Origin of the sequence: Prauserella endophytica (assembly GCF_005146945.1) — a bacterium.
GTDB classification, from domain to species: domain Bacteria; phylum Actinomycetota; class Actinomycetes; order Mycobacteriales; family Pseudonocardiaceae; genus Prauserella_A; species Prauserella_A endophytica.
This window is the reverse complement of sequence record NZ_SWMS01000011.1, coordinates 168751-225435: the sequence shown is the minus strand read 5'-3', so window position 1 is coordinate 225435 and position 56685 is coordinate 168751. Positions and strand designations below refer to the sequence as shown.

The following is a 56685-nucleotide window of genomic DNA, read 5'->3' as shown; positions in this document are numbered from 1 at the left end:
GGCCCTGACGTCGCCGGAGCGGGCATGTCCCTCGAACAGCTCGACCCTGGCAGCGCGGCCGCACAGCACGCCGAGGTCGGCCGAGGCCTGCCGGTCGCGCACCTCCTGGTAGGTGACCGTGCGCAGGTACATGCCCACCCACAGCCCGCCCGTGTAGCGGGCGGCGCCGCGGGTCGGCAGCACGTGGTTGGTGCCGATCACCTTGTCGCCATAGGACACGCAGGTGCCCTCGCCGAGGAACAGCGCGCCGTAGGCACGCATCTTGTCCAGCGCCTCCCTCGGGTTCTCGGTGAGGATCTGCACGTGCTCGTAGGCGAACTCGTCGGCCACGCGGTAGGCCTCGTCGAGGTCGTCGACCAGGATGATCTGGCCGTGGTCGCGCCAGGCCGGGCCCGCGATGTCCGCAGTGGACATTCCGGGAAGGATCTCCTCGATGTGCCGCTGCACCTCGGTGGCGAGCGCGTCGCTGGTGGTGACGAGCACGGCGGGGGAGTCGGGTCCGTGCTCGGCCTGCGAGAGCAGGTCGACGGCGACGACGAACGGGTCGGCGTGCTCGTCGGCGACGATCAGGATCTCGGTGGGCCCGGCGAAGAGGTCGATGCCGACCTCGCCGAAGAGCTGGCGCTTGGCCTCGGCCACGTAGGCGTTGCCGGGGCCTGCCAGCATGTCGACCTTACCGATGGTCTGGGTGCCGACGCTCATCGCGGCGATGGCCTGCACGCCGCCGAGGAGGTAGATCTCGTCGGCGCCGGCGAGCCGCATCGCGGCGACGGTCGCGGCCGGGATCTCGCCGCGGATCGGCGGCGTGCACGCGACCACGCGCGGCACGCCCGCGGCCTTGGCGGTCACGATCGTCATGTGTGCCGATGCGGTGAGGGGGTAGCGGCCGCCGGGGATGTAGGCGCCGACAGACTGGATGGGCACGTGCCGGTGGCCGAGGAACACGCCGGGCGCGGTCTCCACCTCGATCTCGGACATCGATGCCAGCTGCGCCTCGGCGAAGCGGCGGACGTTGGCCTGCACGGTCTCGATGTCGGCGATCACCTGCGGGTCGAGCGTGCCGACGATCTCGTCGAGCTGCTGCTCGCTCAGGCGGAACGACTCGGGTTCCCAGCGGTCGAAGCGTGCCGAGAGCTCGCGCACCGCCTCGTCGCCACGCGTGCGGATGTCCGAGATGAGGTCCCGGACTGTCTGCGCCACGGCGTCGTTCCCGGACGGTGCGGAGGACGCGGTGGTGGCGGCTTTGATGGTGCGGGGCACGCTCGGCTCCTTTGCTCGTCACTGCTTTGGATACGTATCCAATGGATACGTATCCAACGATGGGCCACAGGTGCGGCCCCGGTCAAGGAGTGTGACCGGTGCCTCAGGCGGGCGCGGTGGTCGAGCGCTCGACGAACTCGACCGGGAGCAGCTCGTGCCGGTACGGCGCGTCCGGTTCGGCGAGCCTGCCGAGCAGCAGCTCCACGCCCACCTCGGCGATGCGTGCGAGCGGCTGACGCACCGTGGTCAGGTCTATCCGCTCCCACGCCGACAGCGGAACGTCGTCGCAGCCCACCACGCTCAGCTCGCGGGGCACCGCCACGCCGCACGCCGCCGCCGCGTTGAGCGCGGCGTAGGCCATGACGTCGTTCTGGCAGAACAGCGCCGTGGGCGGTGAGGGCTCGGACAGCAGCGCGCGAACCGCGGCGTACGCGACCGCGTAATCGTAGGAGCCGTCGACCTCGGTGAGCACCGTGCCCCTGGTGTCCTCGGCACGCTGGCGGAAGCCGTGGCCCCGTTGCTCGGCCGTGCTCGCTCCGGCCGGGCCGCGCACCATCGCGATGCGGCGGTGACCGAGCGCCAGCACGTGGTCGGCGGCCAGCCGCCCCGCGGTGACGTTGTCGGCCTCCACCTGGTCGGCGGGGAACCCTTCCAGCGTGCGATGGCACAGCACCAGGGGGATGCCGTGGTCGACGATGCGGTGGGCCAGCGGGTCGTCGGCCACGGCCGAGGTGAAGACGACACCGTCCACGCCCTCGCGCCGCAGCAAGGCCAGTCCCTCCTCCGCGGTCAGTACGTCGGTGACGAGCGTGAGCCGCAGGCCCTGCCCGTGCAGCACGCGCTCCATCGCCTTGATCATCACGGGGTAGAAGGGGTTCGTCAGGTCGCGGATCACCACGCCGATGAGACCGGAGCGAGCGCCCACGAGGCTGCGTGCCGCCTGGCTCGGCTGGAAGTCGTACTTCGCCAGCACCTCCAGCACGCGGCGCCGGGTGCCGGGGGCGACGCTCCCGCCGTTGAGCACGCGGGACACCGTCGACTGGGCGACACCCGCCTCACGAGCGATCTGGACGCTCGTGACCGTCGGGCGCCGCGCCATGTCTCTCACCTCCGGTTTGTGCCGGAGGCCAGGATATGGCCGCCCGGCGGCCCCCGATCACTCCGGCGGCACGCCGAGCCGCTCCGCCCATCCCCGCAGTTCCCGCACGGTCCCCTCGTCGACCTTCAGCGGGGTGCGCGGGTCGACGTCCTCGGGCAGTACCCGGTCGCGGCCGGGAAGCCTGCCGCCCGCGTCCTCGACCGACGCCGCCAGCCGGTCGAGCCGCTTCGCCGCCGCGGTGGTGTCGCCGGCGAAGCGGGCCGGGTCGAGCGTGAGCAGGACGTGTCCGATGCGCTGTGGGTTCGGGGCGTCGGACTCGGTGAACATGTCGGGCACGTCCGCGGACAGGTTGGGGCCTGCCAGCCCGCCCGCCAGCGACTCCACCAGCAGCGCCAGCGCGAAGCCCTTCGCCCCGCCCAGCGGGGAGAGCATGCCGTGCAACGCCTCCCTCGGGTCGGTCGTCGGCGTGCCGTCCGCCGCGAGCGCCCACCCGTCGGGCAGCTGCGTGCCGCTGCGCGCGTGTGCCGCGATCTTGCCGCGGGCAACCGCGCTCGTGGCCATGTCGATGATCGCGGGCCGGGGCCGGGCAGGGATCCCCGCGGCCAGCGGCGACGTGGACAGCAACGGCTTGGCCCCGCCCCACGGCGGCATCACGGCGGGCCCGTTGGAGAACGCGAGGGTCAGCATGCCCTCGCGGAGCCCGGGAACCGTGTATAGCCCCAGTGCGCCGCAGTGCCCGGAGTCGGCGACGGCGACCGCGCCGATGCCGTACCGCCCGCACCGGGACACGGCGAGCTCGGCCGCCTCCCAGAGCTGCCAGTGCCCGAGCCCGCCGCCACCGGTGGCCGACACGACCGGCCCGGTGTCGTCCACGACCCGCAGCCCGGCGTCAGGGGGATACCCGCCCGCCGCCATGCGCTGCAGGTAGTACGGCAGCCGCATGAGGCCGTGCGAGCCGATGCCCCACACGTCGGCCATCACGATGCAGCGCGCGGACGTCCGCGCCTTCCCGGGATCCATGCCCGCCGCCGTGAGCAAGGCGCTCGCCAGTGCCTCGGCCGACTCCACCGTCCCGGTCACGACCGTGCCTCCTTCGCCGCCCCCACCGCGGATCTCGCCCGCCCCCCGCTGAGCACCGCGTCGATGTCCTGTGCGAGATTGCGCGCGATGCGCGCCTGGCTCTCGGCGGTGATGCCCGCGATGTGCGGCGTGAGCACCACGTTGTCCAGCTTCTCCAGCCTCCCCGGCTCCGGCGGTTCGCCCGCGCGCACGTCGAGCGCCGCCCCGCCGAGCGCGCCGGACTCCAGCGCGTCGGCGAGCGCGTCCTCGTCCACCACCTCACCGCGCCCGACGTTGACGAACAGGGCCGACGGCCGCATCAGGGCCAGCAGCCCGGCGTTCACCAGCCCGGTGGTGTCCGGGGTGGCGGGCAGGTGGCAGGAGAGCACGTCGGCCCCGGCCACGACCTCCTCCAGCGGGGCCAGCTCGATCCCGGCGCGGGCCAGTTCCGGATGAGCGGGGTCGATGAACGGGTCGTGGGCGAGCACGCGCATGCCCAGCGCACCGGCCAGCTCACCGCAGGCCCTCGCCGTGGCACCGCAGCCGAGCAGACCCCACGTGCCGCCGCGCAGCTCGCGTCCGGGCGCACGGTTCCACCCGCCCGCCCGGCACTCGGCGTCGAGCCGCACGGTGCCCCGAGCGAGGCTCAACGCCAGGCCGATCGTGTGCTCGGCGACGCTGACCGCGTTCGCGCCGAGCGGTGCCGTCACCACCACGCCCGCCGCGTCGGCGGCGGGCAGGTCGATGTTGTCGAGGCCCACCCCGGCGCGCGCGACGACGGTCAGCCGCTCTCCCGCGGTGAGCAGCGCCCGGTCCACCCGGGTCCGGTTGCGGACCACGAGCGCCCTGCTGCGCCGCACCGCGTCCGTCAGCAGCGCGGGGTCGTTCCAGTACCCCGCCTCCCGCACCACCCGGTAGCGCGTGGCCAGCTCCTCGAAGGCGGCTCCCCAGACGTCCTCGCTCACCAGTACGTCGATCGGCTCACTCATCGGCCGTCTCCCCCGAGCCCAGCAGCCTGCCGCGAGGGTCGAGCACCTTCGCCACCGCCACCGCGTCCTCCCCGCCGTGCCCGTGCGCGATCGCGGAGAGGAGCTGCGCGAGGCCCTGTGCGGCCACGGGGGAGGCGATGCCCTGCCGCGCGCCGGCATCGAGGGCGAGCCGCACGTCCTTCGCGGCCAGCTCCACGCCGAACCGTGCCTCGTAGTCACCCGCGACCAGCCACGGCAGCCGCACCTGCGACTGGAACGAGCTGGCGCCCGTGTCGGCGAGCGCGGCGCTGAACTGCTCCGGCGTGATCCCGGCTGCCCTGGCGAGCACGTAGCCCTCGGCGAGCACGGCGACGTTGGTCATCCCGATGAGGTTCGAGATGAGCTTGAACATCGCGGCGGCGCCCGCGCTCTCGAACTCGTGGGTCGTTTCGCCGATGCGCCCGAACAGCGGGCGCAGCGCGGACACGGCCTCGCCCGGCCCGCCGACGAACAGCGGGATCGCGCCGTTCTCCGCAGCGGCGGGCGTCTTGCCGAGCGCGCAGGTGACGAACGGGTGGCCGTACTCGCCCACCGCCGCGGCCGCCCGATCGACGGTTCCCGGGTCGATGGTGGAGACGTCCACGGCGATCGCGCCTTCGGCGAGCTCGGGGGCGAGCCGGGACCACGTGGTGAGCACGTGCTCGGGCATCGGCAGGCTGGTGAACACCACCTCGGCGTCCTTCACGGCCGCCGAGGCCGACCCGGCGGCCACCGCCCCGGCATCCACGCAGCGCCGCACGGCGGCCGGGTCGAGGTCGTGGACATGCACCTCGTATCCGCCCGTGGCGAGCCTGCGGGCGACGGCCCCTCCCATCTTGCCCGCGCCGATGAAACCGAGCTTTCCGAACATCACTTCTCCTTGCCGATCAGATGGTTGGGTGCGGGAGGGTGGCCGGATTCAGCGGCGTCCTCGGCGTCGACGTCGACGCCGACGGGCTCCCACCGGATGAGGGCCAGCACGATGAGGCCGAGTACGGGGGCCGCCGCGACGGCGAAGTACACCCCGGTGCCAAGCGAGGCGCTGAGCGTGGGAAACCACAGCAGCGACAGCATCGAGCCGACCCGCAGGACGGCCTGGCCGAAACCGCCGCCCACCCCGCGCAACGACGTCGGATAGCTCAGGGTGGCCATCGTCATGCCCTGTGCGCCCGGCCCGTAGGAGTGGAAGAACACGAACACGCCGAGCAACAGGCCGGACAGCGCGAGCGGCCAGGTGCCCTCGGGTGTGCCGAGCAGGCCGAGGCAGACGAGTGCCACCAGGCAGATCGCGAAACCGCTGGCCGAGAGCTTCCACGAGCCGAGCCGGTTCGCCAGCCGCACGCCCAGCAGGCCGCCGAGCACGCCGAACACGAGGTTGAACACCAGCGGACCGATGATCGAGGTGAGCCGGTCCTGCTGCAGGAATCCGGAGATGATCACGGGCAGCGCGAAGCCGACCGCGTAGTACTGGATCGACTGGCAGAAGCTGACCGTGGCGGCCAGTATCGTGCGGGCCCGGTAGCGGGGAGTGAACAACCTGCCGAACTCGCCAAGGACGTCGCCAAGCCCCCGGCGTTCCTTCGCGGCCTGCTCCGGTGGTTGCTCGACGTCGACCTCGATCCCATAGGACCGGCGCAGGATTCCGGCGGCGCGGTGCAGGTCTCCCTGACTGGCGGCCCAGCTCGGGGACTCGTCCATGTACTTGTGCCGCACCAGCATCACGGCCAGCGCCGGCACCGCGCCGAACCCGACGGCCCAGCGCCACAGGTTGTCGTGGGCGTCCTCGGGGATGAGGAAGTACAGCGGCAACAGCACCAGGAAGGCCGATCCGGTGGCGAGGTACCACATCGGCTGCCACAGCGATACCTTGCTTCCCTTGCCGCGCAAGGCGTTGAACTCCGCGATGAACGCGAGCGCCACCGGGAAGTCGATGCCGATGCCGATGCCCATCAGCAGTCTGGCGCCGGTGAGCGTCTCGAAGTTCGGCGCGATCGCGCACGCGATCGCGGCGACCACGAAGAAGAGCATGTCGGCCATGAACAGCTTGTAGCGGCCGAGCCGGTCGACGAGGTAGCCGCCGACCAGCGCTCCCAGCAGCGCGCCGATCATGATGGAGGCGGCGACCGCGCCCTCCTCGAAGGCGGTGAGCTGGAAGCTTTCGGTGATGTCCTTGAGTCCGAACGCGATGGAGGAGAAGTCGTAGGCGTCGATGAAGATGCCGCCGAGCGCGATGAACGTGATCGCGCCGGACTTCCCTCCCTTCGCGCGGCCTGAGTTGATCAGATCGTTGACGTCTTGTTGTGAGCGGATGACGGGCCGGGTGCCCGGCAGCTCTGCCATGACGGCGGTCCTCTCGTGTGGCGGCGTCGGCACCGGAGGTGGTGGACGGTGGGTCAGATGCCCAGAGACAGGTACCTGGTCTCCTCGAACTCCTCCAGTCCAAGCTCGGCTCCCTCGCGGCCGAGCCCGGACTGCTTGCTGCCGCCCATCGGGGCGAAGGCGACACTGGGCAGTGCGTTGTTGATGCCGAGGATCCCGGCGTCGAGCTGCTCGGCCATCCTCCACGTGCGGGAGGAGTCGCGGGTGTAGACGTAGGCGGCCAGCCCCATCTCGGTGCCGTTGGCCTCGGCCACCACCTCGTCCTCGTCGCGGAAGGAGAAGATCCCCGCGGCGGGGCCGAAGACCTCCTCGCGCGCGAGCGCGGTGTCCCTCGGCACGTCCACGAGCAGGGCGGGCGCGGCGAACGAGCCCGACGGCGGCCGCCGTTCCCTGGTGACCAGCTTGGCGCCCGCGGCGAGTGCCTGGTCGACCATGCCGGTCACGGCGGCCACGCGGGCGTCGTCGATGCACGGGCCCAGGTCCGGGACGGGGTTGGCGAGGCCGTCGCCGATCGACATCGCGTCGACTGCCTCGGCGAAGCGGGTGGTGAACTCCTGGTGCACGTCCGTGTGCACGTAGAAGCGGTTGGCCCCGATGCACGACTGGCCGGTGTTGCGGAACTTGGCGAGCAGCGCGCCCTCCACGGCGGCGTCGAGGTCGGCGTCGGGGAACACGATGAACGGTGCGTTGCCCCCGAGTTCCAGCAGGGGACGGACGACGCGCTCGGATGCCTTCGCCATGATCGACCGGCCCACGCCGGTGGAACCGGTGAACGACACGACCCGCACCTCGGGGTGGCCGAGGTAGGCATCGGTGATCGCGGCCGAAGGGCCGTGCACGAGGTTGACCACGCCGTCGGGAAGGCCCGCCTCGGTCAGGCAGCGCACCAGCTCCGTGGCGGCGAGGGGCGCCTTCTCCGAGACCCTGGCCACCACGGTGCAGCCGGCGGCCAGCGCGGGCGCCAGCTTGCGCGCCTGGATCGAGCACGGGAAGTTCCACGGCGTCAGGCTCGCGACCACGCCCGCGGGCCTGCGGATGGTCAGGTGCCTGCGGTCGGGGGCCTCGTGCGGGCGCACCTCGCCGCTGGGGCGGCGGCACTGCTCGGCGAACCAGCGGAAGTACTCGGCGGAGAAGCGCAGTTCGCCGATCGCCTCCGGGGCTCTCTTGCCCGCCTCCGCGGCGAGCAGGGTGCCGATCTCCTCGGCGCGGCGGGTGATCAGCTCGGCGGCGCGCAGCAGCAGGTCGGCGCGGGCGCGGGCGGGGGTGTGCGACCACGCGCCGAACGCCGTGGCCGCCGCGTCCGCCGCGGCGCGTGCCTGCTCGGGTCCGGCGTAGTCGACCGTGCCGACCACGGAGCCGTCCACGGGATTGCGGATCTCCCGTGGCGTTCCCGCCGTGTGCCATTCGCCGGCGATGAGTGTCGAGGCCACCTGTGGCATCGTCTGTCCTCTCGAGACGGTTGGGGAAACCGGGTCGCCGGGCCGGGCGGGCCCGGCGACCGCGGTGGTTTCGCTCAGGCGCTGGGGTAGAGCCTGGTGAGCACGAACTCGCGGTGGCCGAGCGACTCTGCGCACGTGAGCCTGCCGTTGATCGTGCGGTCGATGACCTCCATCAGCTGGTCACCCGCCGAGGTGAGGTCGTACTCCTGGCGCAGCAGTCCCGAGCAGTCCAGATCGATGTGCTCCGACATCGTCTCGGTGGTGAGCGGGTTGGCGCTGAGCTTGACCACCGGCTCGATCGGGTTGCCGATCACGTTGCCCTGTCCGGTCGGGAACAGGTGGATCACCGCGCCCGCGGCGGCCATGAGCGTCACGCACTCGGCGGCGGCCGACGAGGTGTCCATGAAGTACAGACCGGGCCCGGAGGCCGGAGCCTCGGCCGAGTCGAGCGCGCCGACCACCGGCTTGCTGCCGGTCTTGGCGATGTTGCCCATCGCCTTCTCCTCGATGGTCGACAGGCCACCGCGGATGTTGCCCTGTGTCGGCTGCGAGCCGAGCAGGTTCGCCCCGGTGCGCTCGATCATCTCGATGTAGTTGTCGTAGATCTCCTGGAAGCGGGCACGCACCGAGTCGTTGACGCAGCGCTGCGCGATCAGGTGCTCGCCCCCGGTGAGCTCGCTGGTCTCGCCGAACAGCACCGTGCCGCCCGCATCCACCCAGCGGTCCACGGCCTCGGACGTCGTCGGGCACGAGCCGAGGCCGCTGGTGGTGTCGGACTCGCCGCACTTGATCGACAGCATCACCTCGTGCCGCTGCACGGCTTCGCGCCGCTTCTCGGAGTCGTCGCGCAGGAACTCCGCCGCCGCGCGCGCGGCGCTCTCGATCGTGCGGAGGTCCCCGTGGCGTTCGATGGAGAACGCCCGCACCTTCTTGCCGGTCTTGGCGATGCCGTCGGCGACCTTGTCCGTCCAGTTCGGCTCGATCCCGATCACCACGACAGAGGCGACGTTGGGGTTGCACCCGGTGCCGATGAGCGTGCGGAAGGTCAGGTCGAGGTCGGGGCCGAACTGCAGCCTGCCGTAGGCGTGCGGCAGCGCGAGCGTGCCGGGCACGACGGCGGCGACCGCCTCGGCGGCGGCGTTCGACAGGTCGTCGACGGGCAGGATGATGGTGTGGTTACGGATGCCGACCGCGCCGTTCTCCCGGCGGAACCCGGTCAGGCCACGCTGTTCTGCCACCGCGCGCTCCTCACGTTGTGCACATGGACGTATCCGCCCTTGGGGATGTCGGCGGTCGCGATGCCGACCCGCTGTCCGTACTCGATCACGTCCTGGCCCTCGGCGATGTCCGTGAGCGCCAGTTTGTGCCCCAGCGGCACCGGTTCGAGCAGTTCGATCGTCACGTTCTCCGGACCGCGAAGGTATCCGCCCTCGACCGGACCCGGCTCCAGGTCGCGTACCGCGACCGCCACCAGGTCTCCGTCGTGGTGGGCGAGATAGCCCGGCAAGCCGGTTGCCTGCGCCATGTCTCTCCCTTGGCTAGAGGTCTTACCATTTTCCCGGACGACGGTAACCCGGCGAAGCGTGCCGGACAAGGGGGTCTTCGCGCCTGGATCGCAACAGAGGTAAAGTGGTCTTACCAAAGAGGTCACTTGTGGGGAGCTGGTCGTGGGCACTGACGCGAAGATGTGGACGCCGTTGGACCGGGGCATGGTGTCGGACCGGATCTCCGGGCAGATTCTCGAGGTCATCGCCGATGAGCGGCTGCGTCCGGGTGACCGGCTGCCGCCGGAGCGGGAGCTGGCCGCGTTGCTCGGCGTCAGCAGGCCGTCGCTGCGCGAGGCCCTGCGCTCGCTCAAGGCGCAGGGGCACGTGGAGGTCCGGCACGGGGCAGGCGTCTTCGTGGCCGACCCCGCGACCACGCGGACGCTGCGCCAGGCGATGCTCACCGAGGAGATGAGCCTCGCCGAGCTGTTCGACATGCGGGAGGTGCTGGAACTTCCCGCGGCCGCGTGGGCGGCGAGCAACGGCGACGCCGAGAAGCTCGCCGCGGTCAGGGAGACCTACGAGCGACTCGACGCCGCGACCCGCGAGGACCCGGTCGACTGGGGCAAGCTGCAGGAGCTCGACGCCGCGTTCCACATGCGCATCGTCGAGGCGGCGGGCAACCGGTTCATGATGCGGACGCTCACGGTGCTGCAGGAGATCCTGGCCCGCGGTATGGAGACGACGCTGCGAGTACCTGGCCGGCTGGAGAAGTCCAGGGTCGACCACCGCCGCATCCTCGACGCGCTGCTGGCTGGTGATCAGGCCGCGGCACGGCGTGCGGTGAAGGCGCACATCAACGGCGCGCGCAAGGCGGCCATGTCCAGGCTGCACGACGAGAAGATGGATCCACAAAGGACTGTTCGCGAGAATTAGTTCCTCGTTTTCGCACTTCAGGCAGCGCGCGGGCGACCGACCCGGCTGAGTGAGGCTTGTCACCGCCGAGCTCGGCAGGGTACAACCCTCAGTGGTACGACCTCTTACCACGAGGGAGGATCGGATGACCGCGGTACAACGGGGTTCCGCAAGCTCGGGGCTTCGCTCGCGCTGGCGAACCGTGTCCCGCCAGCTGTACTTCTGGGTTCTCGTCGCGGTGCTCGCCGGCGCGCTGCTCGGGCTGGTGGCGCCGGGCGTCGGCGAGGCGTTCAAACCGGCTGGCGACATCTTCATCAGCCTGATCAAGATGATCATCACGCCCATCGTGTTCGTCACGGTGGTGCTGGGCATCTCCTCGGCGACCAGCCTGCGCAAGGTGGGCAGGGTCGGGGTCAAGGCGCTCGTCTACTTCCAGTGCATGACACTGCTCGCGCTGACGCTCGGGCTGGTGGTGGCCGACGTCTTCCAGCCGGGCGCCGGCCTGAACATCGACCCGGCGACGCTGAGCGGGCAGGAGATCCCCGCGACCGACGAGACGCCGAGTGGGATGGGCGGCCTGCTGGAGAGCGTTGTGCCGGACAGCGTCGTCGGCGCCTTCGCCGACGGCAACATCCTGCAGGTACTGGTGTTCGCGATCCTGTTCGGCGTCGCGCTCACCCTGCTCGGCGAGCGCGGCGCGACGCTGCGCACCGGGCTGGAGTCCCTGCAGCACGTCTTCTTCACGATCCTGCGCGTGGTGATGTACTTCGCGCCCGTCGGCGCGTTCGGCGCGGTCGCGTTCACCACCGGCAAGTACGGGGCCGAGACGCTGGGCAGGCTCGGCGCGCTCATGGCCTGCTTCTACGTGACCTGCGTGCTGTTCGTGTTCGGCGTGCTCGCCCTGGTGCTGCGGCTCTGCGGGGTGTCGCTGTGGCGGCTGCTGCGCTACTTCCGGCAGGAGCTGCTCGTGGTGCTCGCGACGACGTCCACGGAAACCGTGCTGCCGCAGTCGATGGAGAAGCTGCGGCGCATGGGTTGCGGGCGGTCGGTGGTCAACCTGACCATCCCGTCCGGGTACTCGTTCAACCTCGACGGCGCCGCGATCTACCTGACCATGACCTCGCTGTTCATCGCGCAGGCCCTGGACATCGACCTCTCGCTGGGCGACCAGATCCTGCTGCTCGGCGTGCTGGTGATCTCGGCGAAGGGCGGCGCGGGGGTGACGGGCGCCGCGCTCGCGGTGCTCGCGGCGACGCTCTCCGCGGTGCACACCATCCCGGTGGCCGGCATCGCACTGATCATCGGCATCGACCGCTTCATGAACGAGGCGCGTGCCCTGACCAACCTGGTCGGCAACCTCGCGGCGACCATCGTGGTCTCCCGGTGGGAGCGCGACTTCGACGTCCAGCAGGCCCGGTCCGTGCTGTCGGGCGCCCAGCCAAGGGAGGTTTGAGCGATGCCCATCGAACTCGTCGCGCTGATCGGTCTGCTGGTGGTCTTCGCGATCACCACCGCGCTCGACGTCAACATGGGGTCGGTGGCGTTCGTCGCCGCGTTCGCGGTCGGCACCCTCGTCGCCGGTGTCCCGGTGGACGAGGTGATCACCGAGGGATTTCCCAGCGAGCTGTTCCTCACCCTGGTCGGTGTCACGTACCTGTTCGCCATCGCCCGCGACAACGGCACGATCACGTGGCTCACCTCCGCGGGAGTGCGGATGGTCCGGGGACGGCTCGTGCTCGTGCCGTGGGTGATGTTCGTGGTGACCGGGCTGCTGGCCATGGCGGGGGCGCCGCTGGTCGCCGTGATCGCCGTGCTCGCGCCCGTGGCGCTGGAGTTCGCGCGCCGCTACGACATCAAGCCGTTGCTGATGGGGCTGATGGTCGTCAACGGAGGCGCGGCCGGTGGCCTCGCACCGAGCAGTGTGCTCGGCAGCCTCAGCAACGCCGTCGTCGAGCGCAACGGCCTCGCGATCGATCCGGTCCTGCTTTTCGCGGGATCGCTGGCCTTCAATCTGGCGCTCGGGGTGGCCGGGTTCGTCCTCTTCGGCGGGCTGCGGCTCGTCGGGGTGAGGACCGCGGTGCCGGAACGCGTCGGTGGTGGCGTGGCGGTGGCCGAGTCCCCGGACGAACCCGAAGCCGAAGCCGACCTGGACCGGCACCGCGTGGCCACCCTCGTCGGCCTGGTCGTGCTCGCCGTCGGCGCGCTAGCGTTCGAGGTGAACATCGGCGTGCTGGCGATGACGGTCGCCGTGGCACTGTCGGTCGCGCGGCCGTCGGTGGGCAGGCAGGCCGTGCACCAGGTCGCGTGGCCGACCGTGTTGCTCGTGTGCGGCACACTGACCTACGTCAACCTGCTGCAGTCACTCGGCACGCTCGACTACCTCGGCCGCGGGGTCGCCGCCGTCGGTGCGCCGATACTGGGCGCGCTGATCATCTGCGGCATCGGCGCGCTCGGCTCGGCCTTCGCCTCGACGATCGGCATGCTGGGCGCCCTCATCCCGCTGGCGGTGCCGTTGCTGGCCGACAGCACGCTCAGCGCCACGGCGTTGATCACCGCGCTCGCGATCTCGTCGCTGGTCGTGGACGCGAGTCCGCTGTCGTCCACCGGGGCGCTCGTCGTGGCCAACACGCCCGCGCCCCAACGCGACCGCGTCTTCCGGCAGCTGCTGCGCTGGGGCTTCTCGCTCATCGTGATCGCCCCGGTCGTGACCTGCCTGGCGTTCGTGCTGCCGACGTCGTGAGGCAGGTGAGGCGCGGTGGCGACTCGTTCCCATTCACGCGGGTTCGTCGCGACGGCCCGAAATGGTCGCCCTCGCAGTCGAAAGGGACCACCGAGGCGCGTTTCGGCGGTGACGACGTGCTCGCGGCTCCCCCAGTGAGGCGGCCCCAGGCCTCGCGGCTTCGCCGTCGAGTCGGGAGTGGACGTCGCGCGACGCTGGCGCGCAACGGCTCGGTGGAGGCCCTGAGCGCGCTGAGGCAGGCCGGTCGCGAGATCGGCGAGGTGCTGGCCGCCGCGGGCTGAGGCGTCACCGCTGCAGCAGGGCCGTCATCTCCGTGACCTCGGCGCGTTGCCGGTCGACGATGGTCTGGGCGAAGAGCTTCGCCAGCGAGTCGCTGCCATCCCTGAGCTGTGCCTCGGCCAGCTCGACGGCGTTCTCGTGGTGCTCGATCATCGACCGCAGCCACAGCTCGTCGAACTCCGCGCTCCTCGCCTGGTGCAGTTGCTGGAACGCTTCCTCGCTCATCAGGTGCGAATGGTCGTGCCCGCCACCGCTGCCGGTCACTTCCACGTCCTCGCCCCACATCAGAAGCAGATCCATGATCTGCTTCTTCTCGGGGCTCTGGGCCGCTTTGATCCGCTCCGCGAGATCCTTCACCTCCGGATCGGAGGCACGCTCGAGCGCGAGTTCGGCGACCACCTCGGCCTGCGCGTGATGCGCCACCATCTCCCTGGCGAACTCCAGATCGCTCCGGTTGTGGTCCTGCGTGGCCCCGGTCGCACCGGCGCTGGTCTGCGTCGCCGAGGGCCGGCTCGGGCGCTCGGCGGGCGCCGCGCCCTCCTCGCTGCCGTCGCAGGCGGTGGTGAGCAACAGCACGCCAGCGGAGCAGATGCCAAGGAGTCGCTCGCGCATCAGTTCCGTTCCTCCTGGTCGCGTCTCGATGGCGGAGCCTGGGTGGCACCGGCTCGGGCGCACGGAACCGTACACCACGCCTCGGCGGGCACACAGCGGACTTGACACGGCGGGACGGGCTTGGTTACGTTGCGGTCGATCACAACCGAATATCGCGTTACTAGAGACTCAGAGAACAGTAACCCCTTTCGCCCGCGGGGAATACTGTTCTCTTTTTTTGTGCCCGGAATTCCACGGTGAGGTGGTTGCGTTGAGCGGTGTGCGGAGGTGGATGAGCTACCTCTTGCTGTGTGTGTCCGGTGGGATCATCTTCCAGGTCGCCTACATCAGGTTCGTCTTCCTGGAGCCGACCTATCAGGCGCTCGGACTCACCGCGCAGGAATACGGCGGGATCATGTCCGTGTTCGGCGCGGTCGCCGCCGTGATGTATTTCGTCGGCGGCTGGTTCGCCGACCGGTTCTCCCCACGCGCGCTGATCGTGGCGGCGCTGGTGATCACCGGTATCGCCGACCTGGCGCTGACCGTCTCGCCCGGCTACCTCACGACACTGCTCGCGCACATCGCGATGGCGTTCGCGGGAATGGCGCTCTACTGGCCCGCGCTGGTGAAGGCGGTGGGTTCGTTCGGCTCCACCGAACAACAGGGCAGGCTTTTCGGTTTCCTGGAGGCGATCCGCGGGGTCACCTCGACGGTGATCAGCGCGGTCGGCGTCCTGCTGGTCGGCACCCTGCTCGCTCCCACGGTCGGCGTGCTCGCCCTCATCGCGATCTACGGTGTCCTGTGTCTGGTGCTGGCGGTGCTGATCTGGTTCGCGCTGCGGGGCCAGGCCGACCGCGCCCCCGATGGCGAGCGTTCGGCCCTCTCGCTGCGGCAGCTGGCAGCGGCCGCACGGAACAAGTACACGTGGCTGCTCGGCGGCTCGATCATGCTGATGTACTGCTTCTACACCACGCTCGGCTACTTCTCCCCGTTGCTGCAGCACGACTTCGGCGTCACGGCCGCGCTGGTCGGTGTCCTCGGCGTGGTGCGGACCTACGTCTTCCAGTTCGTGGCAGGCCCGATCGGCGGGGTCGCCGTCGACAAGCTCACCCGGTCGACGCCGCGGTTCCTCCGCCTGGCGTTCGCCGGCGCGACGGTGTGCGTCGCACTGCTGCTCGTACTCCCGGCGACACCCGCGCTGCAGTGGGTCGCGATCACGCTGATGTTCGTGCTGTCGTTCGCGGTGTTCGCCAGCCGTGGGGTTTACTGGGCGAGCGTCACCGAAGCACGCATCCCCGCCGAGCAGCGTGGCGGCGTGATCGGTCTCGCCTCGGGACTCGCCTACCTGCCGGACGCGTTCCTTCCCGGACTCGTCGCCTGGTGGATCGGGGACCCGGCCGCGGGCACCGCCCCGCACGGCGGCTACGGCATGTTGTTCGGCTTCCTCACCGCCGCTGGCGTGCTGGGCATCGTGCTGACCTCGCTGACCCTGTGGGTGCAGCGCCGCGAACGGGCCACCGGACCGCAGCCGAGCGCCACCGCACTGACCTGACCCCCGTAGCCCAAGAAAGGTTCCTCGTTGGACATCCAGGACTTCTCCCTCGAGCTGTTCTCACTGCACGGCCGCAACGCCATCGTCACGGGCGGCAACACCGGTCTCGGTCGCGCGTTCACCGTGGCGCTGGCCAAGGCGGGTGCGAACGTCTTCGCGCCGAGCGTCATCGACGACGGCGGTGAGACCCGGCGCATGGTAGAGGAGGCTGGGTCCCGGCTCGAGACGGTGAAGATCGACCTCACCGAGCCGGGCGCACCCGAACACGTCGTGGCATCCTGTGTGGACACGCTGGGCTCGGTCGACATCCTCGTCAACTCCGCGGGCATCTCGAACCTGGCTCCCGCGGCGGAGTTCGGCCGCGAGCAGTGGGACCCGATGGTGGCGCTGAACCTGACCGCGCCGTTCGAGCTCGGCTGGCGCGCGGGCAGGCGCATGGTGGAGCAGCAGCGCGGCAAGATCATCAACATCGCCTCGCTGTTCTCGTTCCTCGGCGGGCAGCATTCGCCCGCCTACGCGGCGACCAAGCACGGCATCGTGGGATTCACCAAGGCGTACTGCGACGAGCTCGGTGCCCACAACGTCCAGTGCAACGCCATCGCCCCCGGCTACTTCGCCACGCCGATCACCGAGCGGACCCGCTCGAACCCCGTGACCAACCAGCGCGTCCTCGACCACATCCCGGCGGGCCGGTGGGGCGAGCTGGGCGACCTGATGGGCGCGGTGGTCTTCCTGGCCAGCAGGGCCTCGGACTACGTGAACGGGCACGTCCTCACCGTCGACGGCGGCTACCTCACCCGATGAACCCGAACTCGAACGGAGCGCACGACACCATGGACACGACCGCCATCATCGACCGGCTGCGCGAGATCGCGGGCCCCGAGCGGGTCGACACCGACGAGCGGCTGCTGCGCGAGGCCAGCGTCGACCGGTTCAAGAAGTACACCGCCGTCCACGGCATCTACGACGGCCCGTTTCCGATCGCGATCGTGCGAGCGGGCAGTACCGAGCAGGTGGCGGCCGTGCTGGCGTTCGCGAACGCCCACGGCGTGAACATCGTCCCCAGGACCGGCCGTACGGGCACCGAGGGAGGGCTGGAGACCAGCTTCGAACGCACCGTGGTGCTGGACGGGTCCGAAATGGACCAGATCGTGGACGTCGACCCGGTCGACATGCAGGCCACCGCGCAGTGTGGTGTCCCGCTGCGGGTGCTGGAGGAGCGCGTGCGCGAACTCGGGCTCACCACAGGTCACTCGCCGCAGTCCAAGCCGCTCGCGCAAATGGGCGGGCTGGTCGCGACCCGGTCCATCGGCCAGTTCTCGACGCTCTACGGGGGGATCGAGGACATGGTGGTGGGCCTTGAGGCGGTGTTCCCCGACGGCACCGTCAGCCGGATCAAGAACGTGCCTCGCCGCGCCGCTGGCCCGGACATCCGCCACGTCGTGATCGGCAACGAGGGCGCGCTGTGCTTCGTCACCGAGGTCACGGTGAAGCTGTTCAGGTACCAGCCGGAGAACAACCGCTTCCACGGCTACCTGCTCGACGACGTGCGCACCGGCATCGAGATCCTGCGCGAGGTGGTGACCAACGGCTACCGCCCCTCGGTCGCGCGGGTCTACTCCGAGCAGGACGCCGCACAGCACTTCTCGCACTTCGCGGGCGGCAGGTGCGTCGCGGTGTTCCTGGCGGAGGGCCCGGCGCCACTCGCCGACGCGACGAGCACGGAGATCGACCGGATCGTCGGGAAGTACCAACACGAGAAGGTCGATCCCGAGCTGATCCGCGAGTGGTTCGACAACCTGAACTGGGGACCGGACAAGATCCGCGCCGAGCAGGAGGCCATGCTCGCCGAGCAGCGGCTCGGCTACACCACGGAGGTCTCCGCGAACTGGTCGGTGATCGGCGACATCTACGACGCCGTGATCTCCCGGATCACCAAGGAGTACCCGCACGCCGACGACATCACCATGCTCGGAGGGCACTCCTCGCACAGCTACCAGACGGGCACGAACATGTACTTCGTGTACGACTACCGCATCAACTGCGAACCACGAGAGGAGATCACGAAGTACCACATCCCGATCAACGCGATCATCGTCGAGGAGACGCTGGCTCGCGGTGGCTCGATGGTGCACCACCACGGCATCGGCAAGTACCGGGCGCCGTGGACCGAGCAGGAGCACGGTAGCGCATACCCGATCCTGCGCAAGCTGAAGGACGTCTACGATCCCAACGGGATCATGAACCCGGGCACCATCTTCCCCGTCGGAGACCGGTGATGGCGGGGTACCTGCTCGGCATCGACAACGGCTCGCAGAGCACCAAGGTCACCGTGTTCGACGAGCACGGCACCGTGCACGCCCGCGCTCGTGTTCCGTTGCGTCCCAACGACATGCCCCGGCCGGGCGTTGTCGAGCACCCTGACGACGACCTCTGGGACTCGATCTGCGCGGCCACGCGCGCGGCACTGGACGCGTTCGACGGCGAGCCGAGCGAGCTCCTCGGCGTCGGGCTGTGCACGATTCGCTTCTGCCGGGCCATGCTGCGGGCCGACGGTACACTCGCCCAGCCGGTGCTCAGCTGGATGGACGAGCGCGTCTCGCGGCCGTACGAGCACACGAACCCCGACGTCCGCTACGTCACCACCTCGTCGGGTTACATCACCGCGCGGATGACCGGCCGTTTTCGTGACACCGCGGCCAACTACCAGGGTGTGTGGCCGATCGACACCGACACCTGGGCGTGGGTCGCCGATCCCGACGTACCCCGAGACATGCTGTTCGAGCTGGTGTACCCGGGCGAGAAGCTCGGCGCGGTGACGGCGGAGGCGGCCGCGCACACCGGACTGCCGGAAGGGCTTCCGGTGTTCGCCACCGCCAACGACAAGGCGGTCGAAGCTCTCGGCGCGGGGCTCGGCGACGACCGTACGTTGCTGCTGTCACTCGGCACCTACATCGCGGCCATGACCACCGGCTCACACAACGTCCACGACGCCAAGGCGTTCTGGACCAACTTCGCGTGCTGGCCGCGTGAATACCTGTACGAGAGCCACGGAATCCGCCGTGGCATGTGGACGGTCAGCTGGCTGCGGGACCTGCTCGGCGACGAGGAATGGCTCAACGCGGGCGCGGCGAGCGTGCCGGCCGGGTCCGAAGGGCTGGTCGCGGTGCTCGACTGGCTGGCCCCGGTCGAAGCGCCGTTCCGCAGGGGCGCCTTCCTCGGGTTCGACGGCAGGCAGGGCCCTTTCCACATGTACCGCGCCGTGCTCGAGGCCATCGCGCTGACCCTGCACGGCAACGGCAACGCCATGGCCAGGGAGCTGGGTACGGAGTTCGAGCAGGTGCTGGTGTCCGGCGGCGGAGCCGGTTCGGACGTGCTCATGCAGATCGTGGCGGACGCCTTCGACCGGCCCGCGCGGCGCGCCCAGGGCGGGGCGGAGCTCGGTTCGGCGATCTGTGCCGGGGTCGGGCTCGGCCTGTTCGGCGACTTCGACGAGGCCGTGGCGGCGATGGTCAAGCCGGGCACGGAGTTCCGGCCCGACCAGGCCACCCACGAACGCTACCGGCGGCTGTCCGAGGTCTACCGGGAGCTGCCCGGCTACACCGATCCGCTGTTCACGTGGCTGGCCTCGGCTGGGGAGTGAGCCGTCACATCGACCAGACGTCTACATTGGATGAAGCGATGGCGGTGGCGCCCGCGCCCAACGCGGCCAGCACGTCGTCCTTGTCGCACACCAGCCCGCCCGCGATGATCGGCACGTCGGTGTCGGCGCGTAACCACTTGATCACCCGAGGCACGCATCCGGGCAGGATCTCGATGTAGTCGGGCCGGGAGATCGCCAGCTGCCTGCCGAGGTTGTGGTACGAGAACGAGTCGACCAGGAAGAAGCGGTGCACGGCGAGCAGGCCGCGGGCTTTGGCGGCCTTCACGATGCCCGCCTTGCTGCTGAGCACGCCGTCCGCCTTCGTGCGTTCGGCCACGAAGTCGACGGCGATGTCCCGGCCCTCCAGGCCCTCGACCAGATCGACGTTCACCAGCACGGTTTTCCCTGCGGCGCGCAGTCGATCGACGAGCGCTGGCAGGGTCAGGATCGAACCGAAGAGCAGGAAGACCACCGGGGGCTCCAGCTCCGTGACGGCACGGAGCCCGGCCTCGTCCTTCACACTCGCGACCACCGGCTGGTCCAGCAGGAGTTCATGCACAGTTCCACTATGACACAGGTTTCCGGGCGCCCGGCTCGCCGCGGCCGCCACGTCGCAGTGTCCACTTCGGATGCCGAGTCTCGTTGGGCGCCGGGCCGGCCGGTTCAGTCGCCGAGGTCGTGGTGGAGTCGTCGTTCGTGCAGTTCGGCGCCGCCGGGGCCGCGGTCGAGTTGGGTGCGTCCGGTGTCGATCCAGCCGTGGCGGTGGTAGAAGCGCAGGGCGCGTTCGTTGCCGCTGAGAACCCACAGGCCGGCGTGGGCGAAGCCGCAGGATCGGAGCCGGTCGAGTGCTGCGGCGTGGAGCCGGGTGCCGATGCCGCGGCGCCAGACATCGGGGGAGAGGTAGAGCGCGTAGAGGTCGCCGAGCGTGGGGTCGGCGCGGTCGGCCGGTACGAGCGGAGGACCGGTCGCGGCGAAGCCGACGACGGCGCCTGCGGTCGTCGCGACCACCACGCGGGTGTGCGGCGGGCGAGAGGTGAGGACGTCGGACCAGAACTCTTCGCGGTCGGGAACGGACAGGCCCGCCAGGACATCGTCGGCGAGCAGACCACGGTAGGCGGCGCGCCAGGACCGCACCAGCACGCGGGCGATGGCGTGCGCGTCGGCCTGCGTCGCGTCTCGTAGCTCCACCATGTCGACGATGCTTCCATGGGAGCGCCCTGATCCGCGTTTGTCTACCGGCATTTCCGGGTAAGCCCGGGCCCGCCCCGTCAGTCAGCGCCGGAAGGCGGCGATTGCAGTGTTGGAGGACTTCCAGAACGCGCCGCGAGAGTCGTTGCTGCGCATCAGCTGGCAACGAGCCGAACGCGCGGTCGTCGTCCATGCCGAGGGCGAGGTCGACCTCAGCACCGTCGCCGAGTTGGAGTCCGGCCTCGGCGCGGCCCGCGACGCGGCGACGCCGCCTGACCACCTGGTCGCCGATCTGGCCGCCGTCGGCTTCTTCGCCGCCTGCGGGGCCTCCATCCTGCTCGACTACCACTATCAGTGCACGAGGCGAGACACTCCGCTACATGTGGTGGCAGGTCTTCCGGTCGCGCGAACGCTGCAGCTGTGCCATGTTGACGGTGTGCTAACGGTGTTCCCCGCCTTGACCGGCGCAGTGTCCAGGGGGCGCGGGGCCAAGCGGCTGCGTGACGCCCCCGACTGGCCGGTCGATCCACTCGGATCGGTCGAATAGGGCTCCGCCTGGTGGGCATGTGCGCAACGTGAGGGGCGACGCGTTCGAGTCGGGAAACGGCCACGGACCGGTGCTGGCCTGGGACCTCACACCGGGCCGGGCACCTCCCACCGCCGCCGTCCGGCACCGGGCGGCCTCCATCCTCACCGCACTCGCCGAGGACCACCTCCACGCGGTCCAGCTCGTGGTGTCGGAACTCCTCGCCAACGGGCACGATCACGCAGGCGGGGCCCGGGGAGTCCGGCTGTGGCACCAGCGGAACCCGTGCCGGGTCCGGGTGGAGGTCGATGACGCCTCACACCGGCCCCCGGTACTTCGCGCGCCGACGCCACAATCCCTCCGTGGCCGGGGCCTTGTCCTCGTCGACCAGGTCGCGCGCGACTGGGGTTGCACGTCCCGGCCCTACGGCAAGACGGTGTGGGCCGTCATCGACTGCACCGCCTATCCCTGGGCCCGGTGCGCGTGAGCTCGCCCGGCCGCATTTGGTCCGCGTCCGGCTCCCGCTGAAGGAGCGCTTGGAGTGGACGATGGCGACGAGCGGGTGCCGCGCCTTCCGGGGGTGAGCGCCGCACCGAGGCCATCGAGTCCTCTGTGGATGGCTCTGCGGCAGTCGCTGACAGATGGTGGCGTGAAACGGTCCAGCATTCGTTTCACCCTGAGCGGATGACGCCCGTACCGCCCCGGCCCTACGACCATGCCGGTGGCGGGACGCTTCTCCCACGCCGAGAGACCGCTGTGGGCGAGAAACGAGGAACTCATGACCGAGACGGGTGCGACACCGGCGATCATCGCGGCCACCTCCGCCTTGGAGGAGCGGCTCCCGTTCGCCGACACCACGGACCTGGAGGACGCCGAACGCGGGTTCATCGGCGCGCTGCGGCCTGGCCAGGTGTTTGCGGCCGACGGCAGGGTCGTGTGGGACGCCGACGCGTGGGCGTCCGTTCTGGAGCTGGAGCGCCCGGAAACGGTGAACCCGAGCCTGTGGCGGCAGGCCCGGCTCGTCGCTCTGCATGGGCTCTACGAGGTCACTGACGGTGTCTACCAGGTGCGCGGCATGGACCTGTCGAACATGACGCTGATCGAGGGAGATACGGGTGTCATCGTGATCGACCCCTTGGTCTCCACCGAGACCGCGGCGGCCGCGCTCGCCCTCTATCGCGAGCACCGGGGGAACCGCCCGGTGACCGCGGTGATCTACACGCACAGCCACGTCGACCACTTCGGCGGCGTGCGAGGAGTCGTCTCCGGAGAGGACGTGGCGGCAGGCCGGATCCCGGTGCTCGCTCCCGAGGGGTTCGTCGAGCATGCCGTGGCCGAGAACGTCTACGCGGGGCCCGCGATGGCCCGCCGGGCGGCCTACATGTACGGGGCGGCTCTGCCGGTGGGCCCTGCGGGGCAGCTGGGCGCTGGCCTTGGCATGACGGTGTCCACCGGCACGGTCACGCTGATTCCGCCGACACTGGACGTGACGAGGACCGGGCAGGAGGAGGTGCTGGACGGGGTCCGGGTCGTCTTCCAGGTCACGCCCGGCACGGAAGCGCCCTCGGAGATGAACTTCCTGTTCCCCGACCTGGGCGCACTGTGTATGGCGGAGAACGCCACCCACACCCTGCACAACCTGCTGACCCTGCGCGGAGCGCTGGTTCGTGACCCGCACGCGTGGGCGCATTACCTCACCGAGGCCATCGACCTCTTCGCCGACGCCACGAGCGTCGAGTTCGCCTCTCATCATTGGCCGACGTGGGGGCGCGAGCGGGTCGTCGCCCTGCTCACCGAGCAGCGCGATCTCTATGCCTACCTGCACGACCAGACCCTTCGGCTGCTGAACAAGGGCTACGTGGGTGCGGAGATCGCCGAGATGTTCGAGCTGCCACCCGGTTTGGAAAGGGCCTGGCACGCCCACGGTTACTACGGGTCGGCCAGCCACAACGCCAAGGCCGTCTACCAGCGGTACATGGGCTGGTTCGACGGCAACCCGGCCCATCTCTGGCCGCACCCGCCCGAGCAGGCGGGCCGCCGCTACGTCGAGGCGATCGGTGGGCCGGAAGCCCTGCTGGAGGTCGCGCGGCGAGCGTTCACCAACGGTGACTATCGGTGGGTCGGCGAGCTGGTCGGGCACCTCGTCTACGCGGATCCGGGGAACACGGCGGCCCGGGAGCTGCAGGCGGCCGCGTTCGAGCAGCTAGGTTTCGGCGCCGAGAACGCGACCTGGCGCAACTTCTATCTCGTCGGGGCGGCCGAGCTGCGGGGCGAGAAAGGCGGAACGCCCACGGTGACGGCGTCGCCGGACATCCTCGCCCAGCTCAGCCTCGGGCAGCTGTTCGACAGCGTCGCGATCAGGGTGGACGGGCCGCGCGCCGGTGACCTGCGGATCGGTGTCGACTGGACGGTGACCGGCCCGGACGGCGAGCACCAGTACTGGTCCCGGTTGTCCAACGGCGTGCTTTCCCACGGCGACGGTGCGGGCCGCGAGAAGGCCGACGCCCTCGTCCGCGCCGACCGGCAGGGGCTGCTCGCGTTGTTCTCCGGCGAGGCCGGGCCAGACGAGTTGCGGGAGTCCGGTTCGCTGACCATCGAGGGAGCCACGGACGTCCTCGGCCGGATGCTCGGTGTGCTCGACTCCGCTGATCCCGGGTTCGCCATCGTCACGCCCCGGCCGCGGGAACGCTGACGGCGGGGCGGGCCACCGGTCTGCGTGAATGCCCGGCGAAACACCCTGGTCTGCACTACTTGCGACTACTTGCGCCTCGGGCCCTGCTCCTTGGTTTCGGCCTCCTCCGGAGGCGGGAGCCGATGAACCGAGACGATCTCCAGCCCGAGGCTCTCCAGCAGCGCGATCTGCCTTGGCGAAGGGGCAGCGCGGCGTGGCGCGGGAGATCGCCGCCTGGCTGTACCGGCGCGTCGGGCCGAGCGCAAGTCGCACTGGTCCGGGCGTGGATCGCCGTCGCAGACGGGGAGTTCGGCGAGGCCGAGCGGACACTGGCCCAGGCCCACAACGGGCATTCTCGGTTGCCGCCCGTCACCGGCGTCGAAGCCAGGCTCCTCAACTCGGCCGTCGCGTCCCGCACGGGCCGGAGGACGGTGGCGATCAAGTCTCTCCACGACGCGCTGCACCTCGCCGAGCCTGTCCGGCTGATCCGGCCGTTCGTGCTGGCCGACCCGTGCGTCGGCCAGCTGATCAACGACCATGCCGGCGGGTTCGGCAGGTTGGAGGCGTTCAGCGCCAAAGTGCGCCATGCGATGTTCGCGGAAGCGCCGGGCAACGGCGGCCGGCTGCTCACGACCCGCGAGTACGACGTGCTCAGTCACCTCGCCTCGCCGGTGTCCTTCGACGAGGTCGCCGCGACCCTGTCGGTGTCGGTGAACACCGTTAAGACCCATGTCCGTGCCATCTACGCCAAGCTCGGGGTCACCAGCAGGAGAGCGGCGGTCAGCGCGGCCAGGGCCCGCGGCCTGGCCTGACCCGATCCGTCCGGGGCGCAAGTCATCCCCGGCGGATGAGGCGCCGCCGCCGTCGGTGGCGCAGCCTGCTGGCGATGTGTGAAGGAGGTGACCGTGACCGCGAAACCCGACGTGCCCGGAAAGCGTCGCTTCCAGCTGAGTCCGGGCCGCGTCATCGCTCTCGTCGTCGCCGTGGTGGTGGTCGTGTTCGTCGTGCAGAACCGCGACACCGTCGACATGCACCTGTTCACCGTCGTCATCACGGGCCCGCTGTGGACGGCGCTGCTCATCGTCGCGGCGCTCGGCGTGCTGACCGGATATCTCCTGACGCGGCGCCGCTGAGGTCACGAGCCGTCAGCTGGCAGCTCCCGCGAGCCCTTGAACAGGAGCGACAGCCTGGCTGGAACGTCAACAAGGCCCGCCTCGTCGAGCGCGCGTCGCAGCGAAGCGGCATGCTCGACGGGCGGCAGGCCCGCCGTGATCACCGTGAGAACACCTCGTTCGAAGGTGAGATCGACGACCTGCCACGACCTCTCGGCGGCCCAGCGCTCCACGACGGGCCGAGCCACCGCGACGGTGCGCTCCTGCTGGACGACGTGGTAGGTGCCGATGCCCAGCGGCACGCTGACCAGCAGGACGAAGCCGGCGATCACGGCGAGCGTGCGGACACCGAGTCGCCCCACCGGCCTGCCCGAGGCTTGGGCGACCGCGCGCACACGGTATCCGAGCAGCACCGCCGTGCCGGTCGCGATGATCGCGGCGACGTTCGTGGCGAACAGCAGCAACGCTCCGCCGGCCTGGCCGTACGCGCCCGACTCGAGGGTCAGGCCCACGACCGACAGCGGCGGGACCAGCGAGATCGCGATCGCGACACCGGGCAGCGTGTCCGACACGTCGGAACGCACGAGGGCGAACGCGCCGACGACGCCCGTCGCGAGCGCGGCGACCAGATCGATGAGGCCGGGGCTCACCCGTCCCGCGACCTGCGAGTTGGTGTCGGCGGTGATCGGGCCCGGTACCAGCAGGCCGAGGACGTAGCCGATCGCGATCACCACGAGGGCTCCGCCGACGACGAGGACCACGCTCGCCACGACCTGCTTCCGGACGGCGAGTACCGCGGCGAACGCGGTGCCGAGGATCGGCGTCATGAGCGGCGCGACGATCATCGCTCCGATCACCGTGGCGACGGAGTCGGCGACCACGCCCGCGCCCGCGATGACCGCGGACAGCGCCAGCAACACCCAGAACGCCGACCGCTGTGCCCGCACGCCCAGGAACAGCTTCTCCGCCATCCGGTCGATGTCGGCGTCGGACAGCCCGAGCTGCACACCCGTCTCGATACCCACCCGCGCATCGTCGCGGGCACGGCGGCGTGCTTCATCGTCCGCGGCGGGTGAGGCGGTCACCCTCACCTCGTGCGGGCGAGGATCCGCGCCACCGTCCTGGCCGTCCTGTCGATGCACCGGGAGCGACGGAGGTCGGCGCGTTGCTCAGGAATCCACATTGGGGTAACCCGGCCGCGTGGGCCCGCGCGTCGGCGTGGCTGACGTTCGCGAGCATCCTGCCGACCCTCACGGGGGTGTTCCACGTCATCGTCGGTCTGGTCGCACTACTGCGCGCGGACTACTACGTCTGTGGGAGAACCCTCTGCACCGGGACCGGACGTCGCCTCACCTTCCGGTGGTGATTCGAGTTCCTCCACCCGGACCCGGCTGTCGCTCCTTGCCGGACCCGGCCACGGCCGTCCCTTCCGTGTCTCACCTGGCAGTGACGAGGTGCGCGAGGTGTCGCGTCGCCTAGCGTCGCCGGAATGAAGCCGGCTGGACGGGAGCTGATCGCGCGCGGTATGCCGCGAGCGCTGATGCTGCTCGTCGGGGGCGCATCGCTGGTCGTGATCATCGCCGGTCTCAAGATCGGCGCGTGGCTTCTCGGACCCGTCTTCCTGGCCGGGGTCATCGTGATCACGCTGAGCCCGGCGACGGGATGGCTGCGCAGGCACGGTGTTCCGGGCTGGATCTCGACGGCCCTGCTCGTTCTGCTCGTGTACGCGGTGATCGCCGCTCTCGTGCTGGTGGTCATCGTGTCCGTCGGGCAGCTCGCCGCCCTGCTGCCCACCTACGCGGCACGCGCGCACGACCTCGTCACACGACTCACGTCCCTGCTCGACCGGTGGGGCGTGACGCCCGACGACCTCCGCCCTGCCACGACCGGCCTGGACTTCGACCGGCTCATCGGGTACGTGGGGGCCGTGCTGGGCTCGGTGACCAGCATCGGTGCCGGAATCCTGTTCCTGTTGGCGCTGCTGCTGTTCCTGAGCATCGAGGTGGCGGTGGCGAACGCCCGCAGGCTCGCCGTCACCGCCGACCGCCCCGGTGTCGGAGCGGCGATCACGGAGTTCATCCGCGGCACCCGCCGCTACATGCTCGTCACAACCGTGTTCGGCCTGATCGTCGCTGTGCTGGACGTCGTCGCTCTGGCGATCATGGGCATACCGTTGCCGGTGCTGTGGGGTGTACTCGCGTTCATCACGAACTACATCCCGAACGTCGGCTTCCTGCTGGGCCTCGCGCCACCCGCGGTGCTGGCGCTGCTCGAGGGGGACTGGCAGTTGATGCTGGCCGTCATCGTGGTGTACAGCGCGTTGAACTTCGTGGTGCAATCGTTGATCCAGCCGAGGTTCGTGGGCAACGCGGTCGGATTGTCGACGATCGCGACTTTCGTCTCCCTTGTGTTCTGGGGATGGATCATCGGACCGGTCGGTGCGATCTTGGCCGTGCCGCTCACGTTGCTGGCGAAGGCGTTGCTCGTGGACGTCGATCCTCGGGCGCGGTGGGTCGACGATCTACTGGCCAGCCGCGCCGTGGTGCTCGACCGCCAGGTGCCCACCGAACAGGAGGTGGCGCGGGAGTCCACGTGAGGCGCCTTGGCCTTCCGTTGCTCGTCCGGCGCTGTGCGAGGCGAACCACCGCCCGGGCAAGTAGCAGCGCTGACATCGGCGTTGCGTGTGATGTCCGGGTTGGACAGACCGGACGCTCGGCTGGCCTCGACGGGGCGACGGTGAACGTCGCCCCGTCGGTCACGTCGACGGTTGACGGCTGCTAGCGGTGCGGTCGGCGGGGTGGGCGGACGGTGAGCAGCACCGCGCCGGTGATGGTCATCGCGGACAGCAGCAGGACGGTCAGGCCGAGTTCGATGAGGAAATCGGTGAACATGGTCAACTCCGGATCTCTCGCTGTGTGGCACGGGCGCGGGAGCGCAGGCTGGTCAGGGTGACCGTGGTGAGGATGAGCACGATCACCGCCAGCGACAGGAGGGTGGGGATCTCGGGCACGGCGGGCCAGATGCCGTGTGCCCACTGCAGGACGAGCTTGACGCCGATGAACGCGAGGATGAGTGCCAGGCCGTGGTTGAGGTGCGTCAGCTTGGCCAGCACCGCTTGGAGCACGAAGTACAGCGCGCGCAGGCCCAGCAGCGCGAAGGCGTTGGTGGTGAAGACGAGGTAGGGGTCTTCGGTGATGCCGTACACGGCCGGGACGGAGTCGACGGCGAACACCACATCGGTGGCGAAGACCGCGACGACCACGACGGTGAGCGGGGTCAGGGCGCGCCGGCCGCGCTCGGTGACGATCATCCGGGTGCCCTGGTAGTCGTCGGTGACGGGCATCAGCTTGCGCAGCAGGCGCACGGAGCGCATCCGCGAGACGTCGCGTTCGAGGCCGTCGCCGGTGAGCGCCTCGTGCAGGATCTTGATCGCGGAGGCGAACAGGATCGCGCCGAAGACCAGGAAGGCCCAGGTGCCCGCTTGCAGAAGGGCGGCGCCGGCGGCGATGAAGATGCCGCGCAGGACGAGGGCGCCGACAATGCCGTAGAGCAGCACCCTTTGCTGGATCTCGGCGGGCACCGCGAACGCGGCCAGCAGGAGCATGAACACGAACAGGTTGTCCACCGACAGTGACTTCTCCACCACGAATCCGGTGGTGAACTCCAGGGCCTGTCCGCCGCCGAAGGCCAGCCACAGCCCGCCTGCGAACAGCAGCGGCAACGCCAGGTAGAACACCGACCAGCCCGCGGCCTCGCGCATGGACACCTCGTGCGGGCGGCGGGTGACCAGGAAGTCGGCCACCAGCAGCGCCAGCAGCACCGCGATGCTGATCGCCCACAGCAGCGGTGATCCAATCGACTCGAGCGCCGGGGCGGGGGCGGAAACCAGGTGCATCAGGTCCTCCTCGAACACGGGTCACGGTTCGAGGTCTCCTTCACCCGGCAACGGGCGACCCGCCGGGGACATCCCTGGATGTCCGTACTGACCGGCCGGGCCTTTCGGGAAGTACTCCCCTCCCCACCAATTATGGGACAAATCGGGCAAATGTAAAGGACGTCCGGCGTCCCCCGATGGCGTGTCATCGCGGACCGGCGTGGGCCGTCGCTCACCGCAGCCACGACACGGTGGTGTCGCCGGTTCGGGAGTTCGCTCGTCGCGCGGTCGGCCGCCGGAAGGTCACCTCGATCGCGGGCACCTCGCGCCTCAACGCCCGCAACTTCGGTTTCGGTTGCGCCGGCAGGGCTTCCGAGCCGGTCCAGCGTTCCGGGGGCCGGTCTTCGAGGCGGGAACTCACGCGCGCTTCGATGGATTCCGCTCAGGGCGCTGACCGCGACCGGCCGCCCGACCGTCGCTTGTGGAGAGTCCGTTACTCAGTCACGACTCGCGATGGCGAACTCGACACCGGCGCGTTCGGCGACGCCGCGCAGCTGGGCGGCCAGTGGTCCTGGCATCGGGATGCCGGAATGGGCGCGCTCCTCGCGGGCGGTTGCCTCTGGGTCCCCTGGGACGAGCACCGGGCAGTCCGGGTCGAGCGGCGGGGTCTCGTGCAGGAGATCGATGGCGTCGTCGAGGTCGTCCTCGAACACGCCTGCCGCGCGGAAGAACGTGGGGTCCAGCGCGAGGAAGAAGTGCCCGATGTTGTGTGGCGCGTCCGGTTCGTCGCGCTCGCGGATCGCGGGGAACGTGCCGCCGCAGAGGGTGGCGCCGAGGATGTGGGCCATCATGCTGAGGCCGTAGCCCTTGTGGCTCGACATCTCCGGCGTGCCGCCGAGCGGGGTCAGCCCTCCGATGTCGTCCTCCCTGATGATCCGGAGCGCGACCGCCGCGTCCTCGACCGGTTGTCCCTGCTTGTCCAGCACCCAGCCCGGGGGCAGCGGTTTGCGGTGGTAGTCGTAGACCTTCACCTTGTTGACCGCGGCGGTTGTGGTGGCGATGTCGAGCAGGAAGTTCGGGTTGCGACGGGCCGGGGCGGCGAAGGCGAGCGGGTTGGTCGCGAGCCGGGGCACGGCTGATCCGGTGGGTGCGGCGCACGCGAGGTTCGCCGAGCTGGTGACCAGTCCGACCAGTCCTTCGGCCGCCGCCATCTCGGCGTAGTGCCCGGCGGCGCCGAAGTGGTGGGAGTTGACCACCGACACCACGCCGACCGCGCTCTGGCGGGCCTTCTCTATCGCCTTGCGCATCGCGAACTCGCTCGCGGGGTGGCCGATGCCGCCGCAGGCGTCGACGAGCGCCGACGCGGCGTTCTCCCGCACGACCACCGGTCGCGCGCGCAGGTCGATCCGGCCCTCGTTCCGGAGCTTCTCGTACGTCATCAGCATGGACACGCCGTGGGAGTCGGTGCCGGCGAGGTCGGTGCCGACCATGACGCCGGCGGTGGTCTCGGCCAGATCGGTGTCCATGCCCCACGCCGTGAGGACGTCCGTGATCAGTCTGCGCACCCGCTCGGCGGGAACTCGCATGGGTACTCCTTGACTTGTCAGGCCGCGGCGGTGTCCGCGCGGACGGCACGGGCGAGATCGTTCTCGCCGAGGTGCTCGAAAACGTCGGCAGCGATGTGGGCTCCGATGTGGAGGCTCGACGTCGCCGCTGGCGACGGGGCGTTGAGCACGTGGATCGCCCGCGCGGTGCGGTCGATGACGAAGTCGTCCACCAGCTCGCCGTCGTCGCGCACCGCCTGCGCGCGCACCCCGCTGCCGTGACGGCGCAGGTCCTCGCCGTTCAGCGTGGGCACGAGCTTGCGGACCTCGCGCACGTAGAGCCGCCACACGAGCGAGTGGGCCATCTCGGTGAGTCCGTAACGCCAGTACCGCCGGGCGAGGCCACGCAATGCGGGGTCGCGGGCCAGCTGTGCCAGCAGGCGCCGGTCGACGTCGCGCCAGCGGTAGCCCTCGCGCGCGAACGCGGGCACCGCGTTGGGTCCCACGTGGACGGAGCCGTCGAGCATCGGGGTCACGTGCACGCCGAGGAAAGGAAGGTCCGGATCGGGCACCGGGTACACGGGGTTGCTCACGACGTCCCTGCGGCCGGGCCGGACCTCCGTGTACTCGCCACGGAACGGCATGATCCGCACGGTGGGGTGGTCGCCGGCCGCGCGGGCCACCACGTCGCTGTGCAGGCCCGCGCAGTTCACGAGCACGCGCGCGCGGACCTCCTCGTCCTCGGTGCGGACCACGGTCCGGTCGCCCTCGCCGGCGAACGACAACGCGGGCGCGTTCGTGCGCAGGGTCGCGCCGAGCCCGGTCAGCTCGCCGGCCAGGGCGCGGCAAACGGCACCGAAGTCGGTCATGGCGGTCTCGGCGATCGCGAGCGCCGCGATCCCGGCGACGTTCGGCTCCCGCTCGGCGATCTCGCGCCGGTCCAGCCGCCGCACGGTGACCCCGTTGGCCTGCCCGCGCTCGGCGAGCAGTTCCAGGCGGGGCAGCTGCTTCTCGGCGGTGGCCACCACGATCTTGCCGGTGCGCCGCACGGGAACGTCCTGCCGCTCGCAATAGCGGATCATCGCCTCGCCACCCGCCCGCGCCAGCCGTGCTTTGAGGCTGCCCGGCCGGTAGTACAGGCCGCTGTGGATGACATTGCTGTTGTGCCCGGACTGGTGCGCTCCCCAGCGGGACTCCTTCTCCAGGACGGTCACGGAGCGGCGCGGGTCGGCGAGCAGGATCGCCCGCGCCGTGGCGAGGCCCAGCACCCCTCCTCCGACGACGACGACATCGACAGCACGGGACATCTCGCGGACCCTCCTCGCTCGCAGCCCACCGCAGTGAAGGCCACCATGCCTGCGCCCACCCGTCTCCCACTCCACCCGAACGGAGACGCCGCGCGCCGCTGTGTTGATCCCACGCAGTGAAGGTGGCCTTCACTGCAGTGGCGAACCGCTGCGACTGTATACAGTCGCAGCGTCCGTACACAAGGGGTTAGACTCCGCCGGTGAACCCAGCGGCCAGGACGAACAACAGCGCGAACGTGATCGCCGAGCGCCTGCGCGCGTCGATCCGGCACGGCGAGCTGCTCCCCGGCACCCGCCTCGTCCAGGAGAAACTGGCCGCCGAGCTGGACGTCAGCCGCATCCCCCTGCGTGAGGCGCTGCACACGCTGGCCGCCGAGGGCCTCATCGAGGTGCTGCCCCAGCGCGGCATGCACGTCGCCGAGCTGAGCCGCGCCGACATCGTCGACCTCTTCGAGCTGCGCCTGCAGCTGGAACCACCCCTCGCCGACGAGATCGTGCGCGGCTGCCGCGACCGCGACCTCGACGAGCTGCAGGCACTCGCCGACGAGATGCGCGCACTCGGCGCCGACGCGGCGGGGCGCGCCGTGCTCAACTATCGCTTCCACCGGCGCATCTACGAACTCGCCGAGCGCAAACTCTCCCTGCGCTTCATCGACCAGCTGCTACACCTCGTGGAACCCTACAGCCGCCGCTGGGTCCACTCAGGCCACGAACTGGACCGCATCGACGCCGAGCACACCGCCATGGTCGAGGCGCTGCGCACCCGCGACGCCTCGCTGCTGCGGCGCGTCGTCACCGCCCACGTCGAAGGCGCGCGCGACCACGTCCTCGCACACCACCCGGCGTAGGGCACAGCTCGGGACGCGGCGACGCGGGCCGGCGCGGTGACTGGATCGAGGATGCCATCGCCGCGCCGGTCACCGTGACCATCGCGGGCTACTCGAGAGGGGTCGCGGCCGACCAGGTGCTCGGGTGCCCGGTGCGGTGCGACGCGGTGGAGCCGGTGCCGCGGCCACGTGTTCGTGCCGAGGGTCCATGACCGGCGGGCTGGCGGCGAGTGGGCCGAGACCTCGACAGGGCGAGGCGTGGACGACGGGTCCTCCGTGGGACGTCGGAATCAGTGCAGCAGCGCCGCCGCCCTGTCGACCGTGGCACGCATCAGCTCGGCGATCCGCTTGATCTCGGGGCGCTTGACACGGCCCACCGGCATCGCCGTGTTGAACGACAGGCGCAGTGCCGAGTGCTCGGCGGGGAAGGCGACCGAGACGGAGGAAACGCCCTCCTCGCTCTCCTCGGACGAGGTCGCGTAGCCGCGCCGCCGGATGCCGGCGAGCTCCCGCTCCAGCGCGGACCTGCTGCGGATCGAGTGCTCGGTCAGCCCCGGCAGCTCCTCGTCGGGATAGAGCTGGTGCAGCCGCTCGGTGGACAGGGACGCGAGCATGGCCTTGCCCGTCGACGTGCAGTTGGCGGGCAGCGAGCGGCCCAGCCGGGACGCGACGCGCACCGCGCGCGGGCTCTCGATGGCGTCGATGAACCGCACCGTGGTGCCGTCGAGGGTGGCGATGTGGACGGTCTCGCCGGTCTCGCCGTTGAGCTCCTCGAGAAACGGCCGCAGTGTCTGCCGCACGTCGAACTGTTGCAGGATCGAGAAGGCGACGCCGGTCAGCGCCGTGCCCGGCACGTACGCCTTCGACCGCCGGTCCTGCCGGATGAAGCCGCGGTAGTGCAGCATCGCCAGCAGCCGGTGGGCCGTCGACGACGCCACGCCCAGATAGTCAGCGACCTCGGTGAGCCGCAGCTCGCTGCGCTCGCCCAGCAGCAGCAGAATCCGCAGCGCGTTGTCGACGGATTCGATCGGGTACTGCGGGCGAGGGCCCACCCCGCCCGCATCGAGCGCAGAAACGTTCTTCACAGCAGAAATCCTAGCCGACCACGCCCCGCGTCGTTTCTCCGCTCACACCACCACCTCGGCGAGCGTCTCGGGGGCGAACAGTTCGTCGGGCTCGTACCGCCGCGGCGCCAGGCCCTGCTCGTGGGAGTAGCGCAGGAATGTCTCCAGCGCCGCGCGGTTCGGCTCGACTCCGTATGGCCACCAATCCTCACCCATCGCGGCGCGCGTGCGCTCCACCTCCGCCCACAGCCACGGCAGTGCGTAGGGCAGGGCCGCCGTCTCGCCGAGCCCGGACAGCGCGATGGCCTTGGCACGCACGCAGGCCTTGACGAGCTCCCGGGCCAGCCACCGGTTCCGCTCGTAGATCTCGCGCCGCAGCACGAGCGTGTGCATGACCGGGAAGATGCCGGTGCGGTGGTGGTAGTCGCGTTCCATCTGTTCCGGGTCGGGGAACAACCGTCGCAGGCCGCCGTGCCCCTCATCGTTGAACGGCCCGGGGTTGCGGGCGCTGTAGACGGCGTCCAGCTCGCCGTCGAGCAGCATCCGCGACAGCGTCTCGCCCTCGCGGATGGGTCGCACCTCGACGCCGGGTGGCAGGTCCAGCGCCAGCTTCTCCTCCCTGCCCGGCGCGTCGAGCCCACCGGTGCGGTAGCGGACCGACTCCACGGGCAGGCCGTGGTGCTCCGCGAGGATTCCGCGCACCCACACCGCGGCGGTGATCTGGTACTCCGGCACGCCCACCGTGCCGCCGGCGAGTGCGGCCGGGTCGGTGAACGGCGAGTCCTGCCGTACGTACACGGCGCTGTGCCGGAACGCGCGCGAGGGGAACACGGGCACGGCAACGAACGGCGCTCCCTGCGAGAGGGTCAGCACGTAGGTCGACAGCGACAGCTCGGCGATGTCGAACTCGCCGAACCTGAGCATCCGGAAGAACGTCTCCTCCACCGGGAGGGCGAGGAAGTTCAGTTCGGCGCCCGCGACGCGGACCTCACCCGTGCGCAGGGGCCACATCCGGTCGTAGCCCTGGCAGGCCATGGTGAACACCGGGGACACGAACGCCGCCTCCTTCAGCCCACTGTGGGCAGTCGCCGCACGAGGTAGTCCCACACCGAGGAAACGGCGCGCTCGTGGTAGATGTGCTCGCGCTTGGCCAGTGACTCCGCTGGCGGCGACCAGGTGGGCCAGCCGCCGCCGGAGTGCGTGAGCAGTTGCTGGGCGCACGCGCGCTCCAGCAGGATCGCGGCAACGGTCGCCTCCTCGACGTCCTCGCCGATCGCGACGATCCCGTGGTTGACGAGGAACACGGCGCGGGCGTCGCCGAGCGTGGCCGCGAGCGCCTTCCCCAGTTCACGCGTGAGCACGAGGTCGGCGGTGTCGGTGAAGCGGGGAACCTGGGGCGGCACGAAGTAGTTCGCGGCGTGGCTGACCGGGCGCAGCGGCTGGCCGGTGGCGGCCAGCGCGACCGCGTGTGGCGGGTGCGTGTGTACGACGGCACCGACGTCGGGCCTGGCGGCCATGATCTCGGTGTGGATGGGGTACTCGCTGTGCCGAGTGCCCTCGCCGCCTCGCACGGCGCCGTCCTCGTCGACGAGGTGCACCCGCTCCGGCGTCACCTCGTCGAGGCCCCACTCCGCCGACTTCAGCCACACGCCCTCGCCGCCGGGGTCACGGGCGGACACGTGACCCCAGATGAGGTCCCCGTGACCCGCGGCGGCAAGGACACGTGACGAAGTGGCCACGATCTCACGGACATCAGCGCACATGTGGTTCGTTCTCCGATTCTCAGTGGACAGTCATGGGTCAGGGCACGCTCGGCAGGACGAAGACGAGCCAGGTCAGCACGGGGGCGGTCACCGCCATCGCGATGCCCCAGCCGAGCATCGTGCGGAACAGGGACGGCCGTTCCGGCTCCGGCGCGTTGGCCAGCGTGAGGGCCCCGACGGACGAGAACGGCGTCGAGTCCACCACCGTGGCCGAGATCGCCAGCGCGACGATCATCGCGGTCGCGCCGACCTGCCCCTGCACGAGGAACGGCACCGCGAGCGGGATGAGCACGCCGAGCAGGCCCGCGCTGGAGCCGAAGGCGGAGGTGACCGCACCGACGAGACACAGCAGGAACGCGGTGAGCAGGGGCACGCCGATGCCCGCGATTCCGTCGCCGACGGCGCCGATCGTGCCGTAGCGCTCCATGGCGGCGACGAGCGTGGTGACACCGCAGATGAGCAGTACCACCGACCACACGATCTTCTTGTCGGCCCTGTCGAAGCGCTTCGGGAACACCGCGTGCAGCGCCACGGCCGCGACGAGCGCGAGGAAACCGATCTCGATGTCGAAGACGAGCGCGCCGACGCCGACCCCGAGCATCACCAGCAACGTGATCGCCTGGTCGGTCCGCAGCGCGGCGGGGCGTGCCGAACCGCTGCGCTCGTTGCTGGTCTGCGCGCCTGCCGTGGACCCAGGCACGTCCCCGGAGCCGCCCGTGGCCGTGGCGGCCGCGCCGCCCTCGGCACGGGCGCCGACGCCCGCGGCGATCGTGGCACTGGCCGTCGCGACGCGCATGTGCCGTTCGCGTAGCAGCGTCCGGCCGCCGAAGCAGAGGTAGATGACCACGGCCAGCACGATGTTGTAGGCGGCGTTGCCGAAGAACAGCGCGGCCGAGGAGACCTGAACGCCGCCCGCTCCCGCCGCCTTCTGCACGATGATCGCGAGCCCGTTCAACGGAGAGAAGTTTCCCAGGCACGACCCGTGCATGACCATCAGCGCCGACATGCGCCGGTCGATCGCGTAGCGATCGCCGAGCCGCAGGCACAGCGGAGCGAGCATGGCAACGCCGGCGGGCCCCAGCGCGCCCGCCGTGGTGGGCACCGCGGAGAACACGAAGACGAGCCACGGCACGAGCGCGGGCCGGTCGCCAAACAGCCACACGGCCCTGTCGATGATCCATTCGATCGTGCCGTTCACCGAGGCGAGGCCGAACAGGTAGGTCACGCCGACGAGCAGGACGAAGAGATCCGCGGGGAAGCCGGCCAGCAGGTCGTCGACGCTTTCGCTCGCGACGAGCGTTCCGATGAGGAACGTCGCGACGAGCGAGAGCGCGCCGATGCTGACAGGCCTGAGCGTGCCGACGATGAACACCAGCACGAGCGCCACGACTCCGATGACGTGGATGGACACAGCAATTCCTCTCCGCGCGCTTCATTGGGCGCGACCACCGAGTGGGGCATCGGGACAACACGAGGACCGGTCTCTGCGATGCAGAATCACTTTCTTTCATTCACTCGTTCGTGTCAACAGTGCCGAGCGAACACAAAGGACGATCACACCGGAACGGACACGTCCCGCCGCAGCCGCGCAAGCTCATGCCGCCACGCCGTCGCCGTGTTGAACGTCGCTCCGAGATCGGGCAGCTCGGCCAGGTCCTCCTCGGGCAGATCGGCGAGCGTCCCGCCCGCGCTCACCACGCGTAGGGAGAGCGCCGCGAGCCGGTCCACGCTGATGGACTGCAGCACGGCCTGCTCGACGCTGCCCCCGGCACTGGTGAGCCCGTGACCGCGCAGGAGCACGACCGGCCGCTTTCCCATCGCCGCCACCATCTCCGCCGCCAGCCGCCGGTTGCGCACCAGCAAGCCCCGCGGGTAGACCGGCACGCCCCCGGCGGCCAGCCGCGTGCCGGGGATGTCGAAGGCTCCGACGATCGGCCGGATCGCCAGTCCCGCGAGGTCGGCCGCGACGACCGACGGCGGGTGCGCGTGCACGACCGCCTCCACGTCGGGTCTGCCGCGCAGGACCTCGGTGTGCAAGGGAAGCTCGTTCGGCGGAGCGTAGCCGCCGTCTAGCTCGCCCGCCGTCCCCGGCTCCCCGTCGAGGTCCACGAGCCGGATGTCGGCGCTGGTGGTGAACGCGAGTCCGCGTTCCTCGGGGCCACGGCAGCGCACGAGCAGTCGCCGCGCGTCCACCCGCAGGCTGATGTGCCCCAGGATCCCGTCGGCGAGGCCGCGCGCGGCGAGCACCCGGCAGGCCTGCGCGATGTGGGTGCGCAGGGGCGCCAGTTCCTCGCTCATGTCACCGCCCCCGTCCTCGCGCTGGGCCGCCGTGCGGACACCAGTTGCCGGACCTCCTCCAGGGACATCGTGCCCGCCGCCTTGCGGCAGACGACGAGCGCACGCGGCCAGCTGACGGTCACGGCACCCGCGAACGTGCCGTCCGGCTCGGCGTAGAGCGCGGCGAACGAGCGCTCCGGGTCGGGGCCCGGCACGAGAACGTGGCCCAGCGCCCCTCCGGTGTGGCCGGTGAGCTGGAGCGTGCGGTCGTACTGGTCGCTCCACACGTACTCGACCGGCTCATGGACGCGCGGCGCGTCCGGCCGGACGATGTTGTGGGCCACGCACGCCGCCTGCTCCACGGCGTTGGTCCAGTGCTCGGCGCGGCCGAGCCCGCCCCGCCGGGGATGCGGCACGCGGGCCACGTCGCCGACGGCGTGCACGTGGTCCGCCGCGCGGCTGAACCGGTCGCACACCACGCCGTCGTCGAGGCGCAGGCCGGAGGTACGCAGCCAATCGTCGTTGGGCACTGCGCCGATGCCGACGACCACGGTCGCGGCGGGCAACGGGGTCCCGTCGCCGAGACGCACCACGAGCCCGTCCTCGACCTGCTCGACGCCGTCGACGCCCACCCCGAACCGCGTGGTCACGCCGTGCTCGGCGTGTAGCCGCGCGAACCAGCCGGCCACCGCGGGATCGAGCACCCTGCTCATCGGCGCCGGAGCGGGGTCAACGAGCGTCACGTCGCGCACCCCGAGACCGCGGGCCGTCGCGGCGACCTCGGCGCCGACGAAGCCCGCGCCGATCACCACCAGCGGCCCACCGCGGCGCAGGTCGCGCGCCAGCGTCGTGGCGTCGGCGAGCGTGCGCAGGACGTGCAGGCCGGGCGGAGCGCCCCACGGCGACGGCCTGGCCTGCGCGCCCGTCGCGAGGACCACGTCGTCGTAGCGCAGCTGCTCGCCGTCCGCCAGCTCGACCCGGTGGCCCGCGACGTCGAGCCGTGTCGCGGCGCGGCCGAGCAGCAGCCGGATCCCAGCGTCACGGGCCGCGCTCTCCGTCAGCAGCGTGATGTCGTCGCCGGTCGACGTGCCCGCGAGCACGCCCTTGGACAGCGGCGGCTTGTCGTACGGCGCCACGGTTTCCTCGCCGACGAGCACCACGTCGCCGGCGTAGCCCCTGCTCCGCAGCGCCTGTGCCGTGCGCACCCCGCCGACCGAGGAGCCGACGATGACCGTCACCGGGCTCACGGCGTCTCGACCCTCAGCGCGGCGACGGGGCAGCTGCGGGCGGCGTCGCTGATCCGGTCCATTTCGGACCCCGAGACCTCTTTTCTCAGCACCACCACCAGGCCGTCGTCGTCGAGGTCGAACACATCGTCCGCCGCGACGACACAGTTCGCGTAGCCCTGGCACAGGTCCAGATCGGCCTTCACGAGTGCCATGTCGGTTCCTCCTAGTCACGCTTTCACGGCGATGCCGCCGTCGGGATGGATCACGTCTCCAGTGATGCCGCGGGAGCGCTCCGAGGCCAGGAAGACGTAGCTCCACGCGTGGTCGGCGCCGGAGAGCGCGACGCGCAGCGGCACGCGGCCGACCAGCTCGGCCTCCCTGCCCGCGGTGGCGCCGAGGCTGCGCTCGCCGAGCCCGAGGCTGTCGAGTCCGCGCAGGTCGGTGCCGAGCGTGCCGCCCGGTGCCACGCCGTTCACCCTGATCTCGGGAGCGAGCTCGTGCGCGAGCGCGGTCACGAGTCCGCGCACGGCGAACTTCGAGGACACGTACAGCACGCCGCCGCGTCCCGGGTAGTACGCCGAGGTCGACTCGGTGAGCACAACGCTGCCCCCGCCGGCGCGCAACGCGGGCAGCGCCGCCTTGACCGAGTGCAGCTGGCTCTTGACGTTCACGGAGAACATCTCGGCGAAGGCGTCGTCGATCGCGGGGGCGTCGAGCTCGCCGAGGCCCCGGTAGAAGTCGAACACGCCGACGCAGTTGACCAGCACGTCGAGCCCGCCGAACTCCGCGACCGTCCTCGCCACCGCCTCCTCGTTGGCCGCCCTCGTCGTCGCGTCGCCCGCGACGACCGGCAGGTCCGGGATCTCGGTGGCAAGCGCCTCGCACTTGGCCTCGTCGCGTTCCAGCACGGCGACCCGCGCGCCCTCGTGCCGGAACGCGTCGACCACGGCCCTGCCGATGCCCGACCCCGCCCCGACGACGAGCGCCCTGCGATCCTCCAGCCAGCCCGTCACGCGTCCTCCTCGGCGTGACCGAACAGCGGACCGAAGGGCGTGCCGATCATCGCCGAGAACGTCGCGGCGTTCTGCCACGTCAGAGCCTCCAGCTCCAGCGGGCACAGCGCTACCCATTGCCCCGACTTGGGCGCCTCGACCAGCAGCCGGGAGCCGTTGCGCGTCTCCACGCGGCACACCCGGATCTCGGCGAACTCGTTGCCCAGCACGATCTCCTCTCCTTGCCGGTTCTCCCGCAGCTTCCGCAGCTCGGCGGCGGCGAGCGCGGCAGCCTCGGCGTCGTCCTGCTCTCCCGGCCAGCGCGCAGTCATAGGAAGATCGCCAGGTTCTGGGTGCGCAGCACCGCGTCGTCGACGAGGATCGTGCGGCGCGCGAGGAGCCAGCCCTCCCCGTCGGAAGCCCGCCGCAGCAGGTCCTCCCTCCCTGCCGAGACGACGGCGGCCTCCCGCACGTCGCCCCGGCTGCGGTACAGCAGCACCGCCGAGTCCACGACGACGTGCCCGGGGTCCTCGGTGGCGAACGTGCGCACGTTGGTGACGTAGTGCCGCAACCGCGATGGCGGGTCCTCTGTCCACGCGTGCTCGGTGGCGAAGCGCGCGACCCGCCGCGACAGCGAGTACTTGTTCTCGTCGAAGTGCGCCATGCCGGGCGCGGAGTCGTAGCCGGCCCCGAGCGCGGTGCTGACCCGCACCGGCATCAGGTAGTGGATGTCGTCGGTGAGCAGGTCGAGCCACTCGTCGTAGTGCTGGGCGTCGAGCAGGTAGGCCTCCTCGACGAGCCAGTGGTGGGCCTGCAGGTGCCGCTCGTCGGAGAACGGCAGCGAGCGGCCGGTGCGCTGGAGCGCCGGCGCGTGCCCGCCGAGCGCCGACTCCGCCGAGTACGGTCCGCCGTTGCCGGTCGGACGCTGCCGGGCGCGGGCGGAGGTCATGCCGTCACCGCCTTCCCGCCGCGGCCCACGTGGATTCGCTCCGCGGACTCCGCGGGCCGTTCCAGGTAGTCGGCCCAGCGCCGCAGCAGGTGCCGCTGGTTGTACTCGCCGTAGCCGACGTAGGCCTCCCCTGGGCCGGAGAACCGCTCGGGCGGCAGGGGCGGCACGACGGTGGCGTCGTCCTCCAGCAGGCCCATCCTGCTGTTGAGCAGCAGCCGCCTCGCCATCGAGCCTCCGGCCGTGCTCGTCAGCGACACCCAGTTCTCCACGTCGTCCTGCTCGAACATCCCGGTGCTGCCGAAGCACATCAGGTACGCCTTGTAGGACAGCGCCTTGTACTCCTCGGGCGCCTCGGCGTCGACGGCGAACCACGACAGCACCTCGGTCTCGTCGGGCCCCACGGGCTGCCAGGTGCGGATCGAGATGAACGGCAGCACGTCGTCGGAGTCCTCGACCCTCGGCCAGTTGTGGACGAAGCTCAGGTTCGGGAAGACCGAGGCCGCCGAGACCATGAAACCGTCGTGGCCGACGAGGTCGAGCTGTTCCGGCGACCAGACCTGTTTCATCCGCTCGATCATCACGTCCGGGTAGCCGACGTAGCGCAGCCGTTCCTCCAGCGTGCCGGGCGGGAGCTTGTACGTCGTGCCGCCGCCGTTGCCGGCCCAGTAGGTGCAGCCGTCCTTGCGCTTCTCCGCCTTGGGTTCGCGGAACAGGCCGATCTCCACGACGCTCGTGTGGGTCTGCGGCGTGTGGTACATGTCGCCGGCGAAGTTCTCGGCGCCGATCTTCCAGTTCGCCTTGACCCGCCAGCGCTGCGGCCCGCGCAGTTCGATGCCGGACGGCGACTGTCTCGTGTAGTAGTCGAGGTAGAACGCGAAGTCGCCGAGGTAGTCGCGCAGGGGCGGCGCGTCCGGGTCCATGCTGACGAAGATCAGCCCGTTGTAGGTGTCCAGCGCCGGGGCGGGCAGCAGGGTCTGGGATTTCCGCCGGAAACCGGCCTCCCCGCCGTAGGCCTCCTTGTGGAACGGGAGCCCGACCAGCCTGCCGTCGTTGCGGTACGACCACCCGTGGTACGGGCAGCGGAAGTGGGAGGCGTGGCCCATCTCCGCGCGGCAGACCTGCATGCCACGGTGCAGGCACATGTTGAACAGCGCTCGCACCTGGTGGTCCTCGCCCCTGGCCACGATGAACGAGTCCTCCAGCACCCTGCGCACCACGTAGTCGCCGGGCTGCGGGATCTCCGACTCATGTCCCACGAACACCCACGCGCGGCTGAACAGACGCTCCCTCTCGAGCCGGAACACCTCCTCGTCGTTGTAGATGTGGGCCGGAATCATGCCCCGCCGCACTTCCTCGAGGAGATGCGACTGATCGTCCATCACGCGCCTCGTTTCTGCTCTACAGAGCGTCAATCTTTTTAGCAGAGAAGAGGATGCCGGGTGGCCCCGGCTGTTGTCAACCGCCGCGATCGCGGGCTACCTTCTTCCGTACAGAGGAGTTTTCCTCAGAATGGAGGTTGCCCGTATGTCAGTGGTGGACGACCTGATCGCGACCGCCGCGGGCGTCGCCGATCGAGAGTGGCGGCTCACCGTGGGCGGGCACGCGCGCGCGGCCGGCACTGGCGCGACGTACACAGTGGAGTGTCCCGCGACGGAGGAGCCGCTGGCCGAGGCGCCGAACGCGACACCGGAGGACGCCGACGAGGCCGTGCGCTCCGCCGCCGACGCCGCCACCGGCTGGCGAAACGTGCAGCCCCGCGAGCGCGCCGGCAGGCTGCGTGAGCTGGCCGCCGCGATCAGGGCCCACGCGGACGAGCTGGCGCTGCTCGACGCGCTCGACTCCGGCAACCCGGTCACGGCCATGCGCACCGACGTGGGGTGGGGCGCCGACGTCCTGGAGCTGTTCGCCGACTACGCCACGCACCTCGGCGGGGATACGATCCCCGCCAGCGCCGAGAACCTGCATTTCACCCGCAGGGCGCCGTTCGGGGTGGTCGCGCGGATCGTCCCGTTCAACCACCCCGTCATGTTCGCCGCCGCCAAGATCGCGGCTCCGCTGCTGGCTGGCAACACGGTGGTGCTCAAGCCCTCGGAGATCACCCCGCTGTCGGCGCTGCGCCTCGCCGAGATCGCCACCGGGATCCTGCCCGAGGGCACCCTCTCGGTGATCACCGGCGACGGGCCCGCCGCGAGCCAGGCACTCGTGCGACACCCGCTCGTCCGCAGGATCGGCTTCATCGGCAGCGAGCGCGTCGGCCGGATCATCCAGCGCGACGCCGCCGAGTCCGGGGTCAAGGAGGTCAGCCTCGAACTGGGCGGCAAGAACGCGCTCATCGTGTGCCCCGACGCCGACCTCCGGGCCGCGGCGGACGGCATCGTCGGCGGCATGAACTTCGCCTGGTCCGCGGGCCAGTCGTGCGGCTCCACCTCGCGGGTGCTGCTGCACACCGACGTCGCGGACGAGGTACTGGCGCTCGTGCGCGAGCGGATCGGGCGGATCACGATCGGCTCCCCCGTCGACCCCGCCACGCAGATGGGCCCGCTCGCCTCACGCGCGCAGTACGACAAGTCCTGCCGCTACATCGACATCGCCACGACCGAGGGCGCCACGCTGTTCCACGGCGGCGGCAGGCCGGACGGTCTCGACCGCGGCTACTACCTCGAGCCGACGATCTTCACCGGCGTCGACCCCCGCATGCGGATCGCGCGGGAGGAGGTCTTCGGGCCCGTCATGTCCGTGCTCACCTTCACCGACCTCGACGACGCGATCCGAATCGCCAACGGCGTGGACTACGGGCTCACCGCGAGCATCTGGACCCGCGACGTCTCCACCGCGCTCGACCTCGCCGACCGCGTCGAGGCGGGTTACGTCTGGGTCAACGGCTCGTCGCGGCACTTCTGGGGAGTTCCCTTCGGCGGCACCAAGTCCTCCGGGATCGGGCGCGAGGAGAGCGTCGAGGAGCTGCTGAGCTACACCGAACTGAAGGCGGTGAACGTTGTCGTCTGAGTCCTTTCACGGCGCCGACCTCGTCGTCGAGACACTGGCCGCCGAAGGCGTCACCCACGTCTTCGGCCTGCCCGGCACCACGATCATGGAGCTCATCGACGCGCTCGGCAGGCACGCCGCCGTGCGCTACCTTTCCACCCGCCACGAGCAGGTCGCCGGGTTCATGGCCGACGGGTTCTCCCGCGCGGGCGGGCCGCTCGGCGTCTGCCTGGCCTCGCGCGGCCCCGGCGCGGCGAACCTGGCGATCGCGGTGCAGAACGCCCACGACGAGTCCGTCCCGCTGCTCGCCTTGGTCGGGCAGGTGCCGCAGTCGATCAGCCACCGCGGCTCGTTCGAGGACATGAACGTGGTCTCGGCGTTCGCCCCGATGTGCAAGTGGGCCGTGGAGATCACCGAGCCGGACCGGATCCCGGAGTTGCTGCAGCGGGCCGTCCGTGCCGTCGTCAGCGGCAGGCCGGGGCCGGTCGTCGTGTCGCTTCCGCTGGACGTGTTGCAGGCACCGGCGCAGGCAGGCCCCGGTCCCCGCGTCCGCGTGTACCCACCCGCCCCGGACCCGCGGGGCATCGCCGAGGCCGCCGGGCTGCTCGCCGCCGCGGAGCGGCCGGTGATCATCGTGGGCGGCGGAGGCACGGGAGCCCCGGACGCCGTGCTGGCGCTGGCCGAGACGGCGGGGGCACCCGTGGTCAGCACGTGGCTGCGCAAGAACGCGGTGCCCAACAGCCATCCCGCGTTCCTTGGCGCGCTCGGCTACGGCGCGCACGACGTGACCGACCGGATCGTGCGGGAGGCCGACGTCGTCGTCGCGCTCGGCTGCCGGTTCTCCGAGTTCACCACCAAGCGCTGGTCGCTGGTGCCGCCGTCGGCGCGGCTCGTGCACGCCGACGTCGATCCTGGGGAGCTGGGCCGGGTGTACCCGCCCTCGGTCGGGCTGGTCTCCGACGCCGGAGCCGCCGCCCGCTCGCTAGCCGAGGCGCTGGGCCCGCTCGTCGCGGACGATCCCGGACGGGCGGAGCGGCGTACCGCACGCAGGGTCGAGCTGCGCAAGGAGTTCGACGAGGTGTCGGCGCCTCCGCCGGAGGCGACACCGGACAAGGGCACGGTCAGCTCCGCCGCGCTGGTCCGGGCCGTGCAGGGCCTCGCCGAGCGCGAGGGAATCGTGCTGGTGCAGGACGTGCACACGTTCGGGCCCTGGGTGGCGCGGCACGTGCACGTCGACCGGCCCCGCAGCTACTACGGCTCGGCGGGTGGCGCGATGGCGTGGGGCTTCCCCGCCGCGATGGGGATGGCGCTGGCCAGGCCGGGCGAGCGGATCGTCACGCTCAGCGGCGACGGCAGCTTCTGGATGGTGGCGCAGGACTTCGAGACGTGCGTGCGCGAGGGCATCGACGTCCTCACGGTCGTGGTCAACAACTTCTCGTACGGCAACACCCGCGACCGGCAGCGGTTCGCCCACGATGAGCGCTACCAGGGAGTGTTCCTAGGCAATCCCGACTTCGCCGAGTACGCGCGGCTCCTCGGCGGGCACGGCATCCGCGTCACGTCCGACGCGGCGCTGCGGCCCGCCGTCGAGGAGGCGCTCGCCACGCCGGGCCCCTGCATCGTCGACATCATCCAGGACCGGATGGAGGGGCTGCCCTACGGGCTCACCCCGCCACGGGCGCGCTGATGAGCAGGGCGCTGCCGGTCACCGTGTTCGTTTCGCGCACGGCGCGCGGTCCCGGCGGCGCCGCGCTGACGCGGTGGGCACACGACCTGTGCCGCGACGCGGCCGGTTTCCCCGGCCACCTCGGCGCGCACGTCGGCACGCGGGTCGTGGACGGCACCGTCACCGTCCACATCGGAGTATCGTTCGCGGGTGCGGAGGCGCTGCTGCGCTGGGAGCGCAGCGGCACGCGAGCCCGGCGGCTCGCGGAGGGCGACGAACTCACCCGTGGCGAGCCCGTCGCCCTGCCCCTCGCGGAGTTCGGCCTCGTGGCCGCGGCAAGCGGCCGGCCGGCGCCGTCGCGCCTGCGCTCGGCGGTGCTGATCTGGGCGGCGCTGTTCCCTCCCGCGGCGCTCGTCAACGCCGTGCTGATGCCGCACCTCGACGCCTGGCCCGGCCTCGTGCGCACGCTGCTGCTCACGCTCCTGCTGGTGCCGACCGTCGTCTTCGGCACGCTGCCGCTACTGCAGCGCGCCCTCGCCCGCAGAGGGCGCTGACCGGCGCCGGACGTGCACGGGTGGCGACGAGGTGCTCGTCGATGCCCACCCGTCCGGATCGCGATGCGGGACCGTGACCGGCACGGCCACCCGGGTCGAGCCTGGCACATTGATCTGCCACTCGGACTGTCCCGAGCAGAGCCGCCCCCTGGCAGGACTTTTCGCATGTGGCGCGCCATGGTCTCGGCCTCCGGCCCGTTCGAGCTTGACCTCAACCACGGTTGAGGTGCTGGAGTGGCTGTGTCGAGTGCGTGTGGCCTCGACCGAAAGGACTCTCCGATGGACTCTCCGGCCACCAGCAGTTCCGCAGGTGCCTCACTCGGTGCCGTGTCGCGTCTGCCGTCGCGATTGACGCTGCCAGTCGTCTTGGTCGGCGTCGCCTTGGTGGCGATGTCGATCTCCGGAACGGCGATCGCATTGCCGAACATCGGCCGAGATCTCACTGCCTCGGGTTCGGCATTGAACTGGGTGGTCGCCGGATACAACCTCGCCTTCGCCGCGATGACGCTCGTTGCGGGCGCAGCGGCAGATCGCGCGGGTCGGCGTCGTGTCTTCATCGTCGCAGCCGCCGTGTTCTCAGCCGGATTCCTGGTCACGGCTTTGGTACCGACGATCCTGGTTCTGGATATCGCTCGAATCGTTTCCGGTATCGGCGGTGCCGGAGTGATGGCCGCGGGCGGAGCGCTGTTGGCGTCGAGCTACGAAGGGGCCGCACGAAATCGGGCCTTCGCGCTCATGGGAACGATGGCCGGAGTCGGCATCGCCGTAGGCCCGACAATGGTTGGCGGACTGATCGCCCTGACCGGGTGGCGCGGCAGCTTCGTGGCGTTCGCGATCGTCGGCACGCTCATCGCATGCGGTGCAGGGCGCCTCCAGGAATCACGCGCAGACCACGGCCGCACCGATTGGATCGGGAGCGTGTTGTTCGTCGCCGCTCTCAGCGCGTTCATGTTCGCGCTTCTCGAAGGGCCGGAAGTCGGCTGGGCGCACCCGACGATCTTGAGTGCGGCTGCCCTCGGCGGGGCAGCGTTCATCGTGTTCGTGGTCACGCAGCGTCGCAGCGATGCTCCTGTGCTGGCGCCCGAACTCGTCTCTGAACGCGGGTTCATGGGGTGGTGTCTGGCGACGTTGACCACCTCGATCGGCTTCCTCGGCGCGCTGGTGTTCTTGCCCACCTACCTGCAGGCTGCTGCCGGGAACACGCCCGCGACCGCGGGGCTGACGATGCTGTTGCTGACAGCGCCGGTGCTGGTCACCCCGCTCTTCGCCGTCACCTTGGTCAATCGCGGCGTCTCTGCGCGGCTACTGATCCTGACCGCGCTGGTGTTCGTCATCACCGGCAACTTCGGTTTGCTACTCCTGGGGCCCGAGAACACGACGGCACTGGTCGCCGTCCCGCTGCTGCTCATCGGGATCGGCATGGGGATCTCGTTCGGTATCACTGATGGTCAGGCGATGTCCCTGGTCCCGGCACGCCTCGTCGGTACAGCCGCCGGTTTCCTCAACACACTCCGCGGAGCGGCAGAAGCTCTCGTGATTGCCGCGTTCAGCGCGATGCTCCTCGGGTTCCTCACCGTCCGGCTCGGTGACTCCGGCCATGCATCCGATGTCGCTGCCGGCCATCTCAGCTCTCCCACCGGCCGGGACTACAGCACCGAGATCGACGCGTTCACGGTCTCCTGGCACTTCACGCAGATCGGCGTCGGCACCGCGTGCCTCCTGCTGTCAGTGGCGGTCGCTGCCCTGCTTCTTGTGCCCTCTCGCGGCCCCATCACCGCGGAAGGTGGCCGTCATGCCCGAGAACCCCGATGAGCTGGCCGCGCTGCCGGCCCGTCACATCGACCCATCCGAACCGCTGACCATCGGCGAGGTGATGCGACGAACGGGGGTATCCGCTTCCGCGTTGCACTTCTACGAACGCAAGGGCTTGATCACCAGCCTGCGAACCTCGTCGAACCAACGCCTCTACGAACGGCACATGCTACGCCGCATCTCGCTGGTCCTGGTCGCCAAACGACTCGGCATACCGCTCGCCGACGTCGCCAGCGTTTTCCGTCGTCTACCCACCGATCATGCGCCCACGCACGAGGATTGGCAGCGCGTCTCCCGCGCTTGGAAGCGTCAACTGGAGGAACGACGCCGACAACTCGAATCGCTCGAGCGGGAACTCACTGGATGCATCGGCTGCGGATGCCTCTCCATGAAAGCCTGCCTTCTCCTCAACCCTGACGACACCCTCCAACCACAGGGGCCCGGGCCGGTGCGCATTCAAAGCCAGCAGCCCGGGATGCGACGTCGGCGGGCGCAGCGACACCGACCATCGCAAGTCGAAGGGTGACGGACCGTTGGCAACACGCGTCGAACTCCCATACTGGGCAGGCCGCATGGAGTTCGCGGAGTTGGAAGTCGATGTTCTCGATGAGGTCGGTGGTGTACCCGACGCGATTTCGGCGGTTTCCGGGGTGGGTGCGGTGTAGATCTCGCGCATGCCGGTGGCGACCAATTCCGGGTGAGAGCCGGGTCCGCGGATCGCCTTCGCCGGGTGGTGACCAACTGACTCGGCGCTGCATGCCGTACGACAGGAGAATGCACGCCTGCTGTGATCAGGCCCGGTTACCGGAGTGCGGGGACGTCGGGTTCGGACAGCAATGCGTCGTCGATGCCGAGTGTGTGGAGCTTGCGGTACAGGGTGTTCCGGCCGATTCCGAGCGCCTCGGCCGCCCTGGATTTGTTGCCCTCGGCCTGACGCAGTGCCGCGATGATCTCGGCTCGTTCGGCGGCCGCCATGCGCGACAGGTTGCGGCGGTTGACCGCCGCCTGCATGCGGGGCGGCAGGTCAGCGGGACTCACGTACCGACCGGGTCTTTCACGAGCGAGCGTCTCGACCACCGACCGCAGCTCCGCGACGTTGCCGGGCCAGTGCCATCTGCGCAACACCTGCATGGAGGGCGCGGAAAGGAGAGGACGCCGATGCGGGGGAAGCTCGCCCACAAGCGCATCGATGATCACCGGTAACTCTGCCTCTCGGTGCGCCAGTGCGGGCAGTTCGGCTCCGGGTGTCGCGCACGCCAGGACGCCGAGGACCGGCCCCGAGCACCTGGTGGGGTCGGCGGTGACGATCAGCCGCGGCTCGGCACCGTCCTGGGCGGTTTCCGTGTGGTCACGCGGCTCTACCGCCCGGGTGCTGACCTCGGCGAGTGCCTTCACCGCATTGACCTGGCTCTCCGCGAGGTCCTCCAGCCTGCGGAGCACGACCGCGCCACCTGAGGCGAGGGCGTCCTTGGCGCGGCGCCGCCAGGAAGGGTCGTGCCCCAGGTCCCCGGCGTCCAACACCAGGGGATCCGGATGTCCGGTTGAGCGCAGCCAGGTCAGGGCGACGTGGAGCTTGCCGGCTCCGCTCGGCCCGGTGACCGACAGAGGTGCGTTGCTCCGGGCGGCCGCACGGTGCAGCCCGGCAACGTACCTGTCTTCGACCGACCGTGCCTGAGAACGCGCGCGGGAGACCGTCTGGTGCCTGCGATCCACGATCTCCACGGCGAAGGCCGGCTCGCCGTCGAGCTCGTCGAGTCGGTGCCCGACCACCTGCGCCTGCAGAACCTGCAGGTCCAGTTCCAGTTCGCACGAGCCCCGCGACCAGTCCTGACCGATCAGCGCCTCCCACAGCAGAGCGTGGTTCTCGACGTTGAGGAACGACAGCCCCGAAACGTTGGTCATCACCGTGTCGCGGTTCAGCACGATGACCGGCCCCCTCGAACGGTACTTCTGGTAGCTGCGACCGAGGGCCATCTCTCGCCGCCCCACTGTGGCGGTCAGGTTGTCGGTGATCTGCCGGGCGCCTTCGCGGGCCATCGCCAGCATCATCGTCTCGGCCGTGTCCGCGGGGGCGGCCAACGACAGCGACCCCATCAGGCGACCGGTGGCCGGGTGCCTGATCGCCGTGCCCGCGCACGCCAGGTCCTCGAGGGCCGCGTTGAAGTGCTCGGGTCCGCGCACGAAGACCGCGTCGCCCTCCTGCATGGGTGTGCCGAGTCCGTTGGTCCCGATCTTCTCCTCGGAGAAGTCGAATCCCTCGGCCGCACACGCGTTGTCGAACCTCGTCCGTTCACTGTGGTCGGCCACACGCCGGGCCACGATCTGGCCGGTCTTGTCGGCCAGGAAGATCGCGGTTCCCATGTCCTGCAACATGGCCATGAGGCGGTCAAGGACCGGACGCGCGGCCCGGTTCAGCTCGCTGTCGAGGTCGAACTCGTTGACGTATCGGAACGCGCTGGACTCCCACACCGCGCCCGCGCCCAAGGAGCGGCGCCAGCTCCGGTCGATCTCGGCGGGCAACCATTCCGGCCGGGTGTCGGTATGCAGCAGGCCGCGTGAGAGCAGGGACTCCTTGGCAGACCGAATGGCGTCTGTCCGGCGTGCCTCGCGATGCGTAGCACTCATCGGGCTCCTCGGCTCCTCGGACGACTCCGTCCTGTAACCCATACCACAGGGCCGGGCTCTCGTCCCGACGACAGCGAGACCAATTGCCTCCCTATTGATACGTTCCGCGTATCAGTGAATGGGTCGTCACGGTCAGCCGGTCGACCGCGGCCTCTTCTGCGCCCTCTGCCGCGAGTGTTCCAAAACGGAACACCTGCAGCCGTGACGGCGAATCTAACGTCCCTGGTCACAGCCAGCAGAGGCGCGACCGTGAGCGCCCGGACTCCGACTAGGAGTGATCGAGATGACGATCCCCTCGGCCAACTCGCAGGACCCGCTCAAGGATCTGTACACCGACTGGAGCGAGATTCTCGCCGCCACTCCCAACCTGACCACGCGGTTGTTCCGCAGCATCTTCGACGAGTGGCATCAGCCGACCAAGGAACCGGAGGACGTGACCTACGCCGAGGGCACCGTCGGCGGTGTTCTCGGAATCTGGTGCCACCCCGCCGGAGCCGAAGCCGCCAAGGTCCTCCTCTACACCCACGGCGGAGGATTCGCCGTCGGCTCCGCGCAGAGTCACCGCAAGCTCGCCGCCCACGTCGCCAAGGCTGTGGGCGCCACCGCCTTCGTGCTCGACTACCGGAGGGCGCCCGAACACCCGCACCCGGCCGGCCTCGAGGACACCGTCTCGGCTTTCTTGGCCTTGGTCGAGCAGGGCATCCGTCCCGGCGACATCACCACCATCGGAGACTCCGCCGGTGGCAATCTCGCCGTCGCCGCCGCCCTGGCGCTGAAGGAGCGCAACCATCCTCTGCCCGGCAGTGTCGTCGCCTTCTCGCCGTGGCTGGACATGGAAAACGCCGGAGAAACCCTGGCCAGCAACGACGCCACCGATGCTCTGATCAGCGTTCCGCTCCTCGAGGGAATGATCGCCGGCGTCCTGGGCGACCAGACCAGCCCCACGGCTCCGCTGGCGAACCCGCTGTACGGCGACTTCTCGGGTTTCCCCCGGCTCTACATCAACGCCGGTGGCGACGAGGCGCTGCTCGACAACGCAACCCGGCTCGCCCGGATCGCCGATGAAGCGGGCGTCGACGTCACCCTCTCCGTGGTCGCCGGGCAGCAGCACGTCTTCCCCTTCAACGCCGGGCGCACCGCGGCCGCGGACGACGAGATCGCCCGCCTCGCCAAGTGGTACCGCGCCTGAACCGACCGAGCAGCTGATCAAGACCGGAGGAACACCATGAGCACTCAGCACACCGCGGACCACGACGCGATCGTCATCGGCGCCGGTTTCGGCGGGATCTACATGCTGCACAAGCTGCGCAACGAACTCGGCCTTTCGGTCCGGGCCTTCGAGAAGGGCGGCGGGGTCGGTGGCACCTGGTACTTCAACCGGTACCCGGGTGCCAAGTCCGACACCGAGGGGTTCGTCTACCGGTACTCCTTCGACCGGGACCTGCTCCAGGAGTGGGACTGGAACACCCGCTACCTCGACCAGCCGGACATCCTCGCCTACCTGCAGCACGTCGTCGAGCGCTACGACCTCGCCCGTGACATCCAGCTGAACACCGAGGTGACCGGGGCGGTGTTCGACGAGGAGGCCCTGCTGTGGCGGGTGAGCACCGCGGACGGCAGTGAGTTCACCAGCCGGTACCTCGTCAACGCGCTCGGCCTGCTCGCCAAGACCAACATCCCCGCCATCCCCGGGATGGAGAGCTTCGCCGGCCGTACCGTGCACACCAACGCCTGGCCCGACGACCTCGACATCACCGGCAAGCGGGTCGGCGTCATCGGTACCGGATCCACCGGAACCCAGTTCATCGTCGCGGCCGCCAAGATGGTCGACCACCTGACGGTCTTCCAGCGTTCGCCGCAGTACTGCGTCCCGTCCGGGAACGGGCCGGTCGACCCGGCCGAGGTCGCCGCGACGAAACAGAACTTCGATGCGGTGTGGGAACAGGTGCGCAACTCGGTGACCGCCTTCGGGTTCGAGGAGAGCACCGTGGAGGCCACGTCCGTGTCGGAGGAGGAACGGCAACGGGTGTTCCAGGAGAACTGGGACAAGGGCAACGGCTTCCGCTTCATGTTCGGCACTTTCAGCGACATCGTCACCAGCCCCGAGGCCAATGCCGCGGCGGCTGCCTTCATCCGGTCCAAGATCGCGGAGATCGTCCAGGACCCCGACACCGCCCGCAAGCTCACGCCCACCGGGCTCTACGCCAAGCGCCCACTGTGCAACGAGGGCTACTACGAGACGTTCAACCGTGACAACGTCGAGCTGGTCTCCATCAAGGAGAACCCCATCGAGGAGATCACCCCCACCGGCGTACGCACCGCGGACGGCGTCGTGCACGAACTCGACGTCCTCGTACTCGCCACCGGCTTCGACGCCGTCGACGGCAACTACCGCAACATGGACCTCCGAGGCCGCGGCGGACGGCACATCAACGAGCACTGGACCGACGGCCCCACCAGCTACCTGGGCGTCTCGAAAGCCGGATTCCCCAACATGTTCATGATCCTCGGGCCGAACGGCCCGTTCACCAACCTCGTGCCGAGCATCGAGGTACAGGTGGACTGGATCAGCGAGCTCGTAGGCCATGCCGAGCGCAACGGTGTCCGGACGGTGGAACCGACCCAGGAGGCCGAGGACCAGTGGACGGCCACCTGCAAGGAGATCGCCGACATGACGCTCTTCCCCAAGGTCGAGTCGTGGATCTTCGGCGCCAACATCCCCGGCAAGAAGCATGCGGTCATGTTCTACATGGGCGGGCTCGCCAACTACCGCACACAGCTCGCCGACGTACGCGACGCCGGGTTCCGGGGCTTGATCCCGAACGAGGAGCGCGAAGGCGCCCTGGCCTGAGCGTCCACGTCGTGCCATGCCCCGCCCGTCCCCGCCACGCGAAAGGTTCTCGATGCGCGCATTCGCCGTCTCCGAGGGCAGCACGAGATTGTCCGATTTGGAGCTTCCCACACCGGATCCCCAGGACACCGAGGTTCTGCTCCGGGTCACACACTCAGGGGTGTGTCACACCGACACCCACCTCCGCCAGGGCTACTACGACCTGGGCAGTCGCGGCAAGCTCAGCATGGTCGACCGCGGCATTCCCTACCCGTTGGTCATGGGGCACGAGGTCGTCGGCGTCGTCGAGGCTGTGGGGCCGGACGCCGACGCCGAAGTGGGCAGCACCCGGCTCGTCTATCCCTGGATCGGTTGCGGAAAGTGTCCTGCCTGCTTCGACGGGAGAGAGAACGCCTGCCCGCAGGGACGCAACCTGGGCGTCGCTCGTCCCGGAGGCTATGCGCAGAAGATCCTCGTGCCTCATCCCCGCTACCTGCTCGACATCGGCGGCCTGAACCCGAGCTGGGCGGCGACCCTGGCCTGCTCGGGGCTCACCGCCTACGCCGCCACCACCAAGGTGCTGCCCCTCCCGCCCGACGCGCCGGTGGTGGTGATCGGCGTGGGCGGCGTGGGGCTCACCGCGGTCGCCACACTCAAGGCACTGGGACATCGCGAGATCTGCGCGGTGGACAGGGCGGAGGCCAACCTGTCCCTCGCCCGGGAGCTGGGTGCCTCCAGCTCCGTGGTTTCGACGACCGGGAACACGAATCGGGACGTCCTCGCCGCAACCGGAGGACCGGCAGCGGCGGTGATCGACTTCGTCAACGACAACGAGACCGCCACCGCGGCCTTCGACCTGCTTGTGAAGGGGGGCCACATGGTGCAGGTCGGCCTCTTCGGCGGCGAGCTCACGGTCCCGACCGCGTTGCTGGCACTGAAGATGATCACCATCCAGGGGAGCTTCGTCGGCACCCTGGCCGAGCTCACCGAGGTGGTCGAGCTGGCCAAACAAGGCCGGGTCCCACAGATCCCGGTCATCGACGGCAGGTTGGACCTCGATGGCGTCCGGGGCGCGCTCGACCGGCTCGCCGCCGGCGGGGTCCCTGGCCGCATCGTGTTGAAAGGGTCGTGAGATGAGCAGGTACGCAACCGTCGATCCGGCCACCGGTGAGGTGGTCAAGGAGTTCGACACCATGACGGACACCGAGGCGGAGCGAGCCGTGGAGGCCGCGCACGCGGCCTTCTCGAACTGGCGGCGGGTGGACGTTCACACTCGGGCTGCGGTCGTCCAGGCCATCGCCGATGCTCACCGCGACCAGGCCGAGGAGCTCGCCGCATTGATGACGCTCGAGATGGGCAAACCGGTGGCCCAGGCCAGGGGAGAGGTCGAGCTGTCGGCCTCGATCTACGAGTACTACGCCACCAAGGGGCCTGGACTCCTGGCCGACGAGCAGCTCGACATCGCAGGCAGCGGAACGGCGGTCGTGCACACCCGGCCCATCGGTGCCCTCCTCGGGATCATGCCGTGGAACTATCCCTGTTACCAGGTCGCCCGGTTCGTGGCCCCGAACCTCCTCCTCGGCAACACCATTCTGCTCAAGCACGCAGGCAACTGCCCCCAGCAGGCGCTGCGGATCGCCGGCATCGTCACCGGGGCAGGCGGTCCCGACGGCATCTACCAGAACGTCTTCGCGTCCAGCGACCAGGTTGCCGGCATGATCGCGCACCCGCACCTGCGGGGTGTGTCGCTGACCGGCTCGGAGCGTGCCGGTGAAGCCGTGGGCGGAGCCGCCGGGCGCAACCTCAAGAAGAGCGTGCTCGAGCTCGGTGGTTCCGACGCCTTCATCGTGCTGGCTGACGCGGACATCGAGCGGGCTGCTCAGGACGCCGCGACCGGCCGCTTCGCCAACGCGGGACAGGCCTGCACATCGTCCAAGCGCATCATCGTCGAGGGCCCGATCTGGGACAGGTTCCTCGCGGCGTTCCTCGCCCGAGCCCGTGAATGGACGATGGGCGACCCTCGTGAGGAGACAACCAGACTGGGGCCGATGTCGTCGGCATCGGCACGGGCCGACCTCGTCGCCCAGGTCGAGGACGCGGTGTCCAAGGGCGCCACCGTGCACCTCGGGGGTGAGCTGCCCGACGGTCCCGGCGCCTACTTCCCGGCCACTGTCCTTTCCGGCGTCGACCCCTCGATGCGGGCCTACCACGAGGAGGTCTTCGGCCCTGTCGCGGTTCTTCACCGGGCGGGCTCAGCCGAGGAAGCGGTCCGGATCGCGAACGATTCGCCCTACGGGCTCGGCGCGGCCGTGTACGGCGCGGACGAGAGCCGAGCCGCCGACCTCGCCGACCAGCTCGACGTCGGCATGGTCGGCATCAACACCACGGTCAAGAGTGCTCCTGACCTCCCGTTCGGTGGAGTGAAGAACTCAGGCATCGGCCGCGAGCTCGGCAGGTTCGGCCTCGACGAGTTCGCGAACAAGAAGCTGGAGCGGAGACTCTAGCCATCAGCTGGCTTCGCTCCGCTCGCTCGGATCTTCCATCAGTGGGCCAGGGGAAGGTCGGGGTACGACTTCCGACACCAAGTGCCCATGTCGAAAGCTGCCGGGGGAACAGCGAAATCCAGTCGAAGGTGAACCTCTGATGAATTCACATACCCTCATCCTGCTCATCACTCTTGTCTATCTCGGTCTGATGCTCGGCATCGGCCTGTGGGCGAACACCCGCATGAAATCATCGAAGGAATTCTTGGTAGCGGGACAATCGCTCGGCTTCTTCGTGATGGCCATCGCGTCGTTCTCGTCCATCCAAAGCGGCTGGGGCATGGTTGGCGTGACCGGCACGACCGCTAGCTGGGGCCTCGGCGCCCTGATGTTCGCGATAGCCGGCCCGCTGGCCTTCGCCCTCACGTGGTTCATGCTCGGCGGGAAGCTTCGCGCGATAGCCCGTAGGCATCAGGCGTTCAGCATTCCGGACCTGATCCGGGTGCGGTACCAGAACAGATCGGTGACCCTGTGGATGTCGATCGCACTGGTGGTCGGCACGGTCGGTTACATGACCGCGCAGGTCGTCGCCGCGGGCTTCATCACCGCGCTCCTGCTCGGCATCGACTTCGCGACCGCGCTCGTCATCGGCGCAGTCATCGTTGGCTTGTACACGGTTGCCGGCGGCATGCTCGCGGCGGTATGGACCGACCTCGTGCAGGGCCTGCTCATGATCGCTATGTCGGTAGGCGTATTCTTCCTCACCCTCGGCATCGGCGGCGGCTGGACGGCGACCCTCGAAACACTCAACTCGGCGGCGCCCGAGGTGCTTCAGCTCGACGGTGTCCGATCTGGCGCCTGGATCGTCGCCAACACGATGATGATCATCCTCGGCATGATCGGACAGCCGCAGCTCATCCACAAGTTCTTGATGCTGCGCTCCACCAGGGAACTGCGCTG

At 70.0% G+C, this 56685-nt stretch carries 54 protein-coding genes (2 of these 54 cut by a window edge); 26 read left to right on the top strand and 28 right to left on the bottom strand.

Translation table 11 applies throughout. The features are described 5' to 3' along the window. The 9 genes from hisD to FCN18_RS21000 form a co-directional block, all read right to left on the bottom strand. A protein-coding gene (gene hisD, locus FCN18_RS21040; RefSeq protein WP_137095914.1) for a histidinol dehydrogenase crosses the window boundary here: on the bottom strand, positions 1–1260 show its 5' portion. The gene continues 60 nt to the left of window position 1, outside the view; only the first 1260 of its 1320 coding nucleotides appear in the window; its start codon is at positions 1258–1260; its stop codon lies off the left edge, out of view. Positions 1261–1363: 103 nt separating this feature from the next. Further along, complete coding sequence (locus FCN18_RS21035; RefSeq protein ID WP_137095913.1) at positions 1364–2359, bottom strand: LacI family DNA-binding transcriptional regulator; 996 nt, start codon at positions 2357–2359, stop codon at positions 1364–1366. Between the two features lie 57 nt (positions 2360–2416). After that, entirely contained in the window at positions 2417–3439 is a 1023-nt protein-coding gene (locus FCN18_RS21030) for an Ldh family oxidoreductase (RefSeq protein WP_137095912.1), read from the bottom strand. After that, complete coding sequence (locus FCN18_RS21025; RefSeq protein ID WP_112273049.1) at positions 3436–4407, bottom strand: hydroxyacid dehydrogenase; 972 nt, start codon at positions 4405–4407, stop codon at positions 3436–3438. Before FCN18_RS21025 ends, FCN18_RS21030 begins: the two co-directional genes overlap by 4 nt. Further along, on the bottom strand, positions 4400–5296 hold the full coding sequence (locus FCN18_RS21020) for an NAD(P)-dependent oxidoreductase (RefSeq protein ID WP_112273047.1): 897 nt from the start codon (positions 5294–5296) through the stop codon (positions 4400–4402). The genes FCN18_RS21025 and FCN18_RS21020 overlap by 8 nt, the downstream gene beginning before the upstream one ends. Next, the gene (locus tag FCN18_RS21015) at positions 5296–6765 is read right to left on the bottom strand and encodes an MFS transporter (protein ID WP_113641139.1); all 1470 of its coding nucleotides are present in this window, start codon (positions 6763–6765) and stop codon (positions 5296–5298) included. Before FCN18_RS21015 ends, FCN18_RS21020 begins: the two co-directional genes overlap by 1 nt. 53 nt (positions 6766–6818) lie before the next feature. Next, positions 6819–8234 (bottom strand): NAD-dependent succinate-semialdehyde dehydrogenase, encoded by a 1416-nt coding sequence (locus FCN18_RS21010; protein ID WP_206077954.1) that lies wholly within the window; start codon positions 8232–8234, stop codon positions 6819–6821. Between the two features lie 83 nt (positions 8235–8317). Then, entirely contained in the window at positions 8318–9481 is a 1164-nt protein-coding gene (locus tag FCN18_RS21005) for a UxaA family hydrolase (protein ID WP_137095910.1), read from the bottom strand. Then, entirely contained in the window at positions 9460–9768 is a 309-nt protein-coding gene (locus FCN18_RS21000; protein ID WP_112273039.1) for a UxaA family hydrolase, read from the bottom strand. Before FCN18_RS21000 ends, FCN18_RS21005 begins: the two co-directional genes overlap by 22 nt. Positions 9769–9910: 142 nt before the next feature. On the opposite strand from FCN18_RS21000, the gene FCN18_RS20995 reads away from it, so the two are divergent. The 4 genes from FCN18_RS20995 (at position 9911) to FCN18_RS39130 (ending at position 13663) form a co-directional block, all read left to right on the top strand. Beyond that, the gene (locus FCN18_RS20995; protein ID WP_228714061.1) at positions 9911–10663 is read left to right on the top strand and encodes a FadR/GntR family transcriptional regulator; all 753 of its coding nucleotides are present in this window, start codon (positions 9911–9913) and stop codon (positions 10661–10663) included. A gap of 124 nt (positions 10664–10787) precedes the next feature. Continuing rightward, entirely contained in the window at positions 10788–12095 is a 1308-nt protein-coding gene (gene dctA, locus FCN18_RS20990; protein ID WP_112273037.1) for a C4-dicarboxylate transporter DctA, read from the top strand. 3 nt (positions 12096–12098) lie between these two features. Further along, positions 12099–13382, top strand: coding sequence for an SLC13 family permease (locus FCN18_RS20985; protein WP_137095909.1), 1284 nt, complete (start codon positions 12099–12101; stop codon positions 13380–13382). Between the two features lie 134 nt (positions 13383–13516). Next, positions 13517–13663: a hypothetical protein gene (locus FCN18_RS39130; protein ID WP_158303147.1), complete on the top strand. Its 147-nt coding sequence runs from the start codon at positions 13517–13519 to the stop codon at positions 13661–13663. A 4-nt stretch (positions 13664–13667) separates the two neighbouring features. On the opposite strand, the gene FCN18_RS20980 is transcribed toward FCN18_RS39130, so the two are convergent. Further along, a complete protein-coding gene (locus tag FCN18_RS20980; RefSeq protein ID WP_137095908.1) occupies positions 13668–14273 on the bottom strand; it encodes a DUF305 domain-containing protein in 606 nt (201 codons plus the stop codon). Between the two features lie 271 nt (positions 14274–14544). Here FCN18_RS20980 and FCN18_RS20975 point away from each other — a divergent pair, with 271 nt between their 5' ends. Genes FCN18_RS20975 through FCN18_RS20960 form a run of 4 tightly spaced genes read left to right on the top strand, consistent with a single transcriptional unit; the run spans position 14545 to position 19447 of the window. Further along, on the top strand, positions 14545–15804 hold the full coding sequence (locus tag FCN18_RS20975; RefSeq protein WP_158303146.1) for an MFS transporter: 1260 nt from the start codon (positions 14545–14547) through the stop codon (positions 15802–15804). 27 nt (positions 15805–15831) lie between these two features. Then, positions 15832–16608 (top strand): SDR family oxidoreductase, encoded by a 777-nt coding sequence (locus FCN18_RS20970; RefSeq protein ID WP_112273029.1) that lies wholly within the window; start codon positions 15832–15834, stop codon positions 16606–16608. A 29-nt stretch (positions 16609–16637) separates the two neighbouring features. Continuing rightward, positions 16638–18083 carry an FAD-binding oxidoreductase gene (locus tag FCN18_RS20965; protein ID WP_113641219.1) on the top strand — a complete coding sequence of 482 codons (1446 nt, stop codon included), beginning with the start codon at positions 16638–16640 and terminating at the stop codon, positions 18081–18083. Further along, entirely contained in the window at positions 18083–19447 is a 1365-nt protein-coding gene (locus FCN18_RS20960; protein WP_137095906.1) for an FGGY-family carbohydrate kinase, read from the top strand. Before FCN18_RS20965 ends, FCN18_RS20960 begins: the two co-directional genes overlap by 1 nt. Positions 19448–19451: 4 nt before the next feature. Here FCN18_RS20960 and FCN18_RS20955 read toward each other — a convergent pair whose 3' ends face one another. Further along, on the bottom strand, positions 19452–20006 hold the full coding sequence (locus FCN18_RS20955) for a glycerol-3-phosphate responsive antiterminator (protein WP_228714060.1): 555 nt from the start codon (positions 20004–20006) through the stop codon (positions 19452–19454). 104 nt (positions 20007–20110) lie between these two features. Continuing rightward, positions 20111–20638: a GNAT family N-acetyltransferase gene (locus FCN18_RS20950; protein WP_113641147.1), complete on the bottom strand. Its 528-nt coding sequence runs from the start codon at positions 20636–20638 to the stop codon at positions 20111–20113. Positions 20639–20744: 106 nt separating this feature from the next. Between FCN18_RS20950 and FCN18_RS20945 the strand changes: the two genes are divergently transcribed. The 5 genes from FCN18_RS20945 (at position 20745) to FCN18_RS20925 (ending at position 24965) form a co-directional block, all read left to right on the top strand. After that, on the top strand, positions 20745–21182 hold the full coding sequence (locus FCN18_RS20945; RefSeq protein ID WP_158303145.1) for an STAS domain-containing protein: 438 nt from the start codon (positions 20745–20747) through the stop codon (positions 21180–21182). Between the two features lie 19 nt (positions 21183–21201). Next, a complete protein-coding gene (locus tag FCN18_RS20940; protein WP_228714059.1) occupies positions 21202–21648 on the top strand; it encodes an ATP-binding protein in 447 nt (148 codons plus the stop codon). Positions 21649–21939: 291 nt separating this feature from the next. Continuing rightward, positions 21940–23853, top strand: coding sequence for an alkyl/aryl-sulfatase (locus FCN18_RS20935; protein WP_137095905.1), 1914 nt, complete (start codon positions 21940–21942; stop codon positions 23851–23853). A gap of 122 nt (positions 23854–23975) precedes the next feature. Further along, positions 23976–24644 carry a response regulator transcription factor gene (locus FCN18_RS20930; RefSeq protein ID WP_137095904.1) on the top strand — a complete coding sequence of 223 codons (669 nt, stop codon included), beginning with the start codon at positions 23976–23978 and terminating at the stop codon, positions 24642–24644. A 93-nt stretch (positions 24645–24737) separates the two neighbouring features. After that, on the top strand, positions 24738–24965 hold the full coding sequence (locus FCN18_RS20925) for a LapA family protein (RefSeq protein ID WP_113641220.1): 228 nt from the start codon (positions 24738–24740) through the stop codon (positions 24963–24965). 2 nt (positions 24966–24967) lie between these two features. Here the strand turns inward: FCN18_RS20925 and FCN18_RS20920 are convergent, their stop codons facing one another. Continuing rightward, positions 24968–25969, bottom strand: coding sequence for a DUF389 domain-containing protein (locus FCN18_RS20920; protein ID WP_206077953.1), 1002 nt, complete (start codon positions 25967–25969; stop codon positions 24968–24970). A 140-nt stretch (positions 25970–26109) separates the two neighbouring features. Here FCN18_RS20920 and FCN18_RS20915 point away from each other — a divergent pair, with 140 nt between their 5' ends. Next, entirely contained in the window at positions 26110–26310 is a 201-nt protein-coding gene (locus tag FCN18_RS20915; RefSeq protein ID WP_137095903.1) for a hypothetical protein, read from the top strand. 123 nt (positions 26311–26433) lie between these two features. After that, positions 26434–27540: an AI-2E family transporter gene (locus FCN18_RS20910; protein WP_137095902.1), complete on the top strand. Its 1107-nt coding sequence runs from the start codon at positions 26434–26436 to the stop codon at positions 27538–27540. A gap of 297 nt (positions 27541–27837) precedes the next feature. On the opposite strand, the gene FCN18_RS20905 is transcribed toward FCN18_RS20910, so the two are convergent. The 3 genes from FCN18_RS20905 to lhgO form a co-directional block, all read right to left on the bottom strand. Further along, on the bottom strand, positions 27838–28839 hold the full coding sequence (locus FCN18_RS20905) for a TerC/Alx family metal homeostasis membrane protein (RefSeq protein WP_137095901.1): 1002 nt from the start codon (positions 28837–28839) through the stop codon (positions 27838–27840). 476 nt (positions 28840–29315) lie between these two features. After that, on the bottom strand, positions 29316–30404 hold the full coding sequence (locus FCN18_RS20900; protein ID WP_137095900.1) for an Ldh family oxidoreductase: 1089 nt from the start codon (positions 30402–30404) through the stop codon (positions 29316–29318). A 17-nt stretch (positions 30405–30421) separates the two neighbouring features. After that, positions 30422–31669 (bottom strand): L-2-hydroxyglutarate oxidase, encoded by a 1248-nt coding sequence (lhgO, locus tag FCN18_RS20895; RefSeq protein ID WP_137095899.1) that lies wholly within the window; start codon positions 31667–31669, stop codon positions 30422–30424. Positions 31670–31869: 200 nt separating this feature from the next. Here lhgO and FCN18_RS20890 point away from each other — a divergent pair, with 200 nt between their 5' ends. Then, the gene (locus tag FCN18_RS20890) at positions 31870–32517 is read left to right on the top strand and encodes a GntR family transcriptional regulator (RefSeq protein WP_112273016.1); all 648 of its coding nucleotides are present in this window, start codon (positions 31870–31872) and stop codon (positions 32515–32517) included. Positions 32518–32786: 269 nt separating this feature from the next. On the opposite strand, the gene FCN18_RS20885 is transcribed toward FCN18_RS20890, so the two are convergent. The 11 genes from FCN18_RS20885 to FCN18_RS20835 form a co-directional block, all read right to left on the bottom strand. Further along, a complete protein-coding gene (locus FCN18_RS20885) occupies positions 32787–33581 on the bottom strand; it encodes an IclR family transcriptional regulator (protein ID WP_112273014.1) in 795 nt (264 codons plus the stop codon). A 42-nt stretch (positions 33582–33623) separates the two neighbouring features. Then, positions 33624–34613 carry a substrate-binding domain-containing protein gene (locus tag FCN18_RS20880; RefSeq protein WP_206077952.1) on the bottom strand — a complete coding sequence of 330 codons (990 nt, stop codon included), beginning with the start codon at positions 34611–34613 and terminating at the stop codon, positions 33624–33626. 14 nt (positions 34614–34627) lie between these two features. After that, positions 34628–35299, bottom strand: a complete 672-nt coding sequence (locus FCN18_RS20875) for a class II aldolase/adducin family protein (RefSeq protein WP_456107166.1) — start codon at positions 35297–35299, stop codon at positions 34628–34630. A gap of 61 nt (positions 35300–35360) precedes the next feature. Continuing rightward, entirely contained in the window at positions 35361–36734 is a 1374-nt protein-coding gene (locus tag FCN18_RS20870) for an SLC13 family permease (protein WP_112273010.1), read from the bottom strand. A 143-nt stretch (positions 36735–36877) separates the two neighbouring features. Beyond that, positions 36878–37621 (bottom strand): class II aldolase/adducin family protein, encoded by a 744-nt coding sequence (locus tag FCN18_RS20865; protein WP_113641158.1) that lies wholly within the window; start codon positions 37619–37621, stop codon positions 36878–36880. Continuing rightward, the gene (locus FCN18_RS20860) at positions 37618–38847 is read right to left on the bottom strand and encodes an NAD(P)/FAD-dependent oxidoreductase (RefSeq protein WP_137095898.1); all 1230 of its coding nucleotides are present in this window, start codon (positions 38845–38847) and stop codon (positions 37618–37620) included. Before FCN18_RS20860 ends, FCN18_RS20865 begins: the two co-directional genes overlap by 4 nt. Beyond that, entirely contained in the window at positions 38844–39041 is a 198-nt protein-coding gene (locus FCN18_RS20855) for a ferredoxin (RefSeq protein ID WP_112273004.1), read from the bottom strand. Before FCN18_RS20855 ends, FCN18_RS20860 begins: the two co-directional genes overlap by 4 nt. Positions 39042–39056: 15 nt before the next feature. Continuing rightward, entirely contained in the window at positions 39057–39842 is a 786-nt protein-coding gene (gene hcaB, locus FCN18_RS20850; RefSeq protein WP_113641160.1) for a 3-(cis-5,6-dihydroxycyclohexa-1,3-dien-1-yl)propanoate dehydrogenase, read from the bottom strand. Then, on the bottom strand, positions 39839–40153 hold the full coding sequence (locus FCN18_RS20845) for a hypothetical protein (protein WP_113641161.1): 315 nt from the start codon (positions 40151–40153) through the stop codon (positions 39839–39841). The genes hcaB and FCN18_RS20845 overlap by 4 nt, the downstream gene beginning before the upstream one ends. Beyond that, positions 40150–40770, bottom strand: a complete 621-nt coding sequence (locus FCN18_RS20840) for a 3-phenylpropionate/cinnamic acid dioxygenase subunit beta (RefSeq protein ID WP_137095897.1) — start codon at positions 40768–40770, stop codon at positions 40150–40152. The genes FCN18_RS20845 and FCN18_RS20840 overlap by 4 nt, the downstream gene beginning before the upstream one ends. Then, positions 40767–42149, bottom strand: coding sequence for an aromatic ring-hydroxylating dioxygenase subunit alpha (locus FCN18_RS20835; protein WP_137095896.1), 1383 nt, complete (start codon positions 42147–42149; stop codon positions 40767–40769). The genes FCN18_RS20840 and FCN18_RS20835 overlap by 4 nt, the downstream gene beginning before the upstream one ends. 145 nt (positions 42150–42294) lie before the next feature. Here FCN18_RS20835 and FCN18_RS20830 point away from each other — a divergent pair, with 145 nt between their 5' ends. The 5 genes from FCN18_RS20830 (at position 42295) to soxR (ending at position 48313) form a co-directional block, all read left to right on the top strand. Further along, complete coding sequence (locus tag FCN18_RS20830) at positions 42295–43776, top strand: aldehyde dehydrogenase family protein (RefSeq protein WP_137095895.1); 1482 nt, start codon at positions 42295–42297, stop codon at positions 43774–43776. Further along, positions 43766–45442, top strand: a complete 1677-nt coding sequence (locus tag FCN18_RS20825) for a thiamine pyrophosphate-binding protein (protein WP_137095894.1) — start codon at positions 43766–43768, stop codon at positions 45440–45442. The genes FCN18_RS20830 and FCN18_RS20825 overlap by 11 nt, the downstream gene beginning before the upstream one ends. After that, positions 45442–45975, top strand: a complete 534-nt coding sequence (locus FCN18_RS20820; RefSeq protein ID WP_137095893.1) for a hypothetical protein — start codon at positions 45442–45444, stop codon at positions 45973–45975. The genes FCN18_RS20825 and FCN18_RS20820 overlap by 1 nt, the downstream gene beginning before the upstream one ends. A gap of 279 nt (positions 45976–46254) precedes the next feature. Next, the gene (locus tag FCN18_RS20815; RefSeq protein WP_228714058.1) at positions 46255–47787 is read left to right on the top strand and encodes an MFS transporter; all 1533 of its coding nucleotides are present in this window, start codon (positions 46255–46257) and stop codon (positions 47785–47787) included. Beyond that, the gene (gene soxR, locus FCN18_RS20810) at positions 47768–48313 is read left to right on the top strand and encodes a redox-sensitive transcriptional activator SoxR (protein ID WP_137095892.1); all 546 of its coding nucleotides are present in this window, start codon (positions 47768–47770) and stop codon (positions 48311–48313) included. The genes FCN18_RS20815 and soxR overlap by 20 nt, the downstream gene beginning before the upstream one ends. 275 nt (positions 48314–48588) lie before the next feature. Here soxR and FCN18_RS20805 read toward each other — a convergent pair whose 3' ends face one another. Next, complete coding sequence (locus FCN18_RS20805) at positions 48589–50412, bottom strand: sigma-54-dependent Fis family transcriptional regulator (RefSeq protein ID WP_158303144.1); 1824 nt, start codon at positions 50410–50412, stop codon at positions 48589–48591. 283 nt (positions 50413–50695) lie between these two features. On the opposite strand from FCN18_RS20805, the gene FCN18_RS20800 reads away from it, so the two are divergent. The 5 genes from FCN18_RS20800 to FCN18_RS20780 all read left to right on the top strand — a co-directional run. After that, a complete protein-coding gene (locus FCN18_RS20800) occupies positions 50696–51601 on the top strand; it encodes an alpha/beta hydrolase fold domain-containing protein (protein WP_112273233.1) in 906 nt (301 codons plus the stop codon). A 36-nt stretch (positions 51602–51637) separates the two neighbouring features. Beyond that, a complete protein-coding gene (locus FCN18_RS20795; RefSeq protein WP_137095890.1) occupies positions 51638–53263 on the top strand; it encodes a flavin-containing monooxygenase in 1626 nt (541 codons plus the stop codon). Positions 53264–53279: 16 nt separating this feature from the next. Next, complete coding sequence (locus FCN18_RS20790) at positions 53280–54374, top strand: alcohol dehydrogenase (RefSeq protein ID WP_323808368.1); 1095 nt, start codon at positions 53280–53282, stop codon at positions 54372–54374. Between the two features lies 1 nt (position 54375). Then, entirely contained in the window at positions 54376–55746 is a 1371-nt protein-coding gene (locus FCN18_RS20785) for an NAD-dependent succinate-semialdehyde dehydrogenase (RefSeq protein WP_137095888.1), read from the top strand. Between the two features lie 190 nt (positions 55747–55936). Next, positions 55937–56685: the 5' portion of a sodium:solute symporter family transporter gene (locus FCN18_RS20780; RefSeq protein ID WP_158303143.1), read on the top strand. It continues 715 nt past the right edge of the window; only the first 749 of its 1464 coding nucleotides appear in the window; the start codon lies at positions 55937–55939; the stop codon falls past the right edge of the window.

Excerpts from the sequence above, each read along its gene's own strand:
- FCN18_RS20835 (WP_137095896.1), bottom strand. The coding sequence starts at position 42,149 with ATGGACGATCAGTCGCATCTCCTCGAGGAAGTGCGGCGGGGCATGATT.
- FCN18_RS20935 (WP_137095905.1), top strand. The coding sequence starts at position 21,940 with ATGACCGAGACGGGTGCGACACCGGCGATCATCGCGGCCACCTCCGCC.
- FCN18_RS21020 (WP_112273047.1), bottom strand. The coding sequence starts at position 5,296 with ATGTTCGGAAAGCTCGGTTTCATCGGCGCGGGCAAGATGGGAGGGGCC.
- FCN18_RS20965 (WP_113641219.1), top strand. The coding sequence starts at position 16,638 with ATGGACACGACCGCCATCATCGACCGGCTGCGCGAGATCGCGGGCCCC.
- dctA (WP_112273037.1), top strand. The coding sequence starts at position 10,788 with ATGACCGCGGTACAACGGGGTTCCGCAAGCTCGGGGCTTCGCTCGCGC.
- FCN18_RS20805 (WP_158303144.1), bottom strand. The coding sequence starts at position 50,412 with ATGAGTGCTACGCATCGCGAGGCACGCCGGACAGACGCCATTCGGTCT.
- FCN18_RS20830 (WP_137095895.1), top strand. The coding sequence starts at position 42,295 with ATGTCAGTGGTGGACGACCTGATCGCGACCGCCGCGGGCGTCGCCGAT.
- FCN18_RS20975 (WP_158303146.1), top strand. The coding sequence starts at position 14,545 with ATGAGCTACCTCTTGCTGTGTGTGTCCGGTGGGATCATCTTCCAGGTC.
- FCN18_RS20865 (WP_113641158.1), bottom strand. The coding sequence starts at position 37,621 with ATGAGCGAGGAACTGGCGCCCCTGCGCACCCACATCGCGCAGGCCTGC.
- FCN18_RS20900 (WP_137095900.1), bottom strand. The coding sequence starts at position 30,404 with ATGCGAGTTCCCGCCGAGCGGGTGCGCAGACTGATCACGGACGTCCTC.
- FCN18_RS20820 (WP_137095893.1), top strand. The coding sequence starts at position 45,442 with ATGAGCAGGGCGCTGCCGGTCACCGTGTTCGTTTCGCGCACGGCGCGC.
- FCN18_RS20800 (WP_112273233.1), top strand. The coding sequence starts at position 50,696 with ATGACGATCCCCTCGGCCAACTCGCAGGACCCGCTCAAGGATCTGTAC.
- FCN18_RS20910 (WP_137095902.1), top strand. The coding sequence starts at position 26,434 with ATGAAGCCGGCTGGACGGGAGCTGATCGCGCGCGGTATGCCGCGAGCG.
- FCN18_RS21035 (WP_137095913.1), bottom strand. The coding sequence starts at position 2,359 with ATGGCGCGGCGCCCGACGGTCACGAGCGTCCAGATCGCTCGTGAGGCG.
- FCN18_RS20815 (WP_228714058.1), top strand. The coding sequence starts at position 46,255 with ATGGACTCTCCGGCCACCAGCAGTTCCGCAGGTGCCTCACTCGGTGCC.
- FCN18_RS20790 (WP_323808368.1), top strand. The coding sequence starts at position 53,280 with ATGCCCCGCCCGTCCCCGCCACGCGAAAGGTTCTCGATGCGCGCATTC.
- FCN18_RS20985 (WP_137095909.1), top strand. The coding sequence starts at position 12,099 with ATGCCCATCGAACTCGTCGCGCTGATCGGTCTGCTGGTGGTCTTCGCG.
- FCN18_RS20845 (WP_113641161.1), bottom strand. The coding sequence starts at position 40,153 with ATGACTGCGCGCTGGCCGGGAGAGCAGGACGACGCCGAGGCTGCCGCG.
- FCN18_RS21000 (WP_112273039.1), bottom strand. The coding sequence starts at position 9,768 with ATGGCGCAGGCAACCGGCTTGCCGGGCTATCTCGCCCACCACGACGGA.
- soxR (WP_137095892.1), top strand. The coding sequence starts at position 47,768 with ATGCCCGAGAACCCCGATGAGCTGGCCGCGCTGCCGGCCCGTCACATC.
- lhgO (WP_137095899.1), bottom strand. The coding sequence starts at position 31,669 with ATGTCCCGTGCTGTCGATGTCGTCGTCGTCGGAGGAGGGGTGCTGGGC.
- FCN18_RS20795 (WP_137095890.1), top strand. The coding sequence starts at position 51,638 with ATGAGCACTCAGCACACCGCGGACCACGACGCGATCGTCATCGGCGCC.
- FCN18_RS20855 (WP_112273004.1), bottom strand. The coding sequence starts at position 39,041 with ATGGCACTCGTGAAGGCCGATCTGGACCTGTGCCAGGGCTACGCGAAC.
- FCN18_RS20905 (WP_137095901.1), bottom strand. The coding sequence starts at position 28,839 with ATGCACCTGGTTTCCGCCCCCGCCCCGGCGCTCGAGTCGATTGGATCA.
- FCN18_RS20785 (WP_137095888.1), top strand. The coding sequence starts at position 54,376 with ATGAGCAGGTACGCAACCGTCGATCCGGCCACCGGTGAGGTGGTCAAG.
- FCN18_RS20980 (WP_137095908.1), bottom strand. The coding sequence starts at position 14,273 with ATGCGCGAGCGACTCCTTGGCATCTGCTCCGCTGGCGTGCTGTTGCTC.
- FCN18_RS20930 (WP_137095904.1), top strand. The coding sequence starts at position 23,976 with ATGAACCGAGACGATCTCCAGCCCGAGGCTCTCCAGCAGCGCGATCTG.
- FCN18_RS20950 (WP_113641147.1), bottom strand. The coding sequence starts at position 20,638 with ATGGTGGAGCTACGAGACGCGACGCAGGCCGACGCGCACGCCATCGCC.
- FCN18_RS21025 (WP_112273049.1), bottom strand. The coding sequence starts at position 4,407 with ATGAGTGAGCCGATCGACGTACTGGTGAGCGAGGACGTCTGGGGAGCC.
- FCN18_RS21015 (WP_113641139.1), bottom strand. The coding sequence starts at position 6,765 with ATGGCAGAGCTGCCGGGCACCCGGCCCGTCATCCGCTCACAACAAGAC.
- FCN18_RS20960 (WP_137095906.1), top strand. The coding sequence starts at position 18,083 with ATGGCGGGGTACCTGCTCGGCATCGACAACGGCTCGCAGAGCACCAAG.
- FCN18_RS20840 (WP_137095897.1), bottom strand. The coding sequence starts at position 40,770 with ATGACCTCCGCCCGCGCCCGGCAGCGTCCGACCGGCAACGGCGGACCG.